The sequence below is a fragment of the Bacteroides luti genome (assembly GCF_900128905.1).
GTDB lineage: Bacteria > Bacteroidota > Bacteroidia > Bacteroidales > Bacteroidaceae > Bacteroides > Bacteroides luti.
Genome location: NZ_FQTV01000017.1, coordinates 1 through 57671, shown reverse-complemented (window position 1 = coordinate 57671; position 57671 = coordinate 1). Strand labels below are relative to the sequence as shown.

At 37.2% G+C, this 57671-nt stretch carries 47 protein-coding genes and 2 tRNA genes (1 of these 49 running past the window's edge); 33 read left to right on the top strand and 16 right to left on the bottom strand.

The window, feature by feature from the left end:
• Nucleotides 1-984 carry the 5' portion of a carboxypeptidase-like regulatory domain-containing protein gene (locus BUC21_RS16640; protein WP_245797123.1) on the bottom strand. 384 nt of this gene lie to the left of the window's left edge, so only the first 984 of its 1368 coding nucleotides appear in the window; the start codon lies at nucleotides 982-984; its stop codon lies beyond the left edge, outside the window.
• A 218-nt stretch (nucleotides 985-1202) separates the two neighbouring features.
• On the bottom strand, nucleotides 1203-3518 hold the full coding sequence (locus BUC21_RS13900) for a TonB-dependent receptor (protein WP_073403466.1): 2316 nt from the start codon (nucleotides 3516-3518) through the stop codon (nucleotides 1203-1205).
• A gap of 506 nt (nucleotides 3519-4024) precedes the next feature.
• Here BUC21_RS13900 and BUC21_RS13895 point away from each other — a divergent pair.
• The 9 genes from BUC21_RS13895 (at nucleotide 4025) to tsf (ending at nucleotide 11776) form a co-directional block, all read left to right on the top strand.
• A tRNA-Val gene (locus tag BUC21_RS13895) sits at nucleotides 4025-4099 on the top strand.
• 34 nt (nucleotides 4100-4133) lie between these two features.
• Nucleotides 4134-4208 (top strand) — tRNA-Val (locus BUC21_RS13890).
• A gap of 141 nt (nucleotides 4209-4349) precedes the next feature.
• The gene (gene purB, locus BUC21_RS13885; protein ID WP_073403464.1) at nucleotides 4350-5696 is read left to right on the top strand and encodes an adenylosuccinate lyase; all 1347 of its coding nucleotides are present in this window, start codon (nucleotides 4350-4352) and stop codon (nucleotides 5694-5696) included.
• A 58-nt stretch (nucleotides 5697-5754) separates the two neighbouring features.
• Nucleotides 5755-7305, top strand: a complete 1551-nt coding sequence (locus tag BUC21_RS13880; protein ID WP_073403462.1) for a pseudouridine synthase — start codon at nucleotides 5755-5757, stop codon at nucleotides 7303-7305.
• Between the two features lie 64 nt (nucleotides 7306-7369).
• Nucleotides 7370-8776 (top strand): asparagine--tRNA ligase, encoded by a 1407-nt coding sequence (asnS, locus tag BUC21_RS13875; RefSeq protein WP_073403460.1) that lies wholly within the window; start codon nucleotides 7370-7372, stop codon nucleotides 8774-8776.
• A 324-nt stretch (nucleotides 8777-9100) separates the two neighbouring features.
• On the top strand, nucleotides 9101-9562 hold the full coding sequence (gene rplM, locus BUC21_RS13870; RefSeq protein WP_073403458.1) for a 50S ribosomal protein L13: 462 nt from the start codon (nucleotides 9101-9103) through the stop codon (nucleotides 9560-9562).
• Between the two features lie 6 nt (nucleotides 9563-9568).
• The gene (gene rpsI / locus BUC21_RS13865) at nucleotides 9569-9955 is read left to right on the top strand and encodes a 30S ribosomal protein S9 (protein WP_073403456.1); all 387 of its coding nucleotides are present in this window, start codon (nucleotides 9569-9571) and stop codon (nucleotides 9953-9955) included.
• A 125-nt stretch (nucleotides 9956-10080) separates the two neighbouring features.
• A complete protein-coding gene (rpsB, locus tag BUC21_RS13860) occupies nucleotides 10081-10920 on the top strand; it encodes a 30S ribosomal protein S2 (protein WP_073403454.1) in 840 nt (279 codons plus the stop codon).
• A gap of 31 nt (nucleotides 10921-10951) precedes the next feature.
• A complete protein-coding gene (tsf, locus tag BUC21_RS13855; RefSeq protein ID WP_073403452.1) occupies nucleotides 10952-11776 on the top strand; it encodes a translation elongation factor Ts in 825 nt (274 codons plus the stop codon).
• Nucleotides 11777-12002: 226 nt separating this feature from the next.
• On the opposite strand, the gene BUC21_RS13850 is transcribed toward tsf, so the two are convergent.
• Nucleotides 12003-12353 carry a translation initiation factor gene (locus BUC21_RS13850; protein WP_073403450.1) on the bottom strand — a complete coding sequence of 117 codons (351 nt, stop codon included), beginning with the start codon at nucleotides 12351-12353 and terminating at the stop codon, nucleotides 12003-12005.
• Between the two features lie 132 nt (nucleotides 12354-12485).
• On the opposite strand from BUC21_RS13850, the gene BUC21_RS13845 reads away from it, so the two are divergent.
• From BUC21_RS13845 to BUC21_RS13790, 12 genes are all read left to right on the top strand, one after another.
• Nucleotides 12486-13136, top strand: coding sequence for a redox-sensing transcriptional repressor Rex (locus tag BUC21_RS13845; protein WP_073403448.1), 651 nt, complete (start codon nucleotides 12486-12488; stop codon nucleotides 13134-13136).
• Nucleotides 13136-13753, top strand: a complete 618-nt coding sequence (locus tag BUC21_RS13840; protein ID WP_073403446.1) for a fumarylacetoacetate hydrolase family protein — start codon at nucleotides 13136-13138, stop codon at nucleotides 13751-13753. The genes BUC21_RS13845 and BUC21_RS13840 overlap by 1 nt, the downstream gene beginning before the upstream one ends.
• Before the next feature lie 32 nt (nucleotides 13754-13785).
• Entirely contained in the window at nucleotides 13786-17598 is a 3813-nt protein-coding gene (porU, locus tag BUC21_RS13835) for a type IX secretion system sortase PorU (protein ID WP_073403444.1), read from the top strand.
• Between the two features lie 47 nt (nucleotides 17599-17645).
• Nucleotides 17646-18824, top strand: coding sequence for a type IX secretion system outer membrane channel protein PorV (gene porV, locus BUC21_RS13830; protein WP_073403442.1), 1179 nt, complete (start codon nucleotides 17646-17648; stop codon nucleotides 18822-18824).
• Nucleotides 18821-19300, top strand: a complete 480-nt coding sequence (gene ispF, locus BUC21_RS13825) for a 2-C-methyl-D-erythritol 2,4-cyclodiphosphate synthase (protein ID WP_073403440.1) — start codon at nucleotides 18821-18823, stop codon at nucleotides 19298-19300. The genes porV and ispF overlap by 4 nt, the downstream gene beginning before the upstream one ends.
• A gap of 241 nt (nucleotides 19301-19541) precedes the next feature.
• On the top strand, nucleotides 19542-20912 hold the full coding sequence (locus tag BUC21_RS13820; RefSeq protein WP_073403438.1) for a S8 family peptidase: 1371 nt from the start codon (nucleotides 19542-19544) through the stop codon (nucleotides 20910-20912).
• 11 nt (nucleotides 20913-20923) lie between these two features.
• Nucleotides 20924-22159, top strand: a complete 1236-nt coding sequence (xseA, locus tag BUC21_RS13815) for an exodeoxyribonuclease VII large subunit (RefSeq protein WP_073403436.1) — start codon at nucleotides 20924-20926, stop codon at nucleotides 22157-22159.
• A gap of 17 nt (nucleotides 22160-22176) precedes the next feature.
• On the top strand, nucleotides 22177-22377 hold the full coding sequence (xseB, locus tag BUC21_RS13810; RefSeq protein ID WP_073403434.1) for an exodeoxyribonuclease VII small subunit: 201 nt from the start codon (nucleotides 22177-22179) through the stop codon (nucleotides 22375-22377).
• A 123-nt stretch (nucleotides 22378-22500) separates the two neighbouring features.
• Nucleotides 22501-23520 (top strand): branched-chain amino acid aminotransferase, encoded by a 1020-nt coding sequence (locus BUC21_RS13805; protein ID WP_073403433.1) that lies wholly within the window; start codon nucleotides 22501-22503, stop codon nucleotides 23518-23520.
• A gap of 165 nt (nucleotides 23521-23685) precedes the next feature.
• Nucleotides 23686-24495: an MBL fold metallo-hydrolase gene (locus BUC21_RS13800; protein ID WP_073403431.1), complete on the top strand. Its 810-nt coding sequence runs from the start codon at nucleotides 23686-23688 to the stop codon at nucleotides 24493-24495.
• Nucleotides 24496-24504: 9 nt separating this feature from the next.
• The gene (gene trmB, locus BUC21_RS13795; RefSeq protein WP_073403428.1) at nucleotides 24505-25293 is read left to right on the top strand and encodes a tRNA (guanosine(46)-N7)-methyltransferase TrmB; all 789 of its coding nucleotides are present in this window, start codon (nucleotides 24505-24507) and stop codon (nucleotides 25291-25293) included.
• Nucleotides 25294-25297: 4 nt separating this feature from the next.
• Complete coding sequence (locus BUC21_RS13790; protein ID WP_073403538.1) at nucleotides 25298-26404, top strand: Mrp/NBP35 family ATP-binding protein; 1107 nt, start codon at nucleotides 25298-25300, stop codon at nucleotides 26402-26404.
• Between the two features lie 654 nt (nucleotides 26405-27058).
• On the opposite strand, the gene BUC21_RS13780 is transcribed toward BUC21_RS13790, so the two are convergent.
• The 11 genes from BUC21_RS13780 to BUC21_RS13730 form a co-directional block, all read right to left on the bottom strand.
• Nucleotides 27059-29527: a TonB-dependent receptor gene (locus tag BUC21_RS13780; protein WP_073403424.1), complete on the bottom strand. Its 2469-nt coding sequence runs from the start codon at nucleotides 29525-29527 to the stop codon at nucleotides 27059-27061.
• 236 nt (nucleotides 29528-29763) lie between these two features.
• Nucleotides 29764-30954 (bottom strand): tetratricopeptide repeat protein, encoded by a 1191-nt coding sequence (locus BUC21_RS13775; RefSeq protein ID WP_073403422.1) that lies wholly within the window; start codon nucleotides 30952-30954, stop codon nucleotides 29764-29766.
• A 12-nt stretch (nucleotides 30955-30966) separates the two neighbouring features.
• Nucleotides 30967-31884, bottom strand: coding sequence for an energy transducer TonB (locus BUC21_RS13770; RefSeq protein WP_073403420.1), 918 nt, complete (start codon nucleotides 31882-31884; stop codon nucleotides 30967-30969).
• A gap of 135 nt (nucleotides 31885-32019) precedes the next feature.
• Nucleotides 32020-33633 carry a M56 family metallopeptidase gene (locus BUC21_RS13765; RefSeq protein ID WP_073403418.1) on the bottom strand — a complete coding sequence of 538 codons (1614 nt, stop codon included), beginning with the start codon at nucleotides 33631-33633 and terminating at the stop codon, nucleotides 32020-32022.
• A gap of 20 nt (nucleotides 33634-33653) precedes the next feature.
• Entirely contained in the window at nucleotides 33654-34016 is a 363-nt protein-coding gene (locus BUC21_RS13760) for a BlaI/MecI/CopY family transcriptional regulator (protein ID WP_073403416.1), read from the bottom strand.
• Between the two features lie 269 nt (nucleotides 34017-34285).
• Complete coding sequence (locus BUC21_RS13755; RefSeq protein WP_073403414.1) at nucleotides 34286-36115, bottom strand: ABC transporter ATP-binding protein; 1830 nt, start codon at nucleotides 36113-36115, stop codon at nucleotides 34286-34288.
• A gap of 139 nt (nucleotides 36116-36254) precedes the next feature.
• Nucleotides 36255-37517, bottom strand: coding sequence for an ABC transporter permease (locus BUC21_RS13750; RefSeq protein WP_073403400.1), 1263 nt, complete (start codon nucleotides 37515-37517; stop codon nucleotides 36255-36257).
• On the bottom strand, nucleotides 37517-38698 hold the full coding sequence (locus BUC21_RS13745) for an ABC transporter permease (protein ID WP_073403536.1): 1182 nt from the start codon (nucleotides 38696-38698) through the stop codon (nucleotides 37517-37519). Before BUC21_RS13745 ends, BUC21_RS13750 begins: the two co-directional genes overlap by 1 nt.
• Nucleotides 38699-38703: 5 nt before the next feature.
• Nucleotides 38704-39696 carry an HlyD family secretion protein gene (locus tag BUC21_RS13740; protein WP_073403398.1) on the bottom strand — a complete coding sequence of 331 codons (993 nt, stop codon included), beginning with the start codon at nucleotides 39694-39696 and terminating at the stop codon, nucleotides 38704-38706.
• Between the two features lie 17 nt (nucleotides 39697-39713).
• Nucleotides 39714-41198, bottom strand: coding sequence for a TolC family protein (locus BUC21_RS13735; RefSeq protein ID WP_073403396.1), 1485 nt, complete (start codon nucleotides 41196-41198; stop codon nucleotides 39714-39716).
• A gap of 194 nt (nucleotides 41199-41392) precedes the next feature.
• On the bottom strand, nucleotides 41393-42268 hold the full coding sequence (locus tag BUC21_RS13730) for a hypothetical protein (protein WP_073403394.1): 876 nt from the start codon (nucleotides 42266-42268) through the stop codon (nucleotides 41393-41395).
• Between the two features lie 229 nt (nucleotides 42269-42497).
• Between BUC21_RS13730 and mdh the strand changes: the two genes are divergently transcribed.
• A complete protein-coding gene (gene mdh, locus BUC21_RS13725) occupies nucleotides 42498-43439 on the top strand; it encodes a malate dehydrogenase (protein WP_073403392.1) in 942 nt (313 codons plus the stop codon).
• 68 nt (nucleotides 43440-43507) lie between these two features.
• On the opposite strand, the gene BUC21_RS13720 is transcribed toward mdh, so the two are convergent.
• Nucleotides 43508-44383, bottom strand: a complete 876-nt coding sequence (locus BUC21_RS13720) for an NAD kinase (protein ID WP_073403390.1) — start codon at nucleotides 44381-44383, stop codon at nucleotides 43508-43510.
• Between the two features lie 199 nt (nucleotides 44384-44582).
• On the opposite strand from BUC21_RS13720, the gene BUC21_RS13715 reads away from it, so the two are divergent.
• The 11 genes from BUC21_RS13715 to folE all read left to right on the top strand — a co-directional run bounded on the left by BUC21_RS13715 (nucleotide 44583) and on the right by folE (nucleotide 55346).
• Nucleotides 44583-45296, top strand: a complete 714-nt coding sequence (locus BUC21_RS13715; protein ID WP_073403388.1) for a pyridoxine 5'-phosphate synthase — start codon at nucleotides 44583-44585, stop codon at nucleotides 45294-45296.
• A 48-nt stretch (nucleotides 45297-45344) separates the two neighbouring features.
• Nucleotides 45345-46262, top strand: coding sequence for a TonB family protein (locus BUC21_RS13710; RefSeq protein WP_073403386.1), 918 nt, complete (start codon nucleotides 45345-45347; stop codon nucleotides 46260-46262).
• 8 nt (nucleotides 46263-46270) lie between these two features.
• Nucleotides 46271-46825: a DJ-1 family glyoxalase III gene (locus BUC21_RS13705; protein ID WP_073403384.1), complete on the top strand. Its 555-nt coding sequence runs from the start codon at nucleotides 46271-46273 to the stop codon at nucleotides 46823-46825.
• A 357-nt stretch (nucleotides 46826-47182) separates the two neighbouring features.
• Nucleotides 47183-47848: a 2-C-methyl-D-erythritol 4-phosphate cytidylyltransferase gene (locus tag BUC21_RS13700; protein WP_073403534.1), complete on the top strand. Its 666-nt coding sequence runs from the start codon at nucleotides 47183-47185 to the stop codon at nucleotides 47846-47848.
• Nucleotides 47841-49937, top strand: coding sequence for an ATP-dependent DNA helicase RecG (recG, locus tag BUC21_RS13695; RefSeq protein ID WP_073403382.1), 2097 nt, complete (start codon nucleotides 47841-47843; stop codon nucleotides 49935-49937). Before BUC21_RS13700 ends, recG begins: the two co-directional genes overlap by 8 nt.
• A 235-nt stretch (nucleotides 49938-50172) precedes the next feature.
• A complete protein-coding gene (gene ndk / locus BUC21_RS13690; RefSeq protein ID WP_073403532.1) occupies nucleotides 50173-50634 on the top strand; it encodes a nucleoside-diphosphate kinase in 462 nt (153 codons plus the stop codon).
• Nucleotides 50635-50650: 16 nt separating this feature from the next.
• Nucleotides 50651-51541, top strand: coding sequence for a peptidoglycan DD-metalloendopeptidase family protein (locus tag BUC21_RS13685; protein WP_073403530.1), 891 nt, complete (start codon nucleotides 50651-50653; stop codon nucleotides 51539-51541).
• A 107-nt stretch (nucleotides 51542-51648) separates the two neighbouring features.
• Nucleotides 51649-52206, top strand: a complete 558-nt coding sequence (locus BUC21_RS13680; protein ID WP_073403380.1) for a DUF1599 domain-containing protein — start codon at nucleotides 51649-51651, stop codon at nucleotides 52204-52206.
• Nucleotides 52181-54259, top strand: a complete 2079-nt coding sequence (locus tag BUC21_RS13675) for a BT_3928 family protein (protein ID WP_073403528.1) — start codon at nucleotides 52181-52183, stop codon at nucleotides 54257-54259. Before BUC21_RS13680 ends, BUC21_RS13675 begins: the two co-directional genes overlap by 26 nt.
• A 55-nt stretch (nucleotides 54260-54314) precedes the next feature.
• Nucleotides 54315-54761, top strand: coding sequence for an SPOR domain-containing protein (locus BUC21_RS13670; RefSeq protein WP_073403378.1), 447 nt, complete (start codon nucleotides 54315-54317; stop codon nucleotides 54759-54761).
• The gene (folE, locus tag BUC21_RS13665) at nucleotides 54762-55346 is read left to right on the top strand and encodes a GTP cyclohydrolase I FolE (protein ID WP_073403376.1); all 585 of its coding nucleotides are present in this window, start codon (nucleotides 54762-54764) and stop codon (nucleotides 55344-55346) included.
• Nucleotides 55347-55350: 4 nt separating this feature from the next.
• On the opposite strand, the gene dnaG is transcribed toward folE, so the two are convergent.
• Nucleotides 55351-57330 (bottom strand): DNA primase, encoded by a 1980-nt coding sequence (gene dnaG / locus BUC21_RS13660; protein WP_073403374.1) that lies wholly within the window; start codon nucleotides 57328-57330, stop codon nucleotides 55351-55353.
• Nucleotides 57331-57671 lie beyond the last annotated feature (341 nt).

The following is a 57671-nucleotide window of genomic DNA, read 5'->3' as shown; positions in this document are numbered from 1 at the left end:
CTTTGGATTACCATTGATATTTGCCCTGAGCGTTGCATTAAAGAACCATTCTTTTCCTTGTTGATAGTTGTAATTCATTTGCATATAGTTCCAGTTCATGGACCATTTGTCCGGAGTGCCATCTTCCATACGGGTGAGACTTCTGCCGTCGGGGAAGTTGAATGTTTCTGAATTTTCACGCCACATGTGATCTACAGATCTGTATCCACCGGTGTAGAATAGTCCGAATTCCGATTTCTTGTAATTGAATTTGGCTGTTACGCTGTTATTACCAAAAGCAACATGAGGAGAGGTTTCTGTATCGAATGAGATAAATCCGCCGCTGTTTCTACGGCGTGTAATATAATCAATAACAGCTTCTGCTCCCTCGTAGCGTAGTCCCGGGTCTTCATGATGTTCTATACGCAGAATATCTTCCGGGCGTAATGACATAACTTCCTGAATGCTCGACTTTACTCCATTGATTCTAAGGTCTACTTCTCCTCCACCTGATGCGGCAATGGTATTTCTCATAACATCAATCTGAATACGTCTTAAGTTTAGTTGTTGCAAGAGATCAAATCCGTTGGTTGCTGCTTTCATTTGTTTTGAAGTTGGCAGTAATATCTTTCGGTCGGCTTCATTAATAACTTTGGCTGCAGTAACAACAACTTCATTTAATGCAATGGCAGCTGAATCAATTTCAATAGTTCCCAAGTCAGTGTCCTTATTGAAATCGCGGATCTCAAGATTTTTGGTCTGGTATCCGAGACTTGAAATCTGTAGGTTATATATTCCTTTCTCAAGATTTTCCATACTGAACTTACCTTTGGCGTCAGTCATTCCACCATTTACAAATGTAGAATCGGCTTTTCTTAAAACTACATTTGCAAATTCAATAGGCTGTTTTGCTTTGGAAAGAATAGATCCTTTGATCTGGAAAGATTGGGCTGTTATGGTTTGGCAAAGTATTATAAAAAATAATACGCTAAAAATCTTTTTCATTTCGGTTTAATGTCTACAGGTAATACAATCAAGTTGTCTTTATGTAAGCGCTACAATATTTAGACGTAACCGGTAAAAGAAAGGTTGCAGATAATAGAGTTATTTGTTGCTTTTTGCTGGATTAATATGATGTTTGGGTGTCTATAAAAGCGAAGAAGGACCGTTTCGCAACGATCCTCCCTCAGTTAGTAAGTATAATTGTGAAGTTAAACTTTAATTTACTTTTTATTACTACTCATAACTCCTGTATCTGTATCCTGGTTATTTAATCGTTTTTGCGAAGACTGATATTTACGACCGAAGTTAAAGCTATATGATACTTGAATTGCAAATAAGCGTGATGTTTCCTTTATATATACCCAGTTCTTTGAAGGGGCTGAGGCATTTAGATTTTCACTTCCTGCTTTCCAGTTATCTACAAACGGATTAATCATCATGGCACCAAGACTGAGTTGTTTGTGTTTATACATAATTCCGAAGAGGTGATAGTTTTCTCCATATTCAAGAGTCTCTCCAAATAAGTTGTTTTTGTGGTTTTGCATCTGGAAGAACGCCGACCAGTTTTTGTAGCTTGCATTTGCTTCTGCACGCATGTACCAGTTTGTATATGTGTGATGATAATTATTCCCTTTGCTATCGAAATAACTCATTCCGGTTACAATCTTTGCTACGAAAATATCTTTGAAGGGATTGATTGACAATTCCATTTCGGTATTAAGTTTCTGCCAGCTTTTCTGATTGTCGTTGGTACGGATGAATTTATTGTTTTCAACCCGGGTCTCTTCCATAATTGGCTTGTTATAGTACCAATGGCCAAGGAACAGACTTCCGCTGAATATACCTTTTGTTATATCATAGTTCAATGAGTTTACGTATGACATAACCGGTTTCAGGTTGCTGTTACCTCTTCTTATCTGCAAAGAATCGATGGATTGTTCAATATTTCCTAAATCGGATAGTGAAGGCGCTGTGCTGTAAATGTTACCGCGGTAACGAAGAAATGAGTTATCATTGAAATTATATTTTAAGCTGGCCGTAGGACGGAAGGTATAGTTATGGTATCCTTCGCCGCCCTGGTTAAACCATGAACGTGATCCGCCTATTCCCAAAGAATAATTGAACTTGTTAATTTTGCCCTGAAATTCAGTATAAACATAAGTTTCAGATTGCCTCATGTTTGTTAGCGATAAAGAATTTCCAGTATACTCATTGTTAGTGTAACTTTGTGTGTGCTTCACTCCGGCGCTTAAACGTCCGGCTTTAAATCCTTTCTCGTATATACCCTCGCCAATTATTGAGTATTTGCTTCCGTCTACATTAGTAAAGATGTCTGTTAATGTCTGTAAACCCTGTATTTCCTTATAATATCTTTGTGAGTTCGAATCAAGATATGTTCCCACAATATTCAGAACTAATGATTGCTGATTTTTTAAATTGCGCTGATAGTAAAGGTCTAAAGATGGAATATGTTCCCATGAAGAAGAACGGTCGGTCATATTTACACCATTTGATGGATTGTTTGTTGGATAAAGATAACTTTTATAGTTTGTTCTGGGGTTATCATTTACATTTGTTCTTAAGGTAGCGTTGAAGAACCAGTCCTGACCTTCCTGATAGTTATAGTTCATCTGCATATAGTGCCAGTTCCTTGCCCACTTATCAGGAGTACCATCTTCCAGACGGGTAAGAGTTCTTCCGTCAGAGAAATTAAATGTCTCTGAGTTTTCTCGCCACATGTGATCCATTTCTCTGTAACCTCCATTATAAAATAGCCCAAACTCGGATTTTTTATAGTTGAATTTTGCTGTCACACTATTATCTCCGAAAGGAACATGGGGGGAGTCTGTGAAATCGAAAGCAAGAAAACCACCACTTTCTTTTCTGCGGGTGATATAGTCGATTACTGCTTCTGCTCCTCCATATTTAAGCCCCGGATCGTCGTGATGTTCAATACGCAGGATATCTTCCGGGCGTAATGACATGACCTCCTGAATGCTTGATTTTACTCCGTTTATTCTGAGTTGTACTTCGCCACCGCCTGAAGCCGAAATGGTATTTCTTAACACGTCAACCTGAATACGTTTAAGATTTAGCTTCTGTAAGAGGTTGAATCCGTTAGTTGCTGCCTTCATCTGTTTGGAAGTTGGCAGTAATATCTTTCTGTCGGCTTCGTTGATAACTTTGGCGCCTGTAACCACTACTTCATTCAATGCTACTGCTGCAGAATCAATTTCAATATTTCCAAGGTCTACATCTTTATTGAAATCACGTATCTCAAGATTCTTAGTCTGATATCCAAGACTTGAAATCTGAAGGTTGTATATTCCTTTTTCAAGATGTTCCATACTGAACTTACCTTTCATGTCAGTCATTCCGCCTGTTACAAAGGTTGAATCCGACTTCCTAAGAATCACATTAGCAAACTCAATTGGCTGTTTTGTAGCTGTAAGAATGTGTCCTTTTAATTGTAAAGCCTGTGCAAATGTTGCCTGGCATATAAATATCAAAACTAATACACTGAATATTTTTTTCATTTCAATTTTATTGCTTCATTCGTTAATGAATCTGTTATTTTGTAAGCGCTACATCCTTTAGACGCAAGTACCTTGCCAAAAGTTGCAATTGTGTTTAAGTTTATTTTATTGTTTATAAGCTTTTGACTCTTTTAAACTTGTAAATATTTAATCTTAAGTGGTTGAATGTTAGATTATAACCATGCCTTTTCTATGACTCAGATTTAATAGGTAAATAATTAAATTTTAAGAAAAAAATATTCTTGATTCTTTTCTTTTTAGTTTGTTGCGTGTCTTTTTATTATCCGAATGTGAACATAGTGTTCATATTCGGACATTTTATAAAATGATGATACTTTTGGAAAAAATGGATATTAGTTCGCAAAAAAAAATATTCGCTCTATTAGTGCTGATAAACAGCACTTTCTGTAATTGACTTTAATTTTGTTTAAAAAATAACTGCAGAAAGTTTTGCTAGTTTCAAAGAAAGCTATATCTTTGCATCGCTTTTGAAACGAAAGTGTCTCGGGCGTTTAGCTCAGCTGGTTCAGAGCATCTGCCTTACAAGCAGAGGGTCGGCGGTTCGAATCCGTCAACGCCCACTTCAAAATCCAGAGACTTTCGTTGATAAAACAAGGGCGTTTAGCTCAGCTGGTTCAGAGCATCTGCCTTACAAGCAGAGGGTCGGCGGTTCGAATCCGTCAACGCCCACATTAGATAGGAAGCTTCACAATTGTATTTGTGAGGCTTTTTTTATTTCTTTACCTCTTTGATACAAACTTTTTCTTATTTGTGTAACTCTCTATTCAAATAAAAGAATTAATTTTGCAGTCTGATAATTATCATTACACTATGAAACTTGATTTACTTACGGCTATATCACCTATTGATGGCCGCTACAGAGGCAAAGCTGAGGCTTTAGCTGCTTATTTTTCTGAATTTGCATTGATTAAATATCGTGTGCAGGTTGAGATTGAGTATTTTATAACCTTGTGCGAACTGCCTTTGCCCCAGCTTAAAGGTGTTGGTGAAGATGTTTTTGAGTCTTTAAGAAGTATCTATCGAAACTTTTCTGAAGCCGATGCACAACGTATTAAGGATATTGAAAGTGTGACTAATCACGACGTAAAAGCTGTTGAGTATTTCATTAAAGAAGAATTTGATAAGCTTGGTGGTCTTGAAGAATATAAAGAGTTTATACACTTCGGACTAACTTCTCAGGATATTAACAATACATCTATTCCATTGTCTATAAAGGAAGCACTGAATAATGTATATTATCCTTTAATTGAAGAGCTTATTGCACAGCTAAAACAATATGCCACAGATTGGGCTAATGTTTCTATGCTTGCGAAGACTCATGGTCAGCCAGCTTCTCCAACTCGTTTGGGAAAAGAAATCATGGTTTTTGCTTACAGACTGGAACGTCAGTTGGCTATACTTAAAGCTTGCCCGGTAACTGCTAAATTTGGTGGTGCTACAGGTAATTACAATGCTCATCATGTAGCTTATCCTTCTTATGACTGGAAAGCTTTTGGTAATCGTTTCGTTTCAGAAAAACTTGGATTGGAACGTGAAGAGTATACAACACAAATTTCAAATTATGATAACCTATCAGCTGTTTTCGATGCGATGAAACGTATCAATGTTATCATGATTGACATGAATCGTGATTTCTGGTTATATATTTCTATGGAATATTTCAAGCAGAAAATTAAGGCAGGAGAAGTAGGCTCCAGTGCAATGCCTCACAAAGTAAATCCGATTGATTTTGAAAATGCAGAAGGAAATTTGGGAATAGCGAATTCTATTCTTAACCATTTAGCAGAGAAATTACCGGTTTCTCGTTTGCAGAGAGATTTAACAGATTCTACCGTTCTTCGTAATATCGGTGTGCCTTTCGGTCATGTTGTAATTGCTATTCAGAGCTCTTTGAAAGGATTACGTAAACTGATTTTGAACGAAACTGCTATTTATAATGATTTGGATAATTGTTGGAGTGTAGTTGCTGAAGCTATTCAGACTATTCTTCGTCGTGAAGCTTATCCTAATCCGTATGAAGCACTAAAAGCACTGACAAGAACTAATCAGGCTATCACAGAATCTTCTATTAAAGATTTTATTGAAGAACTGAATGTTAGTGAGGATGTTAAAAAAGAACTTAGATGTATAACCCCACACAGTTATACTGGTATTTAATATATTAATGTTTTTAATAGGCCGCGAGGCCAGAGTTATAATTTTATTCGAATAAAAAATGAGTACAGACAACGAAAATTGGCGAGATTCTAACAATGATAGTAGAGACGCCAGCCGTGATGGTAATAAGTCTTTTAACAGAGAAGGATTTAGCCGTCGTGATGACAGTAGATCTTCTTTTAACAGAGATGGTAAGTTTAACCGTGAAGGACGTTTTAGTCGTGAAGGTGGTGATCGCCCCTCACGCCCTTCTTTTAACAGAGGCGGTAATGACCGTCCAAGTTTTAATCGTCCTTCCCGTCCATATAACAGAGAAGAAGGTGATCGCCCACGCTTCAATCGTGAAGGTGGTGACAGACCACGTCCTTCTTTTAACCGCGAAGGCGGAGATCGTCCACGCCCATCATTTAACCGTGAGGGTGGAGACAGACCACGTCCTTCTTTTAATCGTGAAGGTGGAGATCGTCCACGTCCATCATTCAATCGTGAAGGTGGCGACAGACCGCGTCCATCATTTAATCGTGAAGGTGGTGGCAGACCACGTCCTTCTTTTAATCGTGAAGGTGGCGATCGTCCACGTCCATCATTTAACCGTGAAGGCGGTGACAGACCTTATCGTCCGTCGTTTAATCGCGAAGACAAGCCTTGGAGAAGAAACGAAAATCAGGAAGGTGAAGGAGGCGAACGTCCAAGATTCCGTCGCCCGGATAGCAATTATGGCAATCCAACTCTTTCCAGAGAAGGTGGAAGACGTCCAAGATTCTCATCAAATGATTCAAGACCTCAAGGATTTGCACGTCCGGTTCGTAGAAGAAGCGATGATTATGATCCAAATGCTAAGTATAGCGAAAAGAAAAGAATTGAGTATAAAGAACAGTTTACAGACCCCAATGAACCTATTCGTTTAAATAAGTATCTTGCTAATGCAGGTGTTTGTTCAAGACGTGAGGCTGACGAATTTATCACAGCAGGAGTTGTTTCTGTAAATGGTGAAGTTGTTACTGAACTAGGAACAAAAGTTAAACGTACTGACGTAATTAAGTTCCACGAAGAGTCTGTGTCTTTGGAAAGCAAAGTATACGTATTGCTTAATAAACCAAAAGATTGTGTAACTACTTCGGATGATCCTCAGGCTCGTCTTACAGTTATGGACTTAGTGAAGGGTGCATGCAAAGAAAGAATTTATCCTGTTGGACGTCTTGACCGTAATACTACAGGTGTATTGTTGCTTACAAATGATGGAGATTTGGCTTCTAAGCTGACTCATCCTCAGTTCCTTAAAAAGAAAATTTATCATGTTTATTTAGATAAGAATGTCACTAAACATGATATGGAACAAATTGCTGCTGGTATAACATTGGACGATGGAGAAATCCATGCAGATGCTATCAGTTATGCTACTGAAACAGATAAGGATCAGGTAGGAATTGAAATTCACTCTGGTAAAAACCGTATTGTTCGCCGTATATTCGAATCATTGGGATATAAGGTTATGAAACTAGATCGTGTGTTCTTTGCCGGATTAACGAAGAAAGGTCTTCGTCGTGGCGAATGGAGATATCTTACAGAACAAGAAGTAAACATACTTCGAATGGGAGCTTTTGAATAATAAAGAATGGGGGTATATGCAAATATACCCCTACCTTATATAATAATGCATATAAAAGATTTTTATGGAAAAGATTTGTAGAACAAGAATTGTTGATGTTCTGAAGATGGATAGCTTTGGAACAATTGTGAACGTGAAGGGATGGGTTAGAACTCGCCGGGGCAGTAAACAAGTTAACTTTATCGCTTTGAATGACGGTTCTACCATTAATAATATTCAGATTGTAATTGATATAGAGAAATTCGGAGAAGAATACTTGAAACCAATAACTACTGGAGCATGTATTAGTGTAAATGGCGAATTGGTAGAATCGCTTGGACAAGGACAGAAAGCAGAACTTCATGCATGTGAAATAGAAATATTAGGTACAGCTGATCCTAATACCTATCCTTTGCAGAAGAAAGGTCACTCTATGGAGTTCCTTCGTGAAATAGCACACCTTCGTCCTCGTACCAATACTTTTGGTGCTGTATTCCGTATTCGTCATAATATGGCTATTGCCATACATAAATTTTTCCATGAACGTGGATTTTTCTACTTTCATACACCTATTATTACAGCTTCAGATTGTGAAGGTGCAGGACAGATGTTCCAGGTAACTACCATGAATCTTTATGATTTGAAGAAGGATGAAGATGGATCAATTAATTATGATAATGACTTCTTTGGCAAACAAGCCAGTCTGACTGTTTCGGGACAGCTGGAAGGTGAGCTTGCTGCAATGTCTATGGGATCTATTTATACTTTTGGTCCTACTTTCCGTGCAGAAAACTCAAATACTCCACGTCACCTTGCTGAGTTCTGGATGATTGAGCCAGAGGTTGCATTCAATGAGATTGAAGATAATATGCAGTTGGCAGAAGATTTTATCAAATTTTGTGTAAAATGGGCCTTGGATTACTGTATAGAAGATATTCAGTTCCTGAATAACATGTTTGATAATGAACTTATTGCTCGCTTGCAGTCTGTACTTGAAAATGAATTCGTTCGTCTTCCATATACAGAAGGTGTTAAGATTCTTGAAGAAGCAGTGGCTAAAGGACATAAATTTGAATTCCCTATATTCTGGGGAGCCGACCTTGCTTCTGAACATGAACGCTATTTGGTGGAAGAACATTTTAAACGTCCTGTTATTCTTACTGATTATCCGAAAGAAATCAAATCTTTCTATATGAAGCAGAATGAAGATGGAAAAACAGTTCGTGCAATGGATGTTCTATTCCCGAAAATCGGAGAAATTATTGGTGGCTCTCAGCGTGAAGAAGATTTTGATAAATTATCTAGAAGAGCAGCGGAAATGGGTGTACCAACCAAAGATATCTGGTGGTATCTGGATACTCGTCGTTTTGGTACAGCGCCTCACTCTGGCTTCGGATTAGGTTTTGAACGCTTATTGCTTTTTGTAACAGGTATGACCAATATTCGTGATGTGATTCCTTTCCCTAGAACACCTCGTAACTGCGAGTTTTAATTTAGACTTTTTAGTTCTTTATATAAAAGATGACACGGCCATAAGTCGTGTCATCTTTCTTTTTGGTGTGGCATCGATCTTAATTTTATTACTTTTTAATGTAGTCGATAAAACGTATAATGTTCTTATCTAAGCTCTTGCAAATAGAAAAAATAGCTTAAATAGTTTGCCAATTAAAAGAAAAGCAGTACTTTTGCAAGCCGATTATTATCTAAAAGGATAAAAGATTAATTCATAGCTAATTAGGTTCCTTTGTCCGGGGAGCTGTAATCAGTATGAATATTTATGTTTATTAGTAGTTAACAATTTAAAAACAATTAAGCAGTGGATACTTTAAGTTATAAGACCATTTCTGCAAACAAAGCAACAGCAACAAAAGAATGGGTCGTAGTTGATGCGACTGATCAAGTGCTGGGACGCTTAGGTGCAAAAGTTGCCAAGCTGTTGAGAGGAAAGTACAAACCAAACTTTACTCCTCATGTAGACTGTGGTGACAACGTAATTATTATCAATGCCGACAAGGTGAAGTTGACAGGTAACAAATGGAATGACAGAGTTTATTTGTCATATACTGGCTATCCTGGAGGTCAAAGAGAAATCACTCCAGCTCGTTTACAAGCTAGACCTAACGGTGACGACAAGTTATTGAGAAAAGTAGTAAAGGGTATGCTTCCTAAAAACAAATTAGGTGCACAACTATTAGGTAACATGTATGTATACGCAGGAAGCGAACACAAACATGCTGCTCAAAACCCTAAGTCAATTGATATTAACTTACTTAAATAATAAATAATGGAAGTAGTAAATGCATTAGGCAGACGTAAGCGCGCTATTGCTCGCGTATTCGTAAGCGAAGGTACAGGAAAGATTACTATTAACAAGAGAGACCTTGCAACGTACTTTCCATCAACTATTCTTCAATATGTTGTAAAGCAACCATTGAACAAATTAGGTGTAGCTGAGAAGTATGACATCAAAGTTAATTTGGTAGGTGGTGGTTTCACAGGACAATCTCAAGCTTTGCGTTTAGCAATCGCTCGTGCTCTTGTGAAAATCAGCGCAGAAGATAAAAAAGCTCTTCGTTCAGAAGGCTTCATGACACGTGATCCACGTTCTGTTGAACGTAAGAAACCGGGTCAACCAAAAGCTCGTAGAAGATTCCAGTTCAGTAAACGTTAATACTTGCTGGAGAAATCTCTGGAGTAAGCTACGTTTAGTATCTAAACTATCGGGACTCTTTAGTAGGCTACCCGACAGTTGGTTATAAAACAAAAAAGAAAGTAAACGATTAAAAGATTAAAAAAATGTCAAGAACAAATTTTGATAATTTATTGGAAGCCGGTTGCCACTTCGGACACTTAAGAAGAAAGTGGAACCCTGCAATGGCTCCTTATATTTTCATGGAACGCAATGGTATCCACATCATTGACCTCCACAAAACAGTTGCAAAAGTAGAAGAAGCTGCTGAAGCTTTAAAACAAATTGCAAAATCAGGAAAGAAAGTCCTTTTTGTTGCTACTAAAAAACAAGCAAAACAAGTAGTTGCTGACAAAGCAGCTTCTGTTAATATGCCTTATGTAATCGAGCGCTGGCCAGGTGGTATGTTGACTAACTTCCCAACTATCCGTAAGGCTGTTAAGAAGATGGCTACTATCGATAAGTTGACTAACGATGGTACTTATTCTAATCTTTCTAAAAGAGAAGTTCTTCAAATTTCTCGTCAACGTGCTAAGTTAGACAAGAACTTAGGTTCTATCGCTGACTTAACTCGTCTTCCTTCTGCTTTGTTCGTTATCGACGTAATGAAAGAAAACATTGCAGTTCGTGAAGCTAACCGTTTAGGTATTCCAGTATTTGCTATCGTTGATACAAACTCTGATCCTTCAAATATCGATTTCGTTATCCCTGCAAATGATGACGCTACAAAATCAATTGAAGTAATTCTTGAAGCTTGTTGTACAGCTATGAGCGAAGGCTTGGAAGAAAGAAAAGCTGAAAAAATTGATATGGAAGCTGCCGGAGAAGCTCCTGCTAACAAAGGTAAGAGAAAGTCTGCTGCTAAAGCTAGACTTGACAAAAACGACGAGGAAGCAATCAACGCTGCAAAAGCTGCTGCTTTCTTGAAAGATGATGAAGAAGCTTAATTACTATATCAATTAAAAAAATATAAAGACTATGGCTGTAACAATGGCAGATATTACCCACTTGCGCAAAATGACAGGTGCTGGTATGATGGATTGCAAGAATGCTTTGACTGAAGCTGAAGGCGATTTTGATAAAGCAATTGAAATAATTCGTAAAAAAGGACAAGCAGTAGCTGCAAAACGTTCTGATCGTGAAGCTTCAGAAGGTTGTGTTATTGCTAAGTCAGCAGGCGAATTTGCTGCAGTTATCGCATTGAAATGTGAAACTGACTTCGTTGCTAAGAATGCAGACTTCGTTGCTTTGACTAACGAAATTCTTGATCTTGCTATCGCAAACAAATGTGCTACTATCGAAGATGTGAAAGCTCTTCCTATGGGTAAAGGAACAGTTGCTGATGCTGTTACTGATAGAAGTGGTATCACTGGCGAAAAGATGGAACTTGATGGATACGGAGTTGTAGAAGGTCTTTCTACTGCTATTTATATCCACCCAGGAAACCGTTTGGCTACTGCAGTTTCTTTCAATGTTGCTGGTGTTGATGCTCAGGTTTCTCACGAAGTTGCTATGCAGATTGCTGCAATGAACCCTATCGCTGTAAATCAGGAAGGTGTTCCAGCTGACGTATTAGCTCGTGAAAAAGAAATCGCAGCTGACAAAGCTCGTCAGGAAGGTAAACCAGAGAACTTAATTGAACGTATCGCTGAAGGTCGTATCTCTAAGTTCTACAAAGAAGTTTGCTTGTTGGAACAAGAATATGTGAAAGATCCTAAGATTAGTGTTGCTCAGTTCTTGAAGAACACTAACAAAGACTTAACTGTAGTTAACTTCAAACGTTTTACTTTGAATGCTGACTAATTAAGGTCTTTTTAAAGATACTTAAAAGGGTGGTTGAACAAATCTGTTTAACCACCCTTTTTTAATTTCCTCTATGTACTCTCTTTTATAAATTGTTCTACAATGAGAATGTATTACCCATATTTGCACCATTGAAATACAAATTCTTTTTTAATAAACTATCATTCAATATGTTTATCGTTAGGCTTCTTTTGGTGCTACTATGGTATCGGCTTTTAAAATAGAACTATCCTCCAACTGGTTTGGTCTTTACATATCCTTCTTTCTTAAGTAGCTCAACAATCTTGAGCTTGAAATCTCCTTGAATAATAATTTCCCCATCTTTGGCAGCTCCGCCAACTCCACATTTTGTTTTCAATAGTTTTCCAAGAGTTTTTAAATCCTCCTCTGTGCCTACAAATCCAGTTATTAGTGTTACAACCTTTCCTCCTCTGTTTTTCTTATCAATGGCTACCCGAAGATTCTGTTTAGCTGGCTCCAAAGTTGTCTGTTCTTCATCTTCTTCTATATCATAATTGAAATCGGGGTTGGTTGAATATACCACATTCAATCTCTCTTTCCAGTCATGCTTTTTCATACTTTCTTATTTTATTTATATCCAAATGTAACAAACTTATAGATATGTACAAAATAATCTTTTTCTTAATGCTCGATTGTTTGGAAAAAATAGTGTATTTTTGCAAATACCAATTTAATAAAATGGGGTTTTATGAGTGATAATGAGCAAAATGTTATAAAAGTACCGGAACCTTCTTTGCGCAGACTTCCATGGTATTTATCGAATGCGAAACTGCTTAAAAATAAAGGAGAACATTTTGTTTCTTCTACGCAGATTTCTAAAGAGATAAATATTGATGCTTCTCAGATAGCGAAGGACCTGTCGTATGTAAATATATCAGGGCGAACAAGGGTAGGTTATGATATAGATGATCTAATTGCTGTTCTGGAAGACTTCCTCGGCTTTACAAATATGCATAAAGCTTTCTTGTTTGGTGTAGGTAGCCTGGGAGGAGCTCTTCTTCGTGACTCCGGTTTGAATCATTTTGGCTTGGAAATAGTTGCAGGTTTTGATGTTAATCCTGAACTTGTTGGTACATTTATAAACGGCATTCCAATCTTTCATTCGGATGATTTTCAGGCAAAGATGCTTGAATATAATGTGAATATTGGAGTATTGACTGTCCCTATTGAAATAGCTCAGAATATTACTGATAAAATGATCGAAGGAGGCGTAAAGGCTGTATGGAACTTTACTCCTTTACGTATTCGGGTACCAGAAGATATTGTGGTTCAGAATACTTCTTTGTATGCTCATTTAGCTGTAATGTTCAACCGTTTAAATTTTAATCAGATAAAGTAATGAAGATTATAGCCGTAGGAATGAACTACGCCGAACACAATAAAGAACTGCATCCCACGTTAGTAATACCAAAAGAGCCGGTTATCTTTATGAAACCAGATTCTGCTTTACTTAAAAATGGAAAGCCGTTCTTTATTCCTGATTTCTCTGACGAAGTTCACTATGAAACAGAGTTAGTTGTGAAAATAGGCAGATTAGGGAAAAATATAGCTGAACGTTTTGCAAATCGTTATTATGATGAGGTGACTGTTGGTATTGACTTTACAGCCCGAGACCTGCAACGAAAAATCCGTGAGACAGGTAATCCCTGGGAAATATGTAAAGGATTCGATGACTCTGCTGCAATTGGCGAATTTGTTCCTGTTGATAAGTTTAAGGATATTCAAAACCTGAATTTTCATCTGGATATTGATGGCAAGCAAGTACAGAAGGGAAACACTGCCGACATGTTGTTTAAAGTAGATGAGATAATTGCTTACGTCAGTCGTTTCTTTACGCTGAAAATAGGAGATTTAATATACACTGGAACTCCTGTTGGAGTGGGACCGGTTGCAATAGGCCAACATCTGGAAGGTTATCTGGAAGAAGAAAAGCTGCTCGATTTCTATATTCGATAAGTTATTTGCTTTTTTAAAAGCAAGGAGGGTATATGTGTAGCCGAAACTATATTTTCTTACTTCTTCTTTCTCTGTTTTCCTTGTCTATTTCAGCGCAGAACTTTACTTCGTTGAAGTGGCAGGATTCTTTTGTTTCGGATCAGCCTTTATTTGCAGATGCACATTATGTAGCAAATAGTAAACTCCCCCGTTATATTCAAAATATAGATCTCGGACCGGATTATGATAATTATACCTACAGCGTAAAGATTGAATATCCGGAGTTCCAGACATTATCAAAAAGCAATATTTCGTTTTTAACGGCTGTAGGCGAACCTCTTTCTTCATATCCGAAGGCTGATACCCGCATATTTGTTTCTGCAAAGGAAGGAATTCTTGAAGTCTCTTTTGTGCCTCTTGTTTATCGCAACGGCGAATATCAACGTATAAATTCTTTCAAACTAACGCTGGAGAAATCTATTACCAGGCAAAAACGGGCAAGTACCGGAACAAATCTCCATACATTTGCTTCAAGTTCCATCTTATCCACAGGTAAGTGGGTGAAGATACGAGTGGGCGAATCCGGAGTATACAAGATAACTGCAGCCGAACTTCAACAGATGGGATTTACAAATCCTGCAAAGGTCCAGTTGTATGGTTATGGTGGCCGCATTCTTCCTGAAAGTTTTAAGAAATCAAAGATTGATGACTTACCAGAAATCCCGTTATGGCGGGGCAATGGTTATCTCCTTTTTTATGCGAATGGTGTTGTCCGTTGGGACGAGAATTCCGGAGTTACGGGCTTTACGCATACCAATAATTGCTATTCCAGCTATGGATATTATTTCCTGACTGAAGGAAATGAGACGCCTCTGACTTTTCCTTCAGAAGAATCTCTGACTGCAGGTAATGCAAAAACTGTGACTACCTTTGATGATTATGCCCTCTACGAAAAGGATGCTTTTAACTGGACTGCTTCTGGTAGAGAGTTATATGATAGTTACGATTTTGTTTCCGGAAATACGAAGAATTATTCCTTTACCTTGCCGGGGATAACAAATGATAAAGCATATTGCACTGTTGCTTTTGCTGCTAAATCGGAGAGCTATACTACGGTTGGAGTTCAGATAGACGGAACAAGCTACGGACAATTCTCTATCGCTTCAGCTCCTATAAGTGATTCGTATTGTAAAGCACAGCCAGGGAGTGGAACGGTAGTCTGGGATGGCAATAAAAATGAGAATACCACCGTGACTCTTACACATAACCGTGGAGCAGGAGTATCCGGCAGGCTTAACTATATCCAGCTGAATTACAGAAAAAAGCTTGCACTATATGATTCGTATACAGCTTTCCGTGATTTGCCATCCGTAGGCGATGTTACTACCTATGTGATTGCCGGTGCTAACAGCAATATGAAAGTTTGGGATGTTACCACTCCGGGTAATTATCTGCAAATGAACGGTACATTGACCGATGGCAAATACTCTTTCACTGTTGATAACCCTGCTTTACGAGAATTTGTTGCGGTAGACGTTAATGGAACTAATTTTAAAAAAGTAGAGATCGTTGGTAACGTAAATAATCAGAATCTGCATTCATTGGAACAATGTGATATGGTCATTATTGTGCCCTCCAATGGTGATTTCCTATCTGACGCAGAACGTTTAGCCGAAGCTCACCGTACTAAAGACGGAATGACTGTTCACGTTGTTACTGCAGACCAGGTGTATAATGAATTCTCTTCCGGTACTCCTGATGCTACCGCTTACCGCTGGTTTATGAAGATGTTTTATGATCGTGCCGTCGTTCCAGGAACAGAGAATACAGCCGGTAATAAACTGCCTAGATATCTATTACTCTTTGGCGATTGTGCTTGGGATAACAGAATGATAACCTCTTCCTGGCAGGGATATTCGCCCGATGATTTTTTATTGGGATATCAGTCTAATAACTCTACGTGGGAAACTTACTCTTATGTAACGGATGACTATTTGGGTTTGCTTGATGATGAAGACGGAGCAAGTCTGGAATATGATGGAATGGATATTGGAGTTGGTCGGTTCCCGGTTCGTACAGCTACAGAAGCTAAGCAGATGGTCGATAAAACCATAGCCTATATGCAAAATAAAGAACTTGCTTCCTGGAAAAATTCAATCTGTTTTGTAGCTGATGATGGAGATAATAATTTGCACATGACTCAGGCTGAAGAGCTGGCTAAAAAAGTGGAGACTAACTATCCGGAGTATTTGGTGAATCGTATTTATGGAGATGCCTATAAGTGGGAAACAACAGCTACCGGACACACTTATAAACAGGCAACCAAACGTTTACTTGAACTGTTCAAGGAGGGTATGTTTATGGTAAACTACTCAGGGCACGGAGGTCCTAATGGCTGGTCGGCAGAGAATATCCTTGTTTCTTCGGATATAACTGCATTAACCTCTTCCCGATTACCACTTTGGGTTACTGCCACTTGCGATTTTTGCAGATATGATGATATCTCAACTTCTGCCGGAGAACTTGCTTTCCTGAATAATAAGGGAGGGGCAATAGCGCTGTTCACTACTTCCAGAGTGGTGTATGCACAAAACAATTCCAATCTGAATAAAGTCTTTTGTAAATACGTGTTCAGTAAACAAGACGGCAGCCGATTACGATTGGGAGATATTATGCGTTTATCTAAATGCGACCCTAATCTAAGTGGCGATTTAAATAAACTGAAGTTTTCTTTGATTGGCGACCCTGCATTAATGCTTGCCTACCCGGATTATAAAGTTGTGGTTGATAAGTTTAAAGGTGAAGATGCTTCGGCTTCAGATCTTATTATAAAAGCCGGTGGAAAAGTACAGGTTCAGGGAAGGGTGACCGATACTGATGGAAATACCTTGACCGATTTTAATGGAAAGATTTATCCTACAGTTTTTGATAACAAGGAAACAGTCACAACTTTGAATAATGACGGAACATCCGAGGCAGGAGGTTTCACTTTCTCTCAAAGAGAAAAGAAACTCTTTTCGGGCAGCGATTCCATCCGATCAGGGAATTTCTCTTTTACCTTTCCGGTTCCAAAAGATATTAATTATTCCAACGAACAGGGAATGCTTAATTTCTATGCTGCTGAATCTGCAACCGGCAGGGAAGCTCAGGGGGCTTACAATAATTTCGTGATTGGAGGAACGGAAGAGGGAACGGCAGATACCGACACACTCGGTCCGAAAATAAACCTTTATCTCAATACTCCTGAATTTGTTTATGGAGGAAAGACAAACGAAACTCCTTACCTTATTGCAGACCTCGAAGATAGTGATGGGGTAAATACGGTTGGGAATGGTATCGGACATGATATTGTGGCAGTTATAGATAATTCGCCTATATATTCTTATGTGTTGAATAACTATTATGAGTCTTATTTTGGTGATTACACTAAAGGAACAGTACGATACAGTCTGCCAACTTTGACAGAAGGAAAGCACAAATTATTCTTCCGTGCATGGGATGTTATGAACAACTCTTCCTCAACTTCTTTGGAGTTTGAGGTGGTAAACGGACTGAAACCGGGATTGTTTGATGTGTATTGCACGAAGAGTCCGGCTAGGGATAACACTACGTTTGTACTTAGTCATGATCGGCCGGAAGCTAATCTGGACGTAACCCTCTCTGTATACGATTTCTCGGGAAGAGTATTGTGGACACATACCGAATCGGGCATGAGTGCCAATAACTATTATTACGTAGATTGGGATTTAACCAGCAATGGCGGTCAGCGGCTTGCTTCGGGAGTTTATTTGTTCCGTGCTTCCATTACGCCGGGCGGAAGTAAAGAGAGTACCCGTGCAGGAAAAATAGTCATTCTGGCACAATAATAACCCCGATAAAAAGTTTTATATAAACAGATGTTTAAAAAGAAAGTATGAAAGAACTAAAAGTATATATCCTTTTAATCCTTATCCTCTTTGCTAATAACAATTTGCAGGCGCAAGATGTAAAGAACCAGTTTAACCCTGTAAATACGGGTGTTACTTCGCTTTCCATAGCTCCCGATTCAAGAGGTGGTGCGATGGGTGATGTTGGTGCAGCCACTGATCCGGATGTGAACTCACAATTCTGGAACCCGGCTAAGTACCCGTTTACCGTGAGCCGTGCAGGAGTTTCTCTTTCCTATACCCCGTGGCTCCGTCAGTTGGTGAATGATATTGATCTGGCTTATGTGGCAGGTTATTACCGTATTGGTGACTATCAGGCGCTGAGTGCTTCTTTAAGATACTTTTCTCTGGGAGAAGTTACTGTGGGACAAAGTTCGGCCCAAGATATAGGGTATACTATCAACCCGTATGAGATGTCTTTTGATGTGGGATATTCGCGTATGCTTTCCGAGAATTTATCGGCAGCTGTGGCCTTACGTTTTATTTATTCGGATTTGGCTTACAGACAGGATGAAGATGTAACACCTGGTTCTGCCTTTGCTGCAGATGTTGCTATGTATTACAATCGTTATGTGATGATGGGGCAACGTGAGTGCAACCTTGCTTTTGGTATGAATATATCCAATATTGGTAGTAAAATATCCTATGATAGTGGTAACACCAGTGAATTTATTCCTACGAATCTTCGTCTGGGAGGCTCTCTGTTAATGCCAATTGACGAGTATAATACCTTTGCCATCAGTGCAGATGCCAATAAATTGCTGGTTCCTACCCGTCCTTTGCAAAAAGATGGTGAGACTGATACAGATTATCAGGACAGACTGCAGAGGGATTACCGCGATATGTCACCTATTGCCGGAATCTTTAAATCCTTCAGTGATGCACCGGGTGGTTTTAAAGAAGAGATGCAGGAAGTTCAATGGTCTATTGGTGCCGAATACACCTATCACCAGCAATTCTCGGTGAGAGGTGGTTATCATTATGAAAATCAGAACAAAGGAAATAGGAAATATTTCTCAGTAGGAGCGGGTTTTAAAATGAATGTATTTTCATTGGATGCAGCTTACCTGATATCAACTGCGCAAAGCAACCCGTTGGATCAGACATTGCGATTCTCTCTTTCTTTTGATATGGATGGTATAAAAGATATTTTTGGTAAAAGATGAAAATAAGAGTTGGTTTTGGATTTGACGTTCATGCACTTGTTTCTGAGCGTGAATTATGGCTCGGCGGAATAAAGCTGGAGCATGAGAAAGGATTGTTAGGACATTCTGATGCAGATGTATTGCTTCATGCAGTGTGCGATGCATTATTGGGTGCAGCAAATATGCGGGATATAGGATTTCATTTTCCCGATAATGCCGGAGAATATAAGAATATTGATAGTAAAATACTTCTTGCAAGAACAATGGAACTAATCCGTTCCAAAGGTTATGAGTTGGGAAATATTGATGCTACGGTTTGTGCCGAACGCCCCAAACTGAATCCTCACATTCCGGCCATGAAAAAAGCAATGGCTGCTGTAATGAATGTAGATGAGGACGATATTTCCATTAAAGCAACAACTACCGAAAAACTGGGTTTTACAGGTAGGGAAGAAGGTATTTCGGCTTATGCCACGGTACTGATAACGAAAGAATAGAAAAACTTATAGATAGAAAAGAAGAGCTTCGGCTCTTTTTTTTATGCCCTTGTACAAAAGATTGCATTCTTTTGTACAAAAGAATTAATTGTTCTGTACAAAAGAAAACAATCTTTTGTACAAGGATTTATTAATTCCTCGCCGCTTATTTTAAATTTAATTCCATAATCCTTTTTATTTCCTGCCATCAATACATATATTTGCATGTATAACTATGTAAAATGATAAAACACATTAGAAAATGAAAAAAGTAAGTTTGATTGCTATCGCCCTTTTACTGGTGGCCGTAGCTCAGGCGAAAGTTACGTATAAGTTTAGAATCAGTCTGACTGATAAAAATAATACTGAATATTCACTTGATAAACCTCAGCAGTTCCTATCCGAAAAGGCTTTACTTCGTCGTGCCAAACAAAAACTGGCCGTAGATTCTACCGATCTTCCTATTCCCGGTAAATATTTAAAAGCTATTCGTGCCACTGGTGCTAAGGTACTTGTAACAAGCAAATGGAACAATACTGTTGCGGTGAGTTGTGCAGATTCATTATTGGTGAATAAAATTGCAAAGCTTCCTTTCGTAGGCAATACCGAACTGGTTTGGATGGGTGAAGAACAAACTCAGTCTTCCGATGCTGCACAGAAAGAGGAAGTTACTAACAAGCTGGAAAAAACAGATAACTACTATGGAAGGGCTTTCCATCAGATTGAAGTTCATAACGGACAGAAATTGCACGAGGCGGGTTTCCGCGGACAAGGAATGACGGTGGCCATTATCGATGGTGGGTTTAAGAATGCAAATAAACTAACTGCATTAAAATCGTTGAAGTTATTAGGAACACGAGATTTTGTGAAACCTAATTCAGATATTTATGAAGAGAACAATCATGGAATGAAGGTGCTTTCATGCATGGCATCCAATGAGCCTTATTCCATTGTAGGTACAGCTCCCGAGGCTTCTTATTGGTTGCTTCGCTCAGAAGATACCAGCTCTGAAAACTTAATTGAACAAGATTACTGGGCGGCTGCCATTGAATTTGCCGATAGTGTAGGAGTGGATGTGGTAAATACATCGCTTGGTTATCGTACTTTCGACGATTCCTCTAAGAATTATACTTATCAGGACCTTAACGGAAAGAAAGCAATGATTTCACGCTCCGCAGGGATGGCTGCCGACAAAGGTATTGTTTTAGTGTGCAGTGCTGGAAACGAAGGTCGTGGATCTTGGAAAAAGATCACTCCTCCGGCCGATGCATTCAATGTGATAACTGTTGCAGCGGTAGATTCAACCCTAAATCTGGCACCGTTTTCTTCGGTAGGTAATACTACTGATAACCGTGTTAAACCGGATGTTTCTGCTATTGGCGAGAGAACAATTCTGCTGAATACAAACGGAGAAGTGGGTCATGCAAACGGAACATCTTTTTCTACACCAACTTTCTGCGGACTGGTTACCTGTTTGTGGCAGGCTTGTCCTCAGCTTACGGCAAAGGAAGTTATTGAATTAGTACGCAAATCATGCAATCATTATGCTTTTCCTGATAATATTTACGGTTATGGTGTGCCCGATATATATAAGGCCTACCTTACCGTTCATCCGGAAATAGCAACAAAATAGAAACTCCATTCATGGAAAAAGAACCATTATCACTTTACGAACTCAATGCTTTGGTAAGGCAGGCATTGAATGAATCACTCCCTGATACCTATTGGATTCAGGCAGAACTAAGCGATGTGCGTTCAAATGCCACCGGACATTGTTATTTGGAGTTTATTCAGAAGGATGCTCGTGGTAACAATCTTATTGCAAAAGCAAGGGGAACCATCTGGGCTAATGTATACCGTATGCTGAAACCTTATTTCGAGGAAAGTACCGGTCAGGCATTCGTTTCGGGAATAAAGGTGATGGTGGAAGTCACTGTGGAGTTTCATGAACTTTACGGTTTCAGTCTTACGGTTGTTGATATAGATCCTACTTATACGCTGGGAGATATGGCACGCAAACGGCGTGAAATTCTGAAACAGTTGGAGGATGAAGGGGTTCTTACTCTCAATAAAGAGCTTGAAATGCCTATGCTGGCTCAGCGAATAGCTGTAATATCTTCTTCGTCGGCTGCGGGGTACGGAGATTTCTGTCGGCAGCTGGAAGAGAATCCCTATGGATTTGTGTTCTACCCCCGCCTTTTTCCTGCATTGATGCAGGGCAATCAGGTAGAAGAATCGGTTATAGCTGCTCTGAATGCAGTGAATGACCATCGGGATGATTTCGATGTTGTGGTAATTATCCGTGGAGGAGGTGCTACATCCGATCTTTCCGGCTTTGATACTTACCTGCTGGCTGCTAACTGTGCACAGTTCCCCTTACCGATAATTACCGGAATAGGGCACGAACGTGATGATACAGTGCTCGACTCTGTGGCTCACACCCGGGTAAAAACGCCGACAGCTGCAGCTCAATTCCTCATAACTCACATGCACGATGCGGCACTGTCATTGGAGGAACTGGCTCAAACACTGATATCTTCTGTATCGGTACGCATGGATAAAGAACATTCGCGACTGTCAGAACTTACGAATCGTTTGCCTTTGGTTATTAAAAACCGAACAATTCGCGAAGGCTACTTGTTAGAACAACTGATTCAGCGAATAAATGTGGGAATAGCCCGCAGCCTGACGAACAAACAGCACCGGCTGATGTTGCTGGAGCAACGTGTAAACGACGCTTCTCCTGAGCGCTTATTGAAAAGAGGATTCAGTATAACCCTCAAAGATGGGAAAGCTGTGACAGATAGCGCGCAACTGAAAGCGGGAGATGTAATTACTACACGCCTGGCAAAGGGTGAAGTAACAAGTGAAGTTAAATAATTAATAGACAACTGGATATGGCAGAAAAAAAAGAATCTTATGCTGAGGCTATGGCTAAACTGGAAAAAATAGTATCGGCTGTGGAGAAAGATGAACTGGATATCGACCAGCTGAGCCAGAAGCTTAAAGAAGCTCAGAAATTAGTCAGCTTTTGTAAGGAAAAACTTTACAAAGCCGATGAAGAAATAAAAAAGATCATGGAAGGTGAAGGTAACTGATTTATATTAAACCCATTTAAAAGATTCCTCTTTCATAATTTTCTTAATCTATTAAGTGGAAATTTGAAATATAAAAGTTACTTTTGCTAATCAATAGAAAACTTACAAAAACATCATATAATAATGGAACAAATAGATTGGTCTAATCTGTCATTTGGCTATATAAAGACAGATTACAACGTTCGGTATAATTACCGCAACGGTGAGTGGGGAGAACTTGAGGTTAGCAGCAGTGAATATATAAATCTTCACATGGCGGCTACATGTTTACACTACGGGCAGGAAGCTTTTGAAGGCTTGAAAGCTTTTAAAGGAAAAGATGGTAAGATTCGTATTTTCCGTCTTGAAGAGAATGCTAAACGCCTGCAATCTTCTTGTGATGGTATTTTGATGGCTAAGCTTCCGGTTGATAAATTCAAAGAAGCAATATTGAAGGCCGTTAAACTAAACGAACGTTTTGTTCCTCCTTATGAAAGTGGTGCTTCACTTTATATTCGTCCGGTTCTGTTTGGTACAAGTGCTCAGGTAGGTGTTCATCCAGCCAGCGAATATACATTTATTGTTTTTGTTACTCCTGTAGGTCCTTACTTTAAAGGTGGTTTCTCATGTAATCCTTATGTGATTATTCGTGAATTCGACCGTGCTGCTCCGCTTGGAACCGGTACATTTAAGATTGGTGGTAATTATGCTGCTAGCCTTAGAGCTAATAAGAAAGCTCACGATATGGGTTACTCTTCTGAGTTCTATTTGGATGCTAAAGAAAAGAAATATATCGACGAATGCGGTGCTGCCAATTTCTTCGGAATCAGAGATAATACATATATTACTCCGCTGTCAACTTCTGTACTTCCTTCTATAACCAACAGAAGCCTTATCGCATTGGCCGAAAGCTTTGGTTTGAAGGTAGAACGTCGTCCGGTTGCCGAAGAAGAACTTCTTACTTTCGAAGAAGCCGGCGCTTGCGGTACAGCAGCTGTTATCAGCCCTATTGAACGTATTGATGACGTTGAAAAAGGAATATCTTATGTAATAGCAAAAGATGGCAAACCAGGTCCAATAAGTACAAAATTATATAATAAACTTCGTGCAATTCAGTACGGTGACGAACCGGATGAATTTGGATGGATTACTATTGTGGAATAATATTCCATAAAAGTAACGTTCTGAAAGACAGAAGTATATTGCAAAATATTTGTTATAATTAATGCAGAAGGGGTGTGTTATCAAAATAGTCAGTTTACTATGAGATAATATACTCCTTTTTCATTTAAAGGCAAATGCCTGAATTAATTTAATCCGGATGTTATTATGAGCTTTAAAATAACGACTCTTGTTGATAATGTTGTTTACGATCGGGGATTGCAGGCAGAGCATGGACTATCTCTTTTGATTGCTGTCGAAGATAAGGTGATACTGTTTGACACAGGAGCTTCTGATTTGTTTATCAGAAATGCAGAGATACTGGGCATTGATTTAAAGAAAGTAGACTATCTGGTTCTCTCTCATGGTCATAGCGATCATACAGGTGGAGTAAAGCAGTTTCTTGAACTCAATCCGCATGCTAAGGTTGTTTGCAAGAAGGAAGCTTTGCAGAAAAAATATAAAGATGCTCGCGAAAATGGTTTTGTAAGTGCCGGGCAAGTAGATGAAAACCGGTTATGGCTGGTAGATAGTTTAACAGAAATAGTACCAGGAGTAACTGTTCTTCCCCAGATTAAAATAGTTGAAAAGGGTGATACTCATTTTGAGCACTTCTTTACTGTGAAAGATGGTAATATTGTACCCGATACTTTTGAAGATGAATTGGCATTGATCTTATCGGATTCAAAAACTATTTCGGTACTTAGCTCTTGCTCACATAGAGGAATTACTAATATTATTCGCTCGGCACTGGAAGCTTTTCCTGAGCACACGTTGAATGCGCTGATCGGAGGTTTCCATGTACGTAATGCCGGAGATGATAAGCTTGATCTGATAAGTACTTATCTGGGAAGGAAGTTGCCTAAACGTCTGGGCGTTTGTCATTGTACGGGAATAGATAACTATGCACGTTTCCATCAGGGATTTAGCACACGTGTGTTCTATAACTATACCGGATGGGTGGAAGAAATAAAATAAAAAGATTGAATGGGAAAAAATAAATTACAGAAATTTGCTGATATGCGGAGCTATCCGCATGTATTCGAATATCCGTATTCGGTTGTTGATAATGTTCCTTTTGAAATGCAAGGAAAGTGGGGAAAGGAATTTTTTAAGAATGATAATCCTATTGTACTCGAACTAGGCTGTGGACGAGGAGAATATACAGTTGGACTTGGGCGCATGTTTCCTGATAAAAACTTTATTGGCGTGGACATTAAAGGTTCGCGAATGTGGAGTGGTGCTTCAGATTCTCTGAAAGAAGGACTTAATAATGTAGCTTTCCTGCGTACGAATATTGAAATTATCGATCGCTTCTTTGCGGAAGGTGAAGTGAGCGAAATCTGGCTTACTTTCTCTGATCCTCAAATGAAGAAAGCAACCAAACGACTAACTTCAACTTACTTCATGGACCGTTACCGCAAATTCCTGGTTCCTGATGGAATTATCCATCTGAAGACAGACAGTAACTTCATGTTTACCTATACAAACTACATGGTTCAGGAAAATAAATTCCCGGTGTTGTTTGTTACTGAAGATTTATACCATTCTGGTTTGGTAGATGATATTCTAGGAATTCAGACATATTATGAGCAACAATGGCTGGACAGAGGATTGAATATAAAATATCTTAAGTTTACCCTTCCTCAGGAAGGTGCTTTAAAAGAACCTGAACAAGAAATTGAACTTGATACCTATCGTAGCTACAATCGTAGTAAACGAAGCGGTAAAAAGACAACGTTAGCTTTTGAAGATGAACAATTAGAAAATGAATAATAAAATGACACTTTATCCTAAACTTATACTCGACGCGCTAAGTAATGTGCGTTACCCCGGAACAGGCAAGGACATTGTTTCTTCCGGAATGGTGGATGACGATATCCGCATTGAAGGTATGAAGGTTTCTTTCTCTTTGATTTTTGAGAAACCTACTGATCCGTTTATTAAATCGTTAGTGAAATCTGCTGAGGCTGCAATTCTTACTTATGTGAGTAAGGACGTGGAAATTGTTGGTAACATTAGTGTGGTAGCAGTTCAGAAACCTCGCCCTGAGGTGGCAAAGCTTTTACCTGATGTAAAGAATGTGATAGCTATTTCTTCCGGAAAAGGGGGAGTAGGTAAATCTACTGTATCTGCAAACCTTGCTGTTGCCTTGGCAAAACTTGGTTATAAAGTAGGCTTGCTGGATGCCGATATTTTTGGTCCTTCAATGCCAAAGATGTTTCAGGTAGAAGATGCCCGTCCTTTCCTTGAGAGAGTGGAAGGAAGAGATCTAATTATACCTGTAGAAAAGTATGGCGTAAAACTATTATCTATCGGCTTCTTTGTTAATCCCGATCAGGCTACAGTGTGGCGTGGAGGTATGGCAAGTAATGCGCTGAAGCAATTAATAGCAGATGCTAACTGGGGTGAACTGGATTATTTCCTTATCGACCTTCCTCCGGGGACCAGTGATATTCACTTGACTATTGTTCAAACTGTTGCTTTAACCGGAGCAATTGTAGTGAGCACTCCTCAGGCTGTAGCATTGGCTGATGCCCGTAAAGGTATTGATATGTTTACCAATGATAAGGTAAATGTTCCTATCCTGGGATTGGTAGAAAACATGTCGTGGTTTACTCCTGCTGAGTTACCTGAGAATAAATATTATATTTTCGGTAAAGAAGGTGCCAAACTACTATCTGAAGAGATGAATCTTCCTCTTCTTGGACAGATTCCAATCGTCCAAAGCATTTGTGAAGGCGGAGATAGTGGCGTTCCTGTTGCACTGAATGAAGAATCAATTACTGGTCAGGCATTTCTTGCACTGGCAGAAAATGTAGTGAGTCAGGTAAATATACGTAATGAGAAATTAGCTCCGACCAAGATTGTTGAAATGCATAAGTAATTTGTCTGCATAAATAGACGAAAGGGCTGTAACATCGCGTTACAGCCCTTTTTTCTAAGTATGAAAAGCTACAAAGACATAGAGATTTATTATAGTATTGCTTGGTTTTTTATGTAATCTATTCTTGATTACGGTTTTAATATTTTACACAAAGAGTTTATTCTTATAAATTGTTGTATATTAAATAGATACTTCTGATAGATTAACTTTATAAATAGCTTTTTCCAATCCGTGAAAGCGCTTTATTGATTTTATTTGTAATGTTATATAAATACGATCGAAATTTAGTTCTTTTTTATCCCTCTATATAGTATTTAAAATCAGCCATGAAACACTTTTTAACTCGATCTTTCTATTTCTCAGAGAAACTATAAAGGAAGTTTTCTGACAATCCGTTTTACTTTTTGAGCTAATTAGTTGATTATAAGCTGCGGGCTTTTTTATTTCACCCCGTATATATACAGAAAAAAGAAGAAAAATTCCGCGCATATAAAGAGGGTGTTCAAAAAGTATGATATGCACCCCAAAAATTAAACAAAAAACTTTTTGAGGGCATATCATTTATTCGTATCTCTAATGGAGACTGAAATCAAATATCCAATTCTACAAGGGGGTATTTTGACTTTTTAGACAATCTCATTACATTACTGGTTTTTAGTTTCCTGAAGGAGCTCCTCCTCCGGTATTGCTACCTCCACCCTTAACATCATCGTTCTGAATTGATTTTGCGGTTTTCTTCACAGCTGCAGAAAGTTCTCCGATTCTATAGCTGATATTAATTCCAAAACTGCGCATCGGATAAGTAGTCTCGCTGTAATAGCGGAAACTTGGAGTTTCTGTAGTAGAAGTGAATGTAAGGTTCTTGTTAAACAAATTACGAGCATATACCGAGATTGTCAGTCTCTTATTAAGCATTAACTTATTCAGGCTTATTCCATAATATTTATATCCTGATCTCTTTCCTTGAAGTCCGATGGAAGATCCGCTGCCTCCTCCATTTAAGCTTAATCTCAGGTCGTATGGCAAGTTTTGTTGAATTCCACCGCCGATGTAGTAATTGAATCCATTGTTAGATTGATCCATTTTATCACTCTTAAAGTCGTCATAACTTGTACTTCCATTCATGAATATTCTGGTTTTAGGAGTCATATTCCAGTTTATATAAGATGATAAACGTGTTGATGACCATTTACCAATATTATCAAACGTGTTATTAACAATACCGTCCTTAATGAAAGAATACGATTCTATGCTGTTATTAACAAATGTATGTCCCAAAGAAAGGTTAATATTGAACTTCTGAGAGAAACTGCTATAGTTCAATCCAAATGAATGGCTTTTTTCACTATCCAGTTTTGAATTACCATAACTGATATTTTTAGGATCGGCATCATTAATAAAAGGATTCAGATACCAAATACCTGGTCGGCTGATTCTCATATTATAAGAAGCCTTTAATGTTTGGGTAGGAGCAATCTGGTACGAGATATTAGCCGATGGAACCAAATCGCTGAAGCGTTTATTGAAATCTTCTCCTTTAGCGCTATAGTATTTAACGTCCATCATAGTATATTCATAACGCAAGCCTGTTTTGAATCCAAAACTCTTATGTTTCAAACTATATCCGGCATAAGCAGCTAAAATATCCTGAAGGTGACTGTATTTACTACTTTTATCTTTATTTTCTTTAAAGTCTTCGCTTCCCGAATTTGTAGTGTAATATTTATTATCACTATCACTATTACGAATTATGTATTTGGCTCCCAATTCAAGAGTTTGCTCTTTGGTAATAGGATAAGTGTAATCGCATTGGAAAGTATGTTCTGTTGTACTGGGATCTCCTTTTGTGTGCATATCATATAACTGAGATGGGTAGTTTAGAATGTCTTTATAATATGTATATGCATCAGATTTTTGTGGAGAACCATTAAGTTTGTATGATAGAATAAGCAGTTCGTCTTTCTTTTTGAATGTTCGTTGATAATCAAGACTGGCATCAATGCTCATATAGTTGTCTTTACCCGAATTTATAGTGTTGTAGCTGTACATTGAATTAAGATTAGCATCTTCCATTTCTGTATTTCCGGTTGAATTATTTTTGCTGTTTCCTCCGTATAAACTACCAGAGAATGTGATTAATCGTAATGAATCAATTTCATAACTAGCTTCAATATTTCCGGAGTTGTAATTCCCTTTATAATCGGAAACTGATTTATTGGTCAGATATTTATTAGTTGTAGAAGTAATATCTTCACGTTTACTATATGTGTCCACATCACCGGCAGATTTATAATAGTTATAATAGTAGTTTCCTGTAACAGTGAATTTACCCGATTGTACAGTAGAATAGATCCCGGCATTTCTCCCGGTTGTACTTGCACCTGCATTGAATGTAGTGGTGTATCCTTGCATTCCTTTACCGAAAGTAACTATATTTAATATTCCTGCTACTCCTTCGGCATCATATTTAGCTCCTGGATTAGTTATAACTTCTATTGATTTAATAGAGCTTGCCGGCATGCTTTTTAAAACCTCAGTGGGGTTATTGCTTATCATATTGTTTGGCTTACCGTTTACATATACTTTAAACTTACTGCTACCATTAACCTGTATTTTATCTTCGCCATCTACTGTAACCAAAGGTACTTTTCGTAACATTTCCAATGTGCTGCTTGTTTTTGAATCCGGGTCATCTTCGATGTTATAAGCAAGTTTATCTATTTCTGTTTTTACTAAGGGCTTTTGCGCAACGACTTCAACACCTTTTAATTCTTTTGCATTTTCCTTTGTGTAGATAACACCAAGGTCTATAGTTGTTGAATTAGGCTGTACTGAAAACTCTTTATATACAACACTCTTTCCTACGGAAGTAAATGATATAACCAGATTACCTTCTTCGGATATTTTTTGTGTGAATTTTCCATTAAGGTCGGTTGTGAGGACTTTTATTGGTTTATTTGGTGCTGTCTTTTTAAAAATCCGTATGGTAGAGTATGGCTCACCGGTTTTTGAAATAGAATCCAGCAATACTCCTTTTACTGTAAATAATACAGGTTTTTCTGATTGTGCCTTTGCTGCGATACACAATAAAAGTAGTAGTAGAGTTAATAAGTTTTTTTTCATATTATGTGTTTTTTGGCATTAGACGTATATTCGTGAATAAAAATCACGCCTAATATTTATAAATTTATTTTATTTTGTTTAGTTAACATTTATTGAGTAAATGGTGGCTCCATCCAGGTGTAGCAAGGCTGTCCATCCGGGTGTAAGATGTTGGTACACCCGGATGTAAGGAACATCTCCACCTGGGTGTAGGTGATATTTCAACAGTGAATTAAATACGAATTGCCTTTGAAGCTTTATTTATTCTTTTGGGCTAGTTTCTTTTCTTTGAGTTCATCCAGCCTTCTTTTTGCAGATAAGAGATACATCTGATCAACGTCTTTCCCTGTTTTCTCGTATTTGTCTTTTACTCCTTGCTGAATCTTACTGATAAATAATTCCAGATAATATTTCGTGTTCTGCTCGTCTTTCAGTGCAATATCATATATTGAGCCAATCTTGTAGAGTAAAAGTGAATGAGTGGGCATGCGCTTGTAAGCCTCTGATAAAGCAGTTATCTCTTCTTTATATTTTTTCTCAGTATGATAGGCTGTTGAAAGAGTCATATAAAAGTTATAAAGTACGGAGTCTACCTTCTGGGCAATGCAAATACCTTTGTTTAAGTACTCTATTGCTTTAGGAGAATTGAAACATTCCCCATAAGCATTCCCCAGATAGTAAATGTTGCTGAGGCTGGTACTATCTTTTTGATATACCTTCTTGAGGTATTTAATGGCATTGAAATAATTATTATTTCCATAATGACTCATTCCCAGGAAATAATTTGTGTCGTAAGTGCTGTCTGCTGCTTCGATTTTCTGTAATTGCTCAATGGCTTTTGAATATCTGTGCGAAAGACAATAAGCAGCCCCACTAAGCTTATTCATTTGAACATTGAGTGAATCTTGTTTAAGATATTGATTCGTTAAACTGATAACATCTTCCAACTGATCTTTTTTCAGATATAGTTTTGCCAGCTTTTGAGCGGTCACAAAATCTGCCGGATTCTTTTCAATCGTCTTTTTATAATAAACAATGGCAGAATCTTTTTTCCCTTCCTGATCGTAATTTTCTCCCAATAAACGTAGTAATACAGAATTATCAGGAGATAGACTTAATGCGCTTTGAAGACAATTTTCTGATTTTTTATAATCTTCAATCTGTTGATAACAATCGGCCAGTTCTCTTAAGCAATATACATTGGGAGAATATCTGGAAGATATACTTTCAAGCAAAGGTATTGCGCTCGAAAAGTTATTCATCATTTTCAGGCACGTAACTTTTTGCATCTCTAAATCAAAGGTTGGCTTTTCTTTATCAATCAGTTGTATAGCCAACGGATAATTAGATTGTTGTATAGCTTGCTGTATTGAAACCTTTTGTGCGCTAGCATTGAATATATAAATGCTGTATGCTATAAGAAAGAATATCAACCTTTGATTTTTCATATTGTTTATTCTTTAATTTATCTCGAATGTTATTGGAAGATCAATGTAGACTGGAACATTAACGCCATTTTGCTTGCCTGGAATCCATTTGGGTATAATTCTTATTATTCGGATAACTTCTTGGTTGCAAAAATCATCAAGAGGACGTATAATTTTAGGATTCTTTACAGTTCCATCTTCTGTGATAGTAAAACGAACATAAACTTTTCCTTTTACTCCATTTTCCCTGGATATAATTGGATATTTTAGATTTTTAAAAATAAGCTGCATCAAAGCATATTCTCCTCCGGGAAAACGAGGCTTTTCTTGTACGGTTGTATAAGGATAAGGTTCTTCAGGTGCACCATTTTTTGCTAAAGTGTTTTCTGTTGTTATAGTTTTGTTCTTATTAAGTGAGAAGTGAAATGGAATAACGTAATAAACCGATGCGTTTACTCCGTTTTGTTTTCCTGGTTCCCATTTTGGCATACCTTTAATAACCCGAAGAGCTTCTTCGTCACACTCTTTATTTAATGATTTCATGACTGTGGCTTTATCAATATCTCCATCTTCTGTTACGATAAAGCGAATATAGACTTTCCCTTCTATTTTATTTTGTTGTGCTTCAATAGGATACTTTAAATTAGCAGCAAGATATTTTAATAATTCTTGATCGCCACCGGGATATTTAGGCATTTCTTCTACTGCAGTGAAAACATTGCTTTTTTTAGGATTTGCAGAGTCGGTTTCATGTGTTATTGGGGCTGGTGTATAAATTGCAACCTCAGGAGTTAATTCATTTCTAGTCAATGATACATTAACTCCTTTTGTTGATTTACTTGTTACTTTGGCAACGGCTTCAAAGTTGCTTACCAGCATTAGCAAGGCTGCAAGATGAATAAATATTGCATATTTTGTTTTACCGATGTTTCTTGTTCTTTTTTTGTTCATCAAGGTTATTCTGTTTTTTTAGAGGTAATACATTAAAAATGTTATATAAATTTTTTGCAGCCTTTTGATTTGCCAATCCTAATAAATGATGTATGCTGTAATAAAGAATATCAACCGTTCATTTTTTATTGTTTACTAATCTTTTAGAGTAATCAAAATAACGCCATTTACGCCTTTATCTCCGTATATATCAGTAGCAGCCTTATTTTTTAAAACATTAATCGATTGAATGCTGTTAGGGTCTAACTTCTTCATTTCTGCACCAGATATTTCCTTACCATCCAAAATGTAAAGTGGAGGATTGGCACTATTTATTTCGTTTATCGTTGTTTGTGAAGTCTTGATGTTAGAATCAGACTTAGCTCCATAGCCAATTACCGTAACTTGATTCTTTTCAGAAGTGTTTCTCTTTAAATTGGCAGGAGAACCGTCTAACTTGAATAGAATAGGTATGACATAATATACGCTAACATTTTTCCCTTTTTGTTTTCCCGGAATCCACTTTGGCATAGTACTGATTATTCTTTTGGCTTCATTATCTAATAAAGGTGATACACTTCTCAGCACAGTTGGGTCTTTAACATAGCCATTTTCGTTTACGGTAAAACGTATATATACTTTTCCCTCTTCTTTTGCTTTTTGTGCTTCAACAGGATATTTTAGATTAGTTACAATATATTTTAATAAAGCTTGTTCGCCTCCAGGATATCTAGGCATTTCTTCTACAGCGGTGTAAATATTGCTTTTTTTAGGCTTTGCAGAGTCAGTTTCCTGCGTAATTGGGGCTAGTGCGTAAGATGCGGTCTCAGGAGCTGATTCATTTTTAGTCAATGAAACATCAAGATCTTTTGTTAATTTACTTGTTACTCTCGCAACAGCTTCAATGTTGCTAACCAACATTAGTAAGACTGCTAGAGGAATGAATATCGCATACTTTGTTTTACCGATATTCTTTGTTCTTTTTTTGTTCATCATGGTAATTCTGTTTTTAAGAGGTAATACATTAAAACTATTATATAAATTTGCTGCAGCCTTTTGGTTTGCCAATCCTAATAAATGGTATTGATAACTTTTTGTATCGTGTCCGGATAGAATTACATTATCATCCGCCATGTACTCAAGATTGTTACGAATCTCTCTTTTTAGTAACCATACAAATGGGTTTATCCAGCATAAGATGGTTATAATTTCACTGAGAATTACATCGATGGAATGCATTTGTTCTACATGCGTTTCTTCGTGTACCAGAATCTCTTTAGCTTCTTTCTCCGTATGTAATTCCGGTGATATAAATATCCAGCGGAAAAATGAAAAAGGAGCTGAGGCTTTTACAGGTATTCTCACTGTTATTCCGTTGATCTTTGCTCTCTTACTGCGTAAAGCCAGAATACAAATGCTGAATAACTGGACTATAAAACGCATAAATAATAATATCACTCCTGAATAGTAAACGTATGGTACTATATTAGTGATTATTTCAGTCCACTTGTCGCTGTTGTCAGGCTTAATCACGATATCGGGTAAAATAGTTTGTGCGTAAATAGTCGCGATCTGGTTTATAGGTTCTTGCTCTTTTACCCAATCCTGAATATTCATTAGAGGGTAGAAGAGAGAAATAACTAGAAATGAAAGCAGTGCATATCTTCGCCACTGGAAAAAGGTGTCGCGATAAAAGAATAAACGATAAAAGGCATAAAACAAAGCTATACCAATATTTATCTTTAAAAAATAGATGAGCTCGGTTGCCATAGTACAATTTATTAATGTGGTTATTCTTTTCCTTTCTCTATCTGATTAATGATCTCTTTCAATTCATCTGCCGAAATTTTATGTTCGCGTGCAAAGAAAGAAACCATTTCCTTGTATGAGTTTTCGAAGTAATTACGAACAACTCCACTCATAAATGTTTTTTTGTATTCAGTTTCTTTAATAAGAGGAGTGTATTCATAAGTGTTCCCATATCTTTTTGAGGATAGATATTCTTTCCTCTCAAGATTCTTCACTATTGAAGCAATAGTTGTATAAGGAGGATATGGCTCGGGAAACTTTGTAACAATGTCTTTTACATAGCATGGGCCTATCTCCCAAATGTAGATCATTACTTCTTCTTCCTGATTTGTTAGCTTTTCCATGATTATAAGTTTATTACGATTGTATCGCAAATCTACGAATATTTCGTAATTAGCAATACATTGCTTGTGTAAATTATGTTAATTGATGAATTATTTTGATTTTATTAAAGAAGACTAATAAATAAGTTACTCTTCTGATATTAAGGTAAAGTCTCTGAGATTCTAGTCCTGTAAATGGTTCCAAGTAGAAAATGGAAGGAAAAAACAAAAAAAATAGGACTGTTCAATGAACAGCCCATATATAAAGAATTATTCTATTATAGTCTAAATCAGAATCCTTGCATATCACACAAACGTCTGTAATAACCATCTAGCTCGATTAACTCATCATGCTTTCCACGTTCTACAATTTCACCTTCATGAAGAACACAGATTTCGTCAGCATTCTTAATAGTAGATAAACGGTGAGCGATGGCAATCGTTGTGCGATTCTTCATCAAATTATCAAGTGCTTCTTGTACCATACGTTCAGATTCTGTATCAAGAGCAGAAGTAGCTTCGTCCAGAATCAGGATCGGAGGGTTTTTAAGTATGGCGCGTGCTATACTGATTCGCTGACGTTGTCCACCAGATAGTTTACCTCCGCGGTCGCCAATATTTGTTTCATAGCCTTTTTCACTTGCCATAATAAACTCGTGTGCATTTGCAATCTTAGCAGCTTCAATAACCTGCTCCATTGTTGCATTTTCAACTCCGAAAGCAATATTATGATAGAATGTGTCATTAAACAAAATTGCTTCCTGATTTACATTTCCCATAATGCTTCTTAAGTCATACAGTGTGGTATCTTTTACATTCACACCATCAATAAGAATTTCTCCTTCAGTAACATCATAGAAGCGAGGAAGAAGATCAACAAGAGTCGATTTTCCAGAACCAGATTGTCCTACAAGAGCTATTGTTTTACCTTTAGGAATAACAAGATTAATATGCTTTAATACATATTCTGATTCATATTTGAATGATACATCTTTGTATACAATCTTATCTTTTAGATCTTTGATAGGAGTTGGATTCTCTGAAATTTCCATTGAATTTTCCGCCTGCAGAATCTTGTCTACACGTTGCATGGAAGCAAGTCCCTTAGGTACGGAATAGGCTGCTTTCGAAAAATCTTTTAGTGGGTTAATAAGGCTGTAAAGAATTACCAGATAGAAAATAAAAGATGGTGCATCAATAGTCGAAGAGTTTCTTAAAATCAATGTTCCTCCAAACCATAAAACAATTACAATAAGCACTGTACCCAGGAATTCGCTCATTGGGCCCGACATCTGTTGACGAGTATTTACTTTGCTTATTGTATGACGATATTCGTTATTACAGCGATTAAAGCGATCATCCATTTTATGTTCCGCATTGAATGCTTTAATAATACGAAGTCCACCTAATGTTTCTTCCATCTGAGACATCATATCACTCCATTGGCTCTGTGCTATAAGTGATTTTCTTTTAAGTTTCTTTCCTATAGTTCCCATTAACCAACCCATTCCTGGAAGTACGGCTATTGTAAACAGGGTGAGTTCCCAGCTAATAGCAAGTAATGTTCCGAAATACATAATAATAAGAATAGGATTCTTAAATATCATATCAAGGCTACTCATTATGGAAGTTTCAATTTCCTGAACGTCGCCGCTCATTCTTGCCATGATATCTCCTTTGCGCTCTTCTGAATAGAAACTGAGAGGCAGATTAAGCAGCTTTTTGTAAAACTGGCCACGTATATCTCTTACAACTCCGGTTCTGATAGGGATAATAGTTGCAAAGGTTAGTATATAGGTACCTGTCTTCATGAATGTCATAATAGACAGAAAGAGTCCCAGAATAAGCAAAGTCTTGCTGGGTCCGTATGTTTTAATTAACTCGGTTACATAATAGTAGAAGTTATTTAAAGCAATCTTTTTCATGCTCATGTCAGCATCCCACGGAATAAACTTATAAACCTGATCACTGAGTTTGAACAGGATTTGCAGAATCGGAATTATGAGAGAAAAAGAAAAGATATTAAGTATCGCCGAAAGGACATTTGATAGGATATTAAGTATTAAAAACTTTTTGTAAGGAGGTACAAACCTTCTTAAAATCTGGAAAAATTCTTTCATTGTTTTTTATTATAAAGTTTGCGACAAAGATATATATAAAATCTGATACAGCAGTCTGTTACATAAAAAAACGGGAGTAATAACGCTTACTCCCGTCTGTACTATAATAATTTGTTTTACTGTATCTGCACAATAAAGTTTAGTCTGTAATTTCTCTGGATGAGAGTTGTTGTTTGGCTTTCATTTCTTTGTATCGATCTAATACATGCTTACGACTGCTCAGTATCTGCCAGCGATAAACCCAGCAAGTGGTAAGAAAATAGACTCCTGCCTGTATCCAAAGGGCTTTATATTCTGTTGAGATTTCATTTAATGATGCCCCCATATTGTTGATTCTTACAAAACCGTTGATCCCAAAAGTGGAAGGGAATATGTAAGATACATATTTCCAGAATGCAGGAATAGCTGCTCCAGGCCATGAGATTCCAGAAATGAATAGCAAAGGAACCGACGTAAATACAAAAATAAGCATGCAGGTTTCTCTGTTACGAATGGCAATGGAAGCAGTCATGGCAAAGAATATGCAAGCGGCCAGATAGGGTAACATAAACAGAGTTAAAGCATCTGGCTGTCCAATCTGGTTTAGACTGAAAATACGTGGAACTACGCAGAGCACATAAACAGAAATAATAGAATATACCATGAAGTAGCTTAAGCCTTTACCCATGACAATTCTTAGCGTTCCGTTATAATGACGATTGATAGGCACCAAGTCCTTAAATCTATTATGTTCGCGTGCAGTTCCTGCTGAAAGTCCAATACCTAACAATAAAGTTTGCTGTATCAATAAAATAAGTACGGCCGGAATAAGGAATGCTGCAAAACCATTTTGTGGATTAAACAAAGCTACATTATCGTAATCTATTGGACGTGCTGTTATTTCATCTTGTCGGTTGGTTGTATTTCCAGCACGACTGATTTTGATATTCTTATTCATGTCTAAAGATACAGCTGTGGCTGAAAGCAAAATGCCTTTGTAATAAAGTAATCCACTCATATCACAATAGATGCTCACTTTAGTCTGTTTCCCCAGTGCAATGTCTTTACTGAAATTACTTGGAACATATATCAAGCCATAAGCCTTCCTTTCTTTCATCAGCTGTTTTGCTTCTTCCATATTGCTGCAATAAGTCTTTATTTCAACATCGGCAGTCGCATCAACTTTTCGTATAAATTCACGGCTCAATGAAGAATGAGAGTCATCAACAACTATAACCGGAACTTCCCGAACTACTTCATTTGTATATATGAATCCATATATTAATGGATACATAAGTGGTACAAGAATGAAAAAGATCAAAACTCCCTGATCTCTGAAAGTTGTCTGGAATTCCCTTTTCCATATATAAAAAAGGTCATGTATTCCTTCTGATATCTTATCTTTGAAAGTTGCTTCTTTCATTATGGCATATATTTATAATAAATTAAAGCACTCTTTAGTCTTTGCATTACAGCAAATGGTAACATAATAAATAGCAGTAATGCCGTGTAGTTTGTCCAGGAATATACCATACTATATCCATTAAGTGCCTGATCTACGTAAATTAAGAAATAATGTCTTAATGGAAATAGATTTGATAGACCCTGAAGTACTGGATGCATAGCCATTACCGGAAATGAGAATCCTGAAATAGAGAAGGAAATAACTCCCCATAGTGAAGCAAAGCTCAGTCCCAGACGCAATGTGGGGAAAGTGCCTATCATTACTACTCCGCAGGCTTGCGATGCAAGAACCAAAAGTAGAGAAGCAAAAATCATTGGTAAAATACCACTATTGCAAGGAAAATGTAAATATCCGTAGAGATAGGTATTATAAAAGATACTCATCACAAAGAACACTATTGTTTGTGGTATCAGCTTTCCTGCTAATGATATATAGATAGAATTATTGCCTAGTCTTAACCATTCTCTGGCAGTTCTTTCTTTAATCTCAACTCCAATAGAATAGACTGTCGTCATAAATATGAGTATCATCAATATTCCCGGAACAAGAGTATTACACAAATAAACAGAGTAATTGAGCCATGGATTATTTAGAGGATGTGTGTCAATTACTATTGGCTGTAAAATAGCCATCGCTTGTTCTTCGGTTGCACCCTTAGCATAAAGTGTGGCACGCGATAAGGCTCCGCCCGCTAGTTCTGACATCATTTTCATGTCTTTGAAAAGCAAAGAACCGGCAATCAGATAAGAATTATTTGTATAAAAAGATATTCTAGGTTGGCGACTGCTTATTGCTTTTGAGGCTAAATCTTCAGGAATATAAAAGAATCCGTAAATATCTCCTCGTTGCATGGCTATTCTTGCATCATCAAAACTTTCATATCTGGCAACAATCTTTGTTTGTTCGAAAGCATCCAGATTCCTAAGAATTGAGCGTGAAGTAGATGAATTGTCTAAATCAACTGCACCAATAGGAAGATCTGTTGGAAGTCCGGATCCCATTAATGTGGTAAAGAAAATATAGCAGAACATGGGTGCTATGACCATACAAAAGAGATAAAGCGGGCGCGACACCAAACGCTTACATTCACGTTTCATGACTTGCCCCAAACTGGTATATTTCTTTTGTTTTGCTTCCATCATATCTATTTCTTAATAATAACAGACATTCCTGGACGAAGATTCTGTATTTTTTCAGTAGGAAGTGCACGAACTTCAAATGTTTTTAAATCGAACTGTCCGGTTGTCTTAGTTGCTTTCCATGCAGCATAGGTACCTAAGTCTTTCATAAAGTTCACTTTCAATTTCACCTCTTTATTATCCATAGAAGGAATAATAGCAGTAAACTCAGTTCCAATATTGAGTCCATTCAGAAGATCTTCACGAACATTGAAAGTAACCCACATGTCGTCCATTTTAGCTACGTTCATAATTGGTGCACCTGTTCCTACTAATTCTCCCATTTCGGGGAATATCTCACTGATTTCACCATCCATCGGAGCTATTAATACCGTTTCTTTTACGTACGATTCAACTTCGGCAACAGCACCTTTTGCTCTATCTACTAATGCCGAAGCTGCAAGTTTATCTTCTCTTTCCGCTCCGTTTTTAGCCATTGAATATTGTGCATGAGCAGCTTTTTCTGTAGCTATGGCAGCATCGCGTTGTGCTGTTAGTTCATCCATCTTTTGGGCAGACATAACACCTTGCTCGAAAAGGTTTTTCACTCTTTTATAAGATTTTTCGGCAATATCAACTCCGGCTTTGGCTTTTTGCCACATTTCATAAGCTGTCTGAATTTGTTCTGAACGTGCTCCCTTGATTGCTTTCTGGTTTTGTGCTTGAGCAGCAGATTCAGCAGCTTGCGCCTGCATCATTTTTGCGGTAACTTCAGGCGCTTCAAGTATGGCCAGTGTATCACCGGCTTTAACTTTATCACCTTCTTTCACTCTGAACTCCAAAATTCTGCCGGGAACTTTACTGGATACTCTATATTCGGTTACTTCAGCCTGTCCTTGAATAATTTCGGGGCCTTTTCTTAGCATAAAGAAACCTACTAAAGCAACGATTGCAATAACCCCAAGTAGGGTAATAAATGCCAGCAGCATATTACTGTTTTGTGATTTTTGTGATGCCATATTATTTATTTTTTATATCATTTTGATAATGTTCCTAATGATTTCTGTAGATATATCTCGGTTAGTTTAACATCAATCTGCGCATCTATTTTTTCTGATTGAGCAGACAACCATGCTGTGTGTGCTTCGAGCACATTACTTGGAGGAATAACACCTTCTTCAAAACCTAAAGTTGCATAGCGTAAATTCTCATTGGCTTTTTCCATGTTCTTTTCGGCCATGGCTAGTTTCTTTGATGCTTCATTTACTTTATATGCCGACTGATTTACTTGTAACTGGATTTTTTCTTTTGCATCTGCTAATTGAAATTGAGCGACACGAGCTTCAGCTTTGGCTGCATTTACTTTATAAGAACCTTCTTTCCAATGCCAAATAGGGATTTTTACCATAACACCTACATTCCATTGTCCACCAAATTTATTTTCAAATCCATTGTATATTGAAGGGTTGCTTACGAGGTAATTTCCTATCAATGCTACCGAAGGAAGGAACTCTGAGCGAGTTATGTTTATTTTCTGATTATAAATATTGGTAGCTAATTCCAGACTTTTAAGTTCTGGACGATTTTTGTAAGCCATTTCAATATCGGCAACTCCAACAGATGGGTTGACTGGTAGATTATTAATTGTTTCGTCAGCTAATTTAATTGGTGTTGATAAGTCAAGACCACAGATCTGACAGAGCAACATTCTGGAAAGACTTAAACCGTCTTCTACTTTTGTAAGTGTCATTTCGGCTTCGTTAACCTTTACTTTTATAGAAAGTCCGTCAGCCTTTGTTGCAACTCCTTCTGCAATCATTTTGTCTATATCGCTTTCCAGCTTTTTTAGAAGTTCCAGATAACCTTCCGCCAACTTCTTTTTATTCACAAGAGATACCACTTGCCAGTATGCCTGATCTGTGTTTAAAATAACCTCCTGCATCCCTGACTTGTGCTGTGTTTTAGCTAGCTCTTCTGCAAATTTTGTTATTTTATTGTAAGCTCTGATTTTACCACCCATATAAATAGGTTGAGTAAGTGTTATTGCTCCGGCATAAACATTCTTGGTGTCGAACTCAAATTGCTCTTTCGGAATAGTGGTGTATTGTTTCCAAACAAGCTTCTCTGGATTTTTGGTAGGATCGAAAGGAGTGCCACTGGCATCAGTAGGCACCCATTGTCCTGAAGGAAGTTTAATTTCTTGTACTTGTCCCGCACCAGGGGTATATCCAAAGGTTCCACTTGATGTTAATGACCCGATTGGCAGGAACTTATCTTCGCCAAGAAGCGCAATGTTTTTTTGATTGCGCATATAAGAACCTGTTGCTGAAATGTTGGGAAGAAAGTTTGTGAATGCAGCTTTTCTCTCATAGTATGCTGCTTTAATTTTTTCATTACCAATTTGCAAGTCTTTGTTGTTGGCAAGAGCTAATGCGCGACAACTATCTAAACTTAGAACTTCTTGCGAACTTAATGAGCAAGTAATACTTAACAGTATAACTAAACTGAGTAACTTTTTCATTGCATCTTAAACATTATGAACGTAATAGTATTCAACTAAAAAACATTTTGTTTTTGTTTATAGTTGCAATTATTTGCAATGCGCAATATTATGTGCATAACAAATAATTGCATAAACAACGATGCAAAAATAGATTGTTTCTGCGAATTGGCAAAAAGATTGAAGCGTTTTTTATAGAAGCTTAATGCTTCTTACTACTCAATAGTAAATCTCTTTGAACCAATGAGATTGCCGTCGGCAAAGATATCAACGCCGTAAGAACCTGCATATAAGAATTCTTCAACATCCCAAAATACTGTAACAGATTGTTCTTCACCTGTATATTCTACATACTTCTTGATTGAATAAGTCAGATTTCTGTTTTCATAAGAGAACGTTCCGCCATTTTTAGTTAATACGTCGTTATCTGGCTTAGTTATTCTTATATAGATTGTTTTATTTCCCGCTTCTGCAGTTATATTTTTTACGATAGTAAATCCTATCTGGAATTTAACTATATCTTTAACTTTCTTAGCTTGTTTACCCTTTTTATCTTTTGCTAAAAGAGTTATACCTGTAGCATCTAACTGAGCAGCTAAAGTTACTTTGTTATGTAAGTTCTTCTTTTCTTCAGATAAATTGCTTATTTGTTCTGTAGCACTCAGATATTTTTGTTTAACTTCCTGGTTTTCGGCAGTAAGTGATTTGTTTAGGCGGTTAAGTGAATCAATTTGGTTTACATATCCTACCATAACTTTACGAAGTAAATTCAATTCATTTTTCAACCTTCTTATCTCGGATGCATTTGTTGCTTTTACAGAGCGAAGTTGCTCAAGCAGACGTTGTACTTTTACTTGTTCTTCACTTAAAAGAGTAGACAAAGAATCGTTAGATGTGATAAATTTTAATTCATCATATTGCTTTGCGAATCCGGTATATTCATTTTCCAAATCCTTTTTGTCTAACTCAAAATTCTGAACTAATTCTTTTTTTTCTTTTTCTGAGCGGAGGAATAAGTAAGTGATTCCTGCAATAGCAATTACTAAAATGGTAGTGATTATTGCCACTATCCATGTTGTTTTCTTATTCATATTACTAAAAGCCTATGTTGTAAATATTATGATGTTTTGTAATAAGCTTGCAAAAGTAATGCTTTTAATGTTGAATAGCAAAAACATTAATTGTTTTTATATTCAAAGGTTCCTTTCTAACTAATTAACTAAAATTATTATGGAAATTTTTCCTTAATAGGAATTAAGGTTGTAAATTTGCCGAATATTTAAAGAGAGATATTATTAACTTGTTATAAAAATAAATATTATGTCAAAAGTAACCGTAGTAGGCGCTGGTAATGTAGGCGCTACATGTGCAAACGTACTTGCATTTAATGAAGTGGCAGATGAAGTAGTAATGCTTGACGTTAAGGAAGGTGTTTCTGAAGGTAAAGCAATGGATATGATGCAAACTGCTCAATTGTTGGGTTTCGACACAACAGTTGTTGGTTGTACAAATGATTATGCTAAAACAGCAAATTCAGATGTTGTTGTAATTACTTCAGGTATTCCTCGTAAACCAGGTATGACTCGTGAAGAACTTATCGGTGTTAATGCTGGTATCGTAAAGTCTGTTGCTGGTAACATTTTGAAATATTCTCCAGATGCAATCATTGTAGTTATTTCTAACCCAATGGATACAATGACTTATCTTTCACTTAAATCACTTGGCTTACCAAAGAATAAAATTATTGGTATGGGTGGTGCTTTGGATAGCTCACGCTTCAAATATTTCTTGTCTCAAGCTCTAGGATGCAACGCTAACGAAGTTGAAGGTATGGTAATTGGTGGTCACGGTGACACAACAATGATTCCTTTGGCTCGCTTTGCTACATACAAAGGTCTTCCTGTAAGTAACTTCTTAAGCAAAGAACAAATTGATGAAGTTGTTAAATCTACAATGGTAGGTGGAGCTACTTTGACAGGTCTTCTTGGAACTTCTGCTTGGTATGCACCAGGTGCTGCTGGAGCTTATGTAGTTGAATCTATTATCAAGAACCAAAAGAAGATGATTCCTTCATGTGTCGCTTTGGAAGGTGAATATGGTCAATCTGATATCTGTATTGGTGTTCCTGCAATCATCGGCCGTAACGGTGTTGAAAAGATTGTTGAAATTGAATTGAATGCAGAAGAAAAAGAACTTTTCGAAAAGAGCGCAGCTGCAGTTCGTAAAACAAACGACGTGTTAGCAGAAATGAACGCAATCTAATATTGCTTTCCTATAATAATGGAAGAAGGCGTCCCTAAAGGATGCCTTCTTTTGTTTATTGTAAAGTGCTATTTTGAACGGTTATCAATGCCCCACATCATTTTGGTACGTAATGTGTCGAAAAATATATGGTTATATCGTTTTACGACCCTAATGTTGTAATCAGCTTTTCGAATAGTAAGACGACTTCCTTCACTACATGATTCGCTTCGTCCGTCAATTGCTATAAGAAAATTATGACTGCGGCTTTCAACATCGAGAGTTATTTCCCAATCATCGCGAATTACTATAGGACGAACATTTAAGCTATGCGGTGCAACAGGAGCTATTGCAATGGTGTTAGAATGAGGCACTATTATTGGTCCACCAATGCTTAGTGAATAAGCTGTTGATCCGGTAGGAGTAGAGATAACCAAACCATCGGCTTGATAAGTAGTAAGATATGCTCCATTGATAGTTGTATGGATAGAAATCATAGATGAACTGTCTCTCTTAAGAATTGCAATCTCATTCAAAGCGAAAGGATAACCTTCAAGTTCTTCCAGGTCACTTTTTAATTCTAAAATACTACGTTCTTCCACCTTGAATTGCCCATTGTGTATCTCATTAAAAGTATCGTTTATTTCTTCGGGAGAAACATCAGCAAGGAAACCTAATCTTCCGGTATTTATTCCCAATATGGGGATGTTTTTTCTGCCCACGCGACTTGCAGCCTTAAGGAATGTTCCATCGCCTCCGATACTGATTACCATATCAGCTTCAAAATCATTATCACCAATAAGTCCACTAACCTTCGGAGTGAAATTAAGATCTTTAGTTAGGAATTCATAAAATTCCCAATCTACATATATCTCAGCACCATGTTGCTTTAGAATTGCAAATAAGTTCTCCGCATGTAGTGATTTTTTTGCTTGAAAACAGTTTCCGAAAATCGCGAATTTCATCTTATTTTTATTTTAAGTGATTGCTTTTATGAATCTTTTCGATACAAAATATTTAGTATTCGGTAAATACTGTTACTTTTGCAGTCGATACGTTATATGCAAATTTGGGGAATCTTTTTTGTATTATGGCAATATTGGTTGCTAATTTTTTCTTATTTCTTGAAAAAACAAGCGGATTCCTAACAATATAAAAATAGTTATGACTAAATTGAGTGTAAATATCAACAAAGTGGCAACACTTCGTAATGCAAGAGGAGGAAATACTCCCAATGTAACTAAAGTAGCGTTAGACTGTGAAATGTTTGGTGCAGAAGGCATTACTGTCCATCCTCGTCCTGATGAAAGACATATTCGTCGTTCTGATGTGTATGAGATACGTCCGTTGTTGAAAACAGAATTCAATATTGAAGGTTATCCTTCTCCTGAATTTATAGAATTAGTATTGCAGGTAAAACCTAATCAGGTAACTTTGGTACCTGACGACCCTTCGCAGATAACTTCAAATTCCGGATGGGACACTAAAAACAATCTTGCTTTTCTGACTGAAGTTCTCGACAGATTTACTCGTGCCGGAATACGTACGTCTGTATTTGTTGCTGCTGATGTTGAAATGGTGGAGTATGCAGCTAAGGCTGGTGCCGACAGAGTTGAATTGTACACAGAACCTTATGCAACGCTTTATCCTAAAGATCCGGAGGCTGCAATTGCTCCTTTTGTTGAAGCTGCAAAAACTGCTCGCCGTTTAGGATTAGGATTAAATGCCGGTCATGATCTTAGTTTAGTTAATCTGAACTACCTTTATAAAAATATTCCATGGATTGATGAAGTGTCAATTGGGCATGCACTTATAAGCGATGCTCTTTATATGGGACTTGAAAAAGCAATTCATGAATATAAAAATTGTTTGCGATAATGTGATAATAACGCTTTATCTTTAAAAGCGTGCTAAAATGAAGTAATAATGGCAAAGGATAATTTAACATCACAAGAATGGTGTGACTTGATATTCCAGGGAAAAAATAAGGAATATGGAGCCTATAGAATGCGACTTGATTCCCCTACAAGGCACAATCGCTCATTCTTTATTATTCTTGTTGTTGTCTTGATTGGATTTAGTTTGCTTAAGATTAGTGAAGTTACCACTCCAAAAGAAGAAGAAAAATTAGTAGAGGTTTCAGCTATCTCTGTGTTGGAAGAGCCAATGCCGGTTGAAAAACCTAAACCAAAATATGGTGAGGCTGCCAGAAAAGGTGGAGGTGAACCTAAACAGCGCATTGTTTCAAAGGAAAAACCGGGAGCTGCTCCTGTTATTAAAGGAGAAGCTATTCCTGTTGGTAATTCTACGAAAGTAAATAATGCTGTAAAGTCTGATCAGATAAAGATTGTGCAACAGTTACCGGCTGAAGATGAAAATGAAAAAGCAGAAAAAGCTTCGGCTGCAGCAGCAAATAAACTTGCTTCAAGTGCATTTGGAAGAGCAAAATCCTTAGGTGGTGTAGGTGCTGGTACAACTGGCACAGGCTTGGGTGATGGTTCCAGAGGAAATTCTGAAACGGGGCGCGGAACAGGAACGGGAACAGGATATGGTACCGGAAATGGTTCAGGGAACGGATCTTTTGATTTGGATGGACGTTCTTTAGGCTCTGGAGGTTTGCCTCGTCCTAGCTATAACGTAAGAGAAGAAGGTAAAGTTGTAGTTACTATTGTTGTAAATCCAGCTGGTCAGGTAATTAGAACGAGCATTAATAAGATGACTAATACCACTAATCAGGCATTAAGAAAAGCAGCCGAGGAAGCTGCGAAGAAAGCTCATTTTAACTCTGTTAGTGGATTAAATAATCAAACAGGAACAATTACTTATTATTTCAAACTTAAATAATTTGTACTATGGGAACAGTTTATATCTTTTTAGCCGAAGGTTTTGAAGAGATCGAAGCCCTCTCTGTGGTTGATATATTACGTCGTGCAGGAATAAGTGCAAAGACAGTCTCGGTTGCCGGTAATAATATCGTTGCAGGTGCACACGGAATATCAGTTGTTGCTGACCTGGCTTTTGAAAAAGCTAATTTTGCAGATGCTGCGATGTTGGTTCTTCCGGGTGGAATGCCTGGAGCGTCCGGACTTGATGCTCATAAGGGTTTACGTGATTTGATTCTAAGTTTTGCAAAGGCAAACAAGCCATTGGCTGCTATTTGTGCGGCTCCATTGGTTTATGGAAATTTAGGTTTACTCAAAGGAAAGCATGCAACTTGCTATCCGGGATTTGAAAAGTTTCTTGAAGGAGCAATTTTAACCCGCGATAAAGCCGTTGTCAGAGATGGATTGTTTATAACTGCCGAAGGTCCTGCTGCAGCTCCTGCTTTCGCTTTAGAAATCGTTGATTATTTCTTAGGAAAAGAAAAAGCAAACGAAATAGCAAAAGGAATGCTTGTCAGAAACTAATAAGTTTCTACCCCAAATAAAAATATAAGCGTCTACCATCTCCCATTTTTCTTCGAAACTTTTGTTAAGAAGCCTTGGGAAATAGTAGATGCTTTTTCTTTCACGTTAAAAGAGAGGTTTAGTTGCGCTCTTTAATAATATAACCAAACTCGTAGAAATGATTGGCCTTTAGTCTAAATTTATTGGCCAATAAATTTAAGTCATTGATGAATGGTTTTTATTTATTGGTGAAGGAATTTAATCAAAATATTTATTAAGGCTTGCCAAATGTGATAATTGTTCTTTTTTAGATTTAATCTTTTAGATTTAAAGGCAAAGATATTATATTTGTAGGAACGTTTACAGCAAAGGATAATGATGAAAAAGCAATTAATTATAGTAGCAGGCGGAAAAGGCTTGCGTATGGGAGGTGAAGTTCCAAAACAATTTCTTCCAGTCAATGGCAAACCTGTGTTAATGTTGACTATTGAAACTTTTCATCGTTTTGATCCGGAAATGAAAATTATTCTTGTTTTGCCAAAGGAACAACAGGCTTACTGGAATGATTTATGCGTGAAATACCAATTTAGAATTCTTTTTTTGTTAGCAGATGGAGGTGAAACTCGTTTTCATTCCGTGAAAAACGGATTAGCTTTGGCGGATGATGATGGATTAATCGGTGTGCACGATGGAGTTCGCCCATTTGTTTCTCAAGAAGTTATTGCTCGTTGTTTTGATGCTGCCAGCATTAATAAAGCTGCTATACCTGTAATTGATGTGGTAGAAACTATACGAAAGATAAACGATGAGCAGAGTGAAACAGTAGACCGGAACAACTATAAACTTGTTCAAACTCCGCAAGTGTTTACTACATCATTATTAAAAATGGCCTATGGACAAGAATTTACTCCTTTATTTACTGATGATGCCTCTGTGGTGGAAGCAATGGGGGTAAAAGTTGCGCTAGTAGAAGGAAACAGAGAGAATATAAAGATTACTACCCCTTTTGATATGATTATTGCTAAAGCATTAGCGAATGTTTGATATTACTACACGAGATATAAAATACTTGCCCGGAGTAGGACCTCAAAAAGCGGCAATCCTTAACAAAGAGCTAGAGATATATTCTTTGCATGATCTGCTTTATTATTTCCCATATAAATATGTGGATAGAAGCAGAGTGTACTATGTGCACGAGATAGATGGCAATATGCCTTATATTCAGCTTAAAGGACAAATACTTAGTTTTGAGACTTTTGGCGAGGGAAGACAAAGACGATTGGTAGCACACTTTTCGGATGGTACTGGAGTTGTCGATTTGGTGTGGTTTCAGGGAATTAAATATATTGCAGGCAAATACAAAGCTCACGAAGAATATATAGTTTTTGGTAAGCCTACAGTTTATGGAGGACGAATTAATATTGCGCATCCCGATATTGATAATGCTTCGGAGCTTACACTTTCTTCAATGGGTTTGCAGCCGTATTATAATACAACGGAGAAGATGAAGCGTAGCTTTCTCAACTCTACTGCCATGCAAAAGCTGGTTGAAGCTGCATTCCTGCAACTTCAGTCACCCTTACCAGAGACTCTTACTGCTGCTATTATTTCTAAGCATCATTTAATGTCTCTTACTGATGCGCTGAAGAATATACATTTCCCTAAGAATCCGGAGCTGTTGCGTAAAGCACAAATGCGTCTTAAATTTGAAGAGTTGTTTTATATACAATTAAATATTCTACGATACAGTAAGGATCGGCAACAAAAATATCGTGGTTACATATTCGAGCATATAGGAAAGGCCTTCAATGAATTTTATACAAAAAACCTTCCTTTTGAATTAACCGGAGCTCAGAAACGTGTTGTTAAGGAGATACGTAATGATGTTGGGTGTGGTAAACAAATGAACCGACTTTTGCAAGGAGATGTGGGTAGTGGTAAAACGCTGGTTGCATTAATGAGCATGCTTATTGCTATTGATAATGGATATCAGGCATGCCTGATGGCTCCCACTGAAATCCTTGCAAACCAGCATACTGAAACAATAAAGGAACTGCTTTTTGGATTAAATATCCATGTGGAGTTATTAACAGGTTCCGTTAAAGGTAAGAAGCGAGAGAAATTATTATCCGATCTGATTACTGGTAATATTAATATTCTGATAGGTACACATGCAGTTATAGAAGATAATGTTGCTTTTTCAAAATTAGGATTGGTGGTAATTGACGAACAACATCGTTTCGGAGTGGCTCAGCGTGCTAAGTTATGGCAAAAAAGTATTTATCCTCCTCATGTGCTGGTTATGACTGCAACTCCAATACCCCGTACGCTGGCTATGACTCTTTATGGTGATTTAGATGTTTCTGTTATTGACGAACTTCCTCCAGGAAGAAAACCAATTGCAACAATGCATCAGTTCGACAACAGAAGGGAAAGCTTATATCTTTCAATTGGTAAGCAAATTGCAGAAGGACGTCAGGTTTATATAGTTTATCCTTTAATAAAAGAAAGTGAGAAAATAGATCTAAAGAACCTGGAAGAAGGTTTTCTCCATATTTGTGAAGCCTTTCCTCAGTATAAGGTTAGCAAATTGCACGGCAAAATGAAAGCTGTAGAGAAAGATGCCGAGATGCAAAGGTTTGTCAGCGGCGAAACTCAGATTATGGTCGCTACTACTGTTATTGAAGTTGGAGTGAATGTACCTAATGCTTCTGTGATGGTGATTGAAAATGCTGAGAGGTTTGGACTTTCTCAATTACACCAGTTACGAGGAAGAGTAGGGCGTGGTGCCGATCAGTCTTATTGTATTTTGGTTACTAATTACAAGCTATCCGAAGATACCCGCAAACGACTTGAAATTATGGTTCGTACAAATGATGGTTTCGAAATAGCAGAGGCCGATTTAAAATTGCGTGGCCCTGGCGATTTAGAAGGTACTCAACAGAGCGGAATAGCTTTTGATCTGAAAATTGCCGATCTTGCCCGAGATGGACAACTTCTTCAATATGTTCGCAATATAGCACAGGAAATTGTGGATAATGACCCTCTAGGCGTTAGTCTAGATAATGAATTACTGTGGAAACAACTCAAATCTTTACGTAAAACTAACATAAATTGGGCGTCTATAAGTTGAAAATGTTTTTAATATACAGTTAAAATGCAGAATATTATTTTACTGTATGTTGTATAACATGTATGCTATTGATACGACTTATAGGCGGGGCTTTGCGGGATTCATTTTTAAAAAAGCAAACATTTTAATCCTAAAAAATAGTTAATTGGGTTTTGACTTTTCTCGGAAAAATGCTATCTTTGAGAATATTAAAAATAAAACAGGACGTAAAACTGATAAAAAATCATTATTCTGCATGGAACAAACTTTGGTAATACTAAAGCCTTGTACTCTTCAAAGAGGATTAGTTGGTGAGATAACCAAACGTTTTGAACGGAAAGGTTTGAGACTTGCAGGAATGAAAATGATTCAATTAACAGATGATATTCTAAGTGAGCATTATTCACATCTTAGCACAAAATCATTCTTTCAACGCGTGAAAGACTCAATGATGACCGCTCCTGTTATTGTATGTTGCTATGAAGGTGTGGATGCTATTCAAGTTGTTCGTACGTTGGCTGGACCAACAAATGGACGTTTGGCTGCTCCCGGAACAATTAGAGGTGATTTTAGTATGAGTTTTCAAGAAAACATTATTCATGCTTCCGATTCACCCGAAACTGCGAAAGCAGAGTTAAACAGATTTTTTAAACCCGATGAACTCTTCGTGTATAAAGTAGCTACATTTGATTATTTGTATGCTAACGATGAGTTTTAATCGAAAAATAGTACGAATGAATTTTATTTGCGTTAAAACAATGTTAGTAGCTGCCGCGGCAATGGTAAGTCTGAGTTCTTTTTCTCAGGATCTTATTGCGCGTCAGGCTCCTATTGACAGAAAATTAAAGAGTGTTGATTCCTTAGCTTTACAAAAACAAATAAGAGCTGAACAAGCTGCTTTTCCTGCTTACAGCTTGTATCCAAGCTGGAATAATGAGTATGTGCATGCTTATGGAAGAAATTCTGAAACAGTTGTACCCGAATCGTTCACAATTGATCTAAGAGGCTTCTATATGCCTACTCCAAGCAGATCAATTACATCTCCATTCGGCCCTCGTTGGAGAAGAATGCATAATGGACTCGATTTGAAAGTTGAAATAGGTGATACAATTCGTGCTGCGTTTGACGGGAAAGTGCGTATTGTAAAATTTGAAGCTCGTGGATATGGAAAATATATTGTGATACGTCATGCAAACGGACTTGAAACAATTTATGGCCACTTGTCTAAACAATTAGTAGATCCTGATCAAATAGTTAAAGCTGGAGAAGTTATCGGTTTAGGAGGTAATACAGGACATTCAACAGGTTCTCACCTCCATTTTGAAACTCGTTTCTTGGGTATTGCTATAAATCCGGCATTAATGTTCGATTTTCCAAATCAGGATATAGTAGCTGATACATATACATTTAACAGAAATGGCAGATATGAACGTAAGGGAGCTACTGCTGTTGCAGCTTCTAATGTTGCTGATGATAATGTTATTAAGTATCACAAGGTTCATAGAGGTGATACACTTGCTAAAATTGCAAAAGAAAGAGGAGTTACTATTGCTGAGTTACGTAAGATGAATGGACTTACAAAGAAATCTAGACTAAAACCAGGTCAGATTATACGTTGTTCATAGATTTTTCAATGATATTTAAAAGAAGAGGATGCTTTAATGTAATTTAGAGCATCCTCTTCTTATTTTTTCTTAATAATTTCTTAACTTTGCACTTTATTTATAATGAAATGAAAGATACTAAGCAACAATTTGAACATGTTATAGCTCTCTGTCGTGATTTGTTTTTTAAGAAGCTTCATGATTATGGACCAGCATGGCGCATTTTACGTCCGGCTTCTGTAACAGATCAGATTTTTATAAAAGCAAATCGTATACGCTCAATCGAGACTAAAGGAGTTTCATTGGTAGATGAAGGAGTTCGGTCTGAATTTATAGCTATTGTAAATTATGGAATAGTAGGATTAATTCAGCTTGAATTAGGATATGCAGAATCTGCAGATATCACTGTTGATGAAGCGATGGTTTTGTATGATAAATATGCTAATTCTGCTTTAGAATTGATGCTTGCTAAAAATCATGATTATGATGAGGCTTGGAGATCTATGAGAGTAACCTCGTATACAGATCTTATTCTAATGAAGATTTACAGGACTAAACAAATAGAAAGCCTGTCCGGACAAACTTTAGTTTCGGAAGGAATAGATGCCAACTATATGGATATGATTAATTATTCAGTATTTGGTTTGATAAAAATTGAATTTGGAGACAAAGAATCAGCAAAATAGAATTTTGGATGTATGGGTGAATCTTTGTAGATTTCTCCTTGGCATTGTATTTGTTTTCTCGGGTTTCGTGAAAGCTATAGATCCGCTTGGTTCTACCTATAAGATCCAGGATTATGCAGAGGCCTTTGGATTAACTTCATTCATACCAGGTTTTCTTCCTCTTTTTCTCGCTATTTTTCTTGCTGTTTTTGAATTATCAGTGGGAGGATATCTTCTTTTTGGGATTCGGAAAAATACAAGTACTGCATTGGCTCTGTTGATGCTAATCTTTATGACTCCTCTCACATTTTATTTAGCTCTTAAAAATCCAGTTTCTGATTGTGGCTGTTTTGGTGATGCCTTAGTGTTAACTAACTGGCAAACTTTTTATAAAAACATAATATTGCTTATAGCTGCAATTTCCTGCTTTATCTGGAAACCTCGGATTGTAAGACTTGTTAGCGAAAAAACGCAGTGGCTGATTGCTTTATATATTATATTTTTTGGTTTAGTTCTATCTATTTACTGTTATCGGAATCTGCCAATCTTAGATTTTCGCCCTTATAGAATTGGGACTAATCTACTTCAGAGTATGTCGATACCTGAAGGAGCGAAGAAAAGTGTTTATGAGAATTTCTTCACCCTTGAAAAAAATGGTGTAAAGAAGGAATTTACATTGGAAAATTATCCTGATAGTACCTGGAAATTTGTTGATTCAAGAACTGTTTTAAAAGAAAAAGGCTACGAACCTCCAATTCACGATTTTTCAATTACTGAGATGGAAACAGGGGAGGATATAACAAATAAGATACTAACAGATAAAGGATATACCTTCTTGTTGATAGCACATCGAATTGAAGAAGCTGATGATAATGATATTGATTTAATCAATGAAATTTATGATTATTGTGTTGAGAATGGCTATTCTTTCTATTGTCTTACCTCTTCTCTAGATACTCAAATAGAACAGTGGAAAGGTAAAACTGGTGCAGAATATCCTTTCTGTTTTAGTGATGATGTTACTTTAAAAACAATAATTCGTTCTAATCCGGGATTAGTCTTGATTAAGAATGGGGTTATTCTAAATAAATGGCATCATTCAAATTTGCCAGATGAATATGCTCTCTCCGGAAAACTAGATAAGCTTGAAATTGGTCATCAGAAATTGGTTGATGATAAACATACTATAATCTTGGTTATATTATGGTTTATAATCCCTCTGTTATTTGTATTGGGATTAGACTTGTTGGTGATTAAACGTCTGGATAAAAAACGACAAAGGAATTTAATTAACCCTTTAAAAAATAGAAAAATGAGAAAAAACATTGTTGCAGGAAACTGGAAAATGAACAAGACCCTTGCTGAAGGTTTAGCATTGGCAAAAGAGTTAAATGAAGTGTTGGCAAACGAAAAGCCAAATTGTGATGTAGTTATCGGTACTCCTTTCATTCACCTTGCATCTGTAGCTGCTGCTATCGATACAAATAAGATTGGTGTTGCTGCTCAGAACTGCGCAGATAAAGAATCAGGTGCTTATACAGGTGAAGTTTCTGCTGCTATGGTTGCATCAACAGGAGCAAAATATGTAATCCTTGGCCACTCAGAGCGTCGTGCTTACTATCACGAAACTGCAGAAATTCTTAAAGATAAAGTTGTTTTGGCTTTAGCCAATGGCTTGACTCCAATTTTCTGTATTGGTGAAGTTTTGGAAGAACGTGAAGCTGGAAAACAAAATGAAGTTGTATACTCTCAGTTGGCAGGTTCTTTATTTGATCTTTCTGCTGAAGATTTCTCTAAAATCGTTTTAGCTTACGAACCAGTTTGGGCTATTGGTACAGGTAAAACTGCTACTGCAGAACAAGCTCAGGAAATCCATGCATACATCCGTTCTACAATTGTTCAAAAATACGGAAAAGAAGTAGCAGACAACACTTCTATTTTGTATGGTGGTAGCTGTAAAGCTTCTAATGCAAAAGAATTGTTTGCTAATCCTGATGTTGATGGTGGTCTTATCGGTGGTGCTTCTTTGAAAGCTGATGACTTCAAAGGTATTATTGATGCTTTTAATGCATAAAAAGTTATAAGCAGAAGGAGGAACTCTCCTCCTTTTGCTTTTTTTATTTTTAGCCATGAAACTTTATCCTGTTTTACTGTTGTTTTTGTTTTGTCTTGTAACAGGCGTTAAAGGACAAAATAATATAATTAAGAGTCTGGAACGTCAGGAGCCTGGTTGTGGAACTGTAACAATTCACCAGGATCAACGTTTGGAATCTTTGATTGGATCGCAACATACCAAAGAAACAAAAGTTCTGAAAGAATCAGGATATAGAATTCTTGTTTTTTCTGGCGGTGATTCAAGAGAAGCAAGGAATGCTGCATACGAAATAGAGGGAAAGGTGAAAAGCTATTTTCCGCAATTACCGGTTTATACTATTTTTATTTCGCCAAGATGGTTGTGTCAGGCTGGTGATTATAAAACAATAGAAGAAGCGTATGCAATGATGAAAAAAATGAAGCAAACAGGAGCTTTTAGCGAAGCTTCTATTGTAAGAACGCAAATTATTATACCACTATAGATGATGACTAAGGAAGAAGCTTTGAATTTCCAAATTGAAGAATTAAAGAAAAACTATCATAATATATTAGAAATATTAGGTGAGGACGTAAACAGAGAAGGCTTGTTGAAAACTCCCGAACGAGTAGCCAAGGCTATGATTACTTTAACCAGGGGATATGGAGAAGATCCTCACGAAGTGCTTCGTTCTGCTAAGTTTAAAGAGGACTACAACCAAATGGTGATAGTTAAAGACATTGATTTCTTTTCTCTTTGTGAACATCACATTATTCCTTTTTATGGAAAAGTTCATGTAGCTTATATTCCTAATGGTTATATTACCGGTCTAAGTAAGATTGCCCGTGTAGTTGATATTTTCTCCCATCGTTTGCAGGTTCAGGAAAGAATGACTTTGCAGATTAAGGAATGCATTCAGCAAACTCTTAACCCGTTAGGCGTAATGGTGGTTGTTGAAGCAAAGCATATGTGTATGCAGATGAGAGGGGTTGAAAAGCAAAATGCAATTACTACTACTTCTGATTTCTCCGGGGCTTTTAAGAATGCTACAACTCGTAGTGAATTTATGGACCTTATTGCCCATAAATAAAGCTTTATTTTCTTAAAATAACTCTGTCACCAAGTCTTTTGGCCATCATGTCGCGTATGTTCTGAATATCTTTATAGCGCTTCATTATGGCCGTATATTTTTCTTCAGATTTGCTATTCTCAGGATCCTGAAGTGCATACATAATGTGCTTTAGTTCCTCCTCTACAATGGCATTCTTAAAACTGGTCATAAGAGAAGGTACTAATTCGTGTAATCGTTCATCATCAGTTACTATATGCTGCCCTTTGGTGTGATATTTACTTAGTTGATCGCGGTCACTCGAAAGTTCTGCTGCCAGTTTACTGATTAACGGATCTGGATGTGCAATAAAATACCTTGCACAGATAAAATTATTATCTTTTAAATGTGCCCCTGCTTCAGATAGAATCTTTCGATGAATTGGATTGTGGAACTTTAAATCGTCCTGTTTTAAGTCATTGGTAATATATTCAATAACTGTGGTCGGAGTTTCTTCTCCCTCTTCAGTTGCCATATTGCACATTACTTTCTCGCCATATCTTACAAGTGCGCTCATGATAAGACGTTCGTACTGATAAAATTCGCTTCCTTCTTTTCCTTCAGCCGGAATAAATGACTGATAAATCTCTTCAGGAATCATTTCTTCTACAGGAGGTGGGAACTGAGCTTCGTTGTATGCTGGTTTGTTATTCTTTTCCAGCTGCTTCTCAATTAATTTCCCCATCTCAATCTGGAGCAGTTTCTCCTCAACTCTTAGCAATTGACTACACTCTCTGATATACACCGATCTTACTATTGCCTCCGGTATTACAGATATACTTCTTACAACATCCGAAATAAGCTCTGCTCGCTTCATCGGATCTTTTCCTGCTTCGTCAATTAACAGATTGGCTTTAAATCTGATAAAGTCTACTTCATGTTCATTAATATACGCCTGGAAATCTGTTGCGTTATGCTTTCTGGCAAAAGAATCCGGATCATCTCCGTCTGGTAACAATACCACCTTGATGTTCATTCCTTCTTCCAAAAGCATGTCAATACCTCTTATTGAGGCTTTAATTCCGGCCATATCTCCGTCGTAAAGCACGGTGATATTATTTGTAAAACGATGAATTAATCTGATTTGCCCTGATGTTAGGGATGTACCGGACGATGCTACTACGTTTTCAATACCGGACTGATGCATGGAGATAACGTCAGTATATCCTTCTACAAGAAAGCATCTGTCTTGTTTAACGATTGCTTGCTTGGCGAAATATATACCGTATAGCTCGCTACTTTTGTGATATATTTCAGATTCGGGCGAATTAACGTATTTGGCAACTTTTTTGTCTGTAGTAAGAATTCGACCTCCGAAGGCTACAACTTTTCCGGATAAAGTATGAACCGGAAAAATAACTCTTCCTCTGAAACGGTCACTTAAGGAATGGTCATCGCGTTCATAGCATAGTCCGGTTTTCAGTAGAAATTCTTTTTGATATCCTTTTCTTTGTGCCTCCTGTACCAAGGCGTCACGTACATCTGTACTAAACCCAAGTTGGAATTTTTTTATAATATCGTCGCGAAACCCTCTCTGTCTGAAATAGGCCATTCCTATGGCCTTTCCATCTATATGATTCACAAGAATATCTTGAAAATAATCTCTGGCAAAGCCATTTACAATAAACATACTTTCTCTGGCATTCTGAGCTTGCTTCTCTTCGTTGCTGAGCTCTCTTTCCTTTATCTCAATGTTGTACTTTTTTGCCAGAAATTTCAGAGCTTCATAATAAGATAATTGTTCATGCTCCATGATAAAATGAACAGCGTTTCCACCTTTTCCGCAACTGAAACATTTGCATAATCCTTTAGAGGGAGATACACTGAAAGATGGCGTTTTTTCATTATGAAAAGGACAGAGCCCTACATAATTCACACCTCTTTTGCGTAAGGTTACAAATTCAGATACTACATCTACAATTTGTGCCGCATCAATAATTCTATCTACAGTAGCTTGATCAATCATTTTATTTTCTTTCGAATCTCTGCAAAATTACGAAAACTATCTTTCAAAACAACATTAAAAGAATTCTATATCATGGAATTTATTTTATCTAGATTGATAAAGAACCACCTATACTGGAAAAGATTACTTTTCTCCCGAAAAATAATAAAAAACTTCATCATCATCTGCCACCTGCTACAAAATAGAGTTTATAGCTTTGATTTATAGATGTTTATTTTAGTGGGAGATAAAAATGTGATACATTTCATCTTCTATGTTGTAATCCAAATAACAAGAGTATTATTAATATTAATTATACTTTTTATTAGCTTTGTAATCAGGTAGTTGAAGAGGAAACAAGC

Bases quoted from the DNA above. Each gene is read 5' to 3' on its own strand.
- BUC21_RS13845 (WP_073403448.1), top strand. From the start codon at position 12,486: ATGAGTGATAATGAGCAAAATGTTATAAAAGTACCGGAACCTTCTTTG.
- folE (WP_073403376.1), top strand. From the start codon at position 54,762: ATGATGACTAAGGAAGAAGCTTTGAATTTCCAAATTGAAGAATTAAAG.
- BUC21_RS13745 (WP_073403536.1), bottom strand. From the start codon at position 38,698: ATGGAAGCAAAACAAAAGAAATATACCAGTTTGGGGCAAGTCATGAAA.
- BUC21_RS13770 (WP_073403420.1), bottom strand. From the start codon at position 31,884: ATGAACAAAAAAAGAACAAGAAACATCGGTAAAACAAAATATGCAATA.
- BUC21_RS13765 (WP_073403418.1), bottom strand. From the start codon at position 33,633: ATGGCAACCGAGCTCATCTATTTTTTAAAGATAAATATTGGTATAGCT.
- BUC21_RS13740 (WP_073403398.1), bottom strand. From the start codon at position 39,696: ATGGCATCACAAAAATCACAAAACAGTAATATGCTGCTGGCATTTATT.
- BUC21_RS13700 (WP_073403534.1), top strand. From the start codon at position 47,183: ATGAAAAAGCAATTAATTATAGTAGCAGGCGGAAAAGGCTTGCGTATG.
- BUC21_RS13755 (WP_073403414.1), bottom strand. From the start codon at position 36,115: ATGAAAGAATTTTTCCAGATTTTAAGAAGGTTTGTACCTCCTTACAAA.
- ndk (WP_073403532.1), top strand. From the start codon at position 50,173: ATGGAACAAACTTTGGTAATACTAAAGCCTTGTACTCTTCAAAGAGGA.
- BUC21_RS13840 (WP_073403446.1), top strand. From the start codon at position 13,136: ATGAAGATTATAGCCGTAGGAATGAACTACGCCGAACACAATAAAGAA.
- BUC21_RS13670 (WP_073403378.1), top strand. From the start codon at position 54,315: ATGAAACTTTATCCTGTTTTACTGTTGTTTTTGTTTTGTCTTGTAACA.
- BUC21_RS13715 (WP_073403388.1), top strand. From the start codon at position 44,583: ATGACTAAATTGAGTGTAAATATCAACAAAGTGGCAACACTTCGTAAT.
- BUC21_RS13680 (WP_073403380.1), top strand. From the start codon at position 51,649: ATGAAAGATACTAAGCAACAATTTGAACATGTTATAGCTCTCTGTCGT.
- porU (WP_073403444.1), top strand. From the start codon at position 13,786: ATGTGTAGCCGAAACTATATTTTCTTACTTCTTCTTTCTCTGTTTTCC.
- BUC21_RS13720 (WP_073403390.1), bottom strand. From the start codon at position 44,383: ATGAAATTCGCGATTTTCGGAAACTGTTTTCAAGCAAAAAAATCACTA.
- BUC21_RS13800 (WP_073403431.1), top strand. From the start codon at position 23,686: ATGAGCTTTAAAATAACGACTCTTGTTGATAATGTTGTTTACGATCGG.
- BUC21_RS13790 (WP_073403538.1), top strand. From the start codon at position 25,298: ATGACACTTTATCCTAAACTTATACTCGACGCGCTAAGTAATGTGCGT.
- BUC21_RS13850 (WP_073403450.1), bottom strand. From the start codon at position 12,353: ATGAAAAAGCATGACTGGAAAGAGAGATTGAATGTGGTATATTCAACC.
- BUC21_RS13730 (WP_073403394.1), bottom strand. From the start codon at position 42,268: ATGAATAAGAAAACAACATGGATAGTGGCAATAATCACTACCATTTTA.
- xseA (WP_073403436.1), top strand. From the start codon at position 20,924: ATGGAAAAAGAACCATTATCACTTTACGAACTCAATGCTTTGGTAAGG.
- BUC21_RS13735 (WP_073403396.1), bottom strand. From the start codon at position 41,198: ATGAAAAAGTTACTCAGTTTAGTTATACTGTTAAGTATTACTTGCTCA.
- BUC21_RS13820 (WP_073403438.1), top strand. From the start codon at position 19,542: ATGAAAAAAGTAAGTTTGATTGCTATCGCCCTTTTACTGGTGGCCGTA.
- BUC21_RS13685 (WP_073403530.1), top strand. From the start codon at position 50,651: ATGAATTTTATTTGCGTTAAAACAATGTTAGTAGCTGCCGCGGCAATG.
- porV (WP_073403442.1), top strand. From the start codon at position 17,646: ATGAAAGAACTAAAAGTATATATCCTTTTAATCCTTATCCTCTTTGCT.
- BUC21_RS13710 (WP_073403386.1), top strand. From the start codon at position 45,345: ATGGCAAAGGATAATTTAACATCACAAGAATGGTGTGACTTGATATTC.
- tsf (WP_073403452.1), top strand. From the start codon at position 10,952: ATGGCTGTAACAATGGCAGATATTACCCACTTGCGCAAAATGACAGGT.
- BUC21_RS13750 (WP_073403400.1), bottom strand. From the start codon at position 37,517: ATGAAAGAAGCAACTTTCAAAGATAAGATATCAGAAGGAATACATGAC.
- BUC21_RS13900 (WP_073403466.1), bottom strand. From the start codon at position 3,518: ATGAAAAAAATATTCAGTGTATTAGTTTTGATATTTATATGCCAGGCA.
- BUC21_RS13775 (WP_073403422.1), bottom strand. From the start codon at position 30,954: ATGAAAAATCAAAGGTTGATATTCTTTCTTATAGCATACAGCATTTAT.
- xseB (WP_073403434.1), top strand. From the start codon at position 22,177: ATGGCAGAAAAAAAAGAATCTTATGCTGAGGCTATGGCTAAACTGGAA.
- BUC21_RS13880 (WP_073403462.1), top strand. From the start codon at position 5,755: ATGAGTACAGACAACGAAAATTGGCGAGATTCTAACAATGATAGTAGA.
- BUC21_RS13805 (WP_073403433.1), top strand. From the start codon at position 22,501: ATGGAACAAATAGATTGGTCTAATCTGTCATTTGGCTATATAAAGACA.
- BUC21_RS13760 (WP_073403416.1), bottom strand. From the start codon at position 34,016: ATGGAAAAGCTAACAAATCAGGAAGAAGAAGTAATGATCTACATTTGG.
- trmB (WP_073403428.1), top strand. From the start codon at position 24,505: ATGGGAAAAAATAAATTACAGAAATTTGCTGATATGCGGAGCTATCCG.
- rpsB (WP_073403454.1), top strand. From the start codon at position 10,081: ATGTCAAGAACAAATTTTGATAATTTATTGGAAGCCGGTTGCCACTTC.
- ispF (WP_073403440.1), top strand. From the start codon at position 18,821: ATGAAAATAAGAGTTGGTTTTGGATTTGACGTTCATGCACTTGTTTCT.
- mdh (WP_073403392.1), top strand. From the start codon at position 42,498: ATGTCAAAAGTAACCGTAGTAGGCGCTGGTAATGTAGGCGCTACATGT.
- purB (WP_073403464.1), top strand. From the start codon at position 4,350: ATGAAACTTGATTTACTTACGGCTATATCACCTATTGATGGCCGCTAC.
- rpsI (WP_073403456.1), top strand. From the start codon at position 9,569: ATGGAAGTAGTAAATGCATTAGGCAGACGTAAGCGCGCTATTGCTCGC.
- BUC21_RS13705 (WP_073403384.1), top strand. From the start codon at position 46,271: ATGGGAACAGTTTATATCTTTTTAGCCGAAGGTTTTGAAGAGATCGAA.
- asnS (WP_073403460.1), top strand. From the start codon at position 7,370: ATGGAAAAGATTTGTAGAACAAGAATTGTTGATGTTCTGAAGATGGAT.
- recG (WP_073403382.1), top strand. From the start codon at position 47,841: ATGTTTGATATTACTACACGAGATATAAAATACTTGCCCGGAGTAGGA.
- BUC21_RS13780 (WP_073403424.1), bottom strand. From the start codon at position 29,527: ATGAAAAAAAACTTATTAACTCTACTACTACTTTTATTGTGTATCGCA.
- dnaG (WP_073403374.1), bottom strand. From the start codon at position 57,330: ATGATTGATCAAGCTACTGTAGATAGAATTATTGATGCGGCACAAATT.